Raw genomic sequence first — 57,671 nt, forward strand, 5'->3', positions numbered from 1 at the left:
CGAGCACGAACTGGAACTGATTCTGGCGCCACACGAGGCCCGCTACCTGTTGCTGGTGGACGCCGCCAGCGGCCATGCAGAGTATGTAGGTGCAGATGAGCGCGCCGACCTACTGGCGCAGTACAGCCAGTGTGCCCAGCAGATCGCCGAGATCTACAGTGGCGAAATCGAGCCCCAGGACAATGGCGACCTGCACATCTGGTTCCGCGAGCCCACCGACGATGATGCCCATGGCGCCAATGCACTCTGTGCTGCCAAGTTGTTCGCCCTGCTGTACCGGGCCTTTAATCAACGCCGCATCCGCAACTTCCTGCCGGTACTGAATCTGCATATCGCGCTGGTACGGGGGAACGTCAATACGCCATCCCTGATGCTGGAAGAAGCCCAGTTCCTGACCCGCAGCACCCAGAGCAATGAACTGATCAGCCACACAGCGCTGACCGAAGTGCCGGATCTCAAGGACAACTTGCTGGAGCACGCCGACATCAGGCGCGAAGACGAAGACAAGGTACTGATACATCGCCTGAGCGAGGATTACGAGGAGCTGCTGGAACGACAGGCCAGCCATCTGGTCAGCAAGTTCGACTAGCGGGAATTCAGGAGCGCTGACAACGGCGTGTCGTCGGCGCTCTGGCAGAGGGGCTGCTAGCCGGCGCCCTCCACATCCAGCCGGTCAACCCGCTGATAGCCCCGTGGCAGCTTGTTGCCGCGACGGCCCCGCTCTCCCCGGTAGTGATCCAGCTCCGCCGCCTTCAGCTTCAGATGCTGACGCCCGGCATGCACCACCAGGGTGGTATCCGGATCCAGCGTCACCAGGGCGGTCAGATACTCTTCCCGCGCCTTGGCCCTGGCGCCCGGAATGTTGATGATTTTGTTGCCCTTGCCGCGCGCCAGTTCGGGCAGATCGGCTACCGGGAAGACCAGCAGTCTGCCTTCATTGGTCACCGCCGCAAGCAGATCCCGCGCCACGTCCTTCACCAGAATCGGTGCCAGCGTCAGGCTGGCCTCCGGCAGCGTCAGCGCCGCCTTGCCATTCTTGGTCTTGCTGCTCAGATCCGACACCTTGGCGACAAAGCCATAGCCCGCATCCGAGGCCAGCAGTACCCGGTCATTATCCTGCCCCGAAATCATGCCTTCGATGGTTGCGCCCTTGGGCAGGGACAGATGACTGGTCACTGGCTCTCCCTGTCCCCTCGCCGAGGGCAGGGTATGGGTATCCAGGGTATAACTGCGCCCGGTTGAATCGAACAGCAGCGTGGGCTGGTTCATGCGCCCGGCACAGGCCAGCTTGAAACTGTCACCGGACTTGTAGCTCAGGCCTTCGGCATCGATCTCATGCCCCTTGGCGGCACGAATCCAGCCCTGCTTGGAAATAACCACCGTGACAGGGTCGGCACTGAGCAGATCCTTTTCACTGAACGCCTGGGCTTCATCGCGTTGCACGATCGGCGAGCGGCGGTCATCGCCATAGGTTTTGGCGTCTTCTTTCAACTCGTCCTTGATCAGCTTGCGCAGCCGGGAATCGGACCCCAGGATTTCTTCGATACGCTTGCGTTCAGCTTCCAGCTCGTCCTGCTCAGCGCGGATCTTGAACTCTTCGAGCTTGGCCAGGTGGCGCAGCTTGAGTTCCAGAATCGCCTCAGCCTGGCGCTCACTGATATTGAAGCGGCGGATCATCTCGGCCTTGGGTTCCTCCTCGTAGCGGATAATGGCGATGACCTCGTCGATATTGAGGTACGCGATCATCAGGCCTTCAAGCAGGTGCAGCCGGTCCATCACCTTGTCGAGACGGTACTGCAACCGGCGGCGCACCACCTGGGTCCGCCAGCTGAGCCACTCGGTCAGGATCTGGCGCAGATCCTTCACCTGCGGCCGGCCATCAATGCCGATCATGTTGAGGTTAACGCGGTAGCTGCGCTCCAGATCGGTGGATGCAAACAGGTGCGCCATCAACTGATCGATATCAACGCGATTGGAGCGCGGAATGATCACCAGCCGGGTCGGATTTTCGTGATCCGACTCATCACGCAGATCCGCCACCATCGGCAGCTTCTTGGCCTGCATCTGTGCGGCGATCTGCTCCAGAATCTTGGCGCCAGAGACCTGGTGCGGCAACGACGTAATTACAATTTCGCCCTGTTCGCGAATATAGACCGCGCGCATGCGCACCGAGCCACGGCCGGTTTCATACAGTTTGCGCAGTTCATGCGCCGGCGTGACGATCTCGGCATCCGTGGGCATGTCGGGCCCCGGAATGAATTCGCACAGCGACTGCACATCCGCCGTCGGATGATCCAGCAGATGCAGGCACGCCTGGGTGACTTCGCGCAGGTTGTGTGGCGGAATATCGGTCGCCATGCCCACGGCAATGCCGGTGGTGCCATTGAGCAGCACGTTGGGCAGGCGCGCCGGCAGCACGGCGGGCTCCTGCAAGGTGGCATCGAAGTTGGGCAGCCAGTCGACGGTCCCCTGGCCGAGTTCGCGCAGCAGCACCTCGGCATAGGGTGCCAGGCGCGATTCGGTATAACGCATGGCGGCAAAGGACTTGGGATCGTCGGGGGAGCCCCAGTTGCCCTGGCCGTCGACCAGCGGGTAACGGTAACTGAATGGCTGCGCCATCAGCACCATGGCTTCGTAGCACGCCGAATCGCCGTGGGGATGGAACTTGCCCAAAACGTCGCCCACGGTACGGGCCGACTTCTTGTATTTGGCGGTCGCCTTGAGACCCAGTTCCGACATGGCATAGACGATGCGGCGCTGCACCGGTTTCATGCCATCGCCGATATGGGGCAACGCCCGGTCGAGAATGACGTACATGGAATAATCCAAATACGCCTTTTCGCTGAAGTCTTTCAGCGAGAGCCGCTCGACGCCGTTTTCAAAGGTGGTTTCTGTACTCATTACTTCATTCCGTCAGTGCATCAGATACCGCAGCCCATGCTCAGATATCAGCCAGGTTGCCCTTGACCTCGAGCCAGCTCTTGCGATCCGGCGAGCGTTTCTTGGCCAGCAGCATGTCCATGGTTGCATCGGTGTCGTCGTCCGCTGCAATGGTGAGCTGCACCAGACGGCGGGTGTCCGGCGCCATGGTGGTTTCGCGCAACTGCAGCGGGTTCATCTCACCCAGTCCCTTGAAGCGCTGCACGCCGATCTTGGCGTTTTTGCGCTCAGCACGGATGCGTTCGACGATGCCGTTCTTTTCGTCCTCGTCCAGCGCATAGAAGACTTCCTTGGCGACGTCGATGCGAAACAGTGGTGGCATGGCCACATAGATGTGACCGGCGGCCACCAGCGGACGAAAATGCCGCACGAAGAGTGCACACAACAACGTGGCGATATGCAGTCCATCGGAGTCGGCGTCGGCCAGGATGCAGACTTTGCCGTAACGCAGACCCTCGAGGTTATTCGAGCCAGGCTCTACGCCCACGGCGACCGAAATATCATGGATTTCCTGCGATGCCAGCACTTCGCCGGAATCCACCTCCCAGGTGTTCAGAATCTTGCCGCGCAGCGGCATGATGGCCTGGAACTCGCGGTCCCGCGCCTGCTTGGCCGAACCGCCGGCCGAATCCCCTTCCACCAGAAACAGCTCGGACTGCATCGTGTCACCACCGGAACAGTCCGCCAGCTTGCCGGGCAGCGCCGGGCCCTGGGTGACTTTCTTGCGCACCACCTTCTTGTTGGAACGCAGCCGGCGCTGGGCGTTGCTGATCACCAGTTCCGCCAGCTGCTCGCCCTCCTCCACGTGACGGTTCAGCCAGAGCGAGAAGGCATCCTTGATGGCACCGGAGATAAAGGCGGCAATCTTGCGTGACGACAGCCGTTCCTTGGTCTGGCCGGCAAACTGCGGGTCCCGCATCTTGGCCGACAGGATATAGCAGCAACGCTCCCAGACATCGTCGGCGCTGAGTTTGACGCCACGGGGCAGCAGGTTGCGGAACTCGCAGAACTCGCGCATGGCCTCGAGCAGACCGGTGCGCAGGCCGTTCACGTGGGTACCGCCCTGGGCCGTGGGAATCAGGTTGACGTAACTTTCGCCCACCATGTCGCCACCCTCGGCCAGCCACTGCACGGCCCATTCCACGGCATCCTCATCACCGGTCAGGCTGCCGCTGAACGGTTCTGCCGGCAGTGCCTCGAACACCTGGGTCGAGCCCTTGAGGTAGGCCACCAGGCCATCTTCGTAATACCATTCGTCCTTCTCGGCCTTGGCATCGCCCTGGTCGACAAAGGTGACGCGCAGCCCCGGGCAGAGCACCGCCTTGGCCCGCAGTACATGCTTGAGCCGCGGCACGCTGAATTTCGGGCTGTCGAAGTATTTGGGGTCCGGAAAAAAGCGCAAGCTGGTGCCGGTGTTGCGCTTGCCGCAGCTGTCCACCACCTCGAGCTCGGAGACCTTGTCACCGTCGGCAAAGCCAATGCGGTAGACATTGCCGTCGCGCTTGACCTGCACCTCGAGCAGCTTGGACAGCGCATTCACCACCGACACACCCACGCCGTGCAGACCGCCGGAATACTGGTAGTTGTCGTTGTTGAACTTGCCGCCCGAATGCAGCCGGGTGAGTATCAGCTCAACGCCACTGACCCGCTCCTCGGGGTGGATATCCACCGGCATGCCACGGCCGTCATCGCTCACGGTCATGGAACCGTCCTTGTGCAGGACAACATCAATCTGTTTGGCGTGGCCGGCCAGCGCTTCATCGACGGAGTTGTCGATAACCTCCTGAGCCAGATGGTTGGGACGATCGGTTTCGGTATACATGCCCGGCCGGCGTTTTACCGGGTCCAGGCCACTGAGGACTTCAATCGCCTCGGCTGTGTATTGTGTCGCCATCGGTTGCGGATTCCTGTCAATGCGATAGCTGAGTGAAGGGTAAAGCGACGGGCTCGGGTAACTCGATGCGTCCGGTCGCAAATGCGAGAATCGCCGGCAGCAGGTCCTCAAAACGATCAAAACCATGACTGCCGCCTGGCTGTACAAACTGCACAGCGCCTGCATAACGGGCCAGTGCCTCGCGATAGTCCAGGGTTTCATCCCCGGTCTGCTGCAGCAGCAAGTAACGCTCGAGACCCTGTAACTCATCGCAGACCAGCGCCTGCAACTGCGCAAGGTGCTGTGGCGTCAACTGGTAGTGTTCGTGGGTGTACAGGTTCTCGTTTTCGCCGAGCCATTCGGCCAGCAGTACCTGGGGTGAAACCGCCGGGTTCACCAGTACGCAGCGACAATGCGCGTGTTTTTCCACCAGCGCGGTGCTGTAAAAGCCGCCCAGGGAACTGCCCACCAGCAGCACGGGTTGCTGCGGATCGGCGACCAGCGCCTCGAGCTGAGCCATGGCCTCGGCGGGCCAGTGCGACAGGGCCGGCACACTGTAGTGCGATGCCAGACCCAGGCGATCAAGGTATTCACCCAGGATACGGGCCTTGATTGACGCGGGGGAACTGTTAAAGCCGTGCACATAGATAAAATGGGTCTGCGTCATCCCCGCTCCTTGCTAAAACTGCATGGCGGAACCATACCGGAGGGACCTAGCGGACGCAATCGAGCGCTGCAACGCGTATCAGCTGGGAATTGATCTGGCCGGCATCGCCCAGTTCGTAATAACGATACCCCGGCCGCGCCAGCACGGCATCGGTTTCGAGCTGGAAGCTGTCACAACCCGCCTCGAACTGCACCGCGGTCGACGGTGCGGCAAACAGCTGTACCGGTCCACGCTGCAGATGCTGCTGTTGGTGCACATGGCCGAATATGATCCCACGTACCTGTGCACAGGAGTCCACGATGCTCCAGAACTGCGCTGCATTTCCCAGCATAATGGCATCCTGCCAGGCACTGCCGAGCGCCAGCGGGTTATGATGCAGGGCAATAAACACCCAGCGCGAACCGGCGCCGGCCAGGCCCTGTTCAAGCCACACCAGTTCGGCATCCGCCAGACTGCCGCCACCGCGTCCATCGGGATGACTGCTGGAATCCAGCAGCAGAATACGCCAGTGCTCAGTATCGATCAGCCGGCAGCCAAGTGAAGGCTCCTGCGCCTCAACTGCTCGCATGGACGCCGCGACATCGTGATTGCCAGGCAGCCAGCAGCGTTGCCGGGCCAGACCCTCAACCTGTTCCAGCAGGCGGCTGTACGCATCTGGCGCGCCATGGTGGGTCAGGTCACCGGTCAGCAGCAGGCAGTCGACGCCGGCAAAACGCCGGCGCGCATCGTCGGCCACAGCTTGCAAGTGACACAGGGGGTCTATGCCACGGAACAGGCCGCCGGGCTCGGGACTCAGGTGGCAGTCACTGAACTGCAGTAACCGAAAGGGCATTTCAGACAAAGACGGGCTCATTGTGGTGACCATGGTTCAGGCAATGATTCAGCCACTCGCCGAGGTAACCGTTAAGCTGCGCCTTTTCATCGGGATGATGCATGTCACGGTTGGGGTACCCATAGACGCCGGACAGCTGACGCCGGCTCTTCAGGCAGATCACCTCCGCCATGGTGGCATCGTGATAAAGCCGCACGACCAGTGTCGGCGTCGCCAGCCAGCTCGATCCGCCGTCGTGCAGCTGCTTGACCAGCACCGTGGTGGTGTAGGCGAAGCGCTCCTCCACCTCGAGACGCACCACGACCTGATGCGCCTGCCAGTACACCTGGAATTCGCGGTGGTCGCAGACATCCAGGTCCGGTAGCAGTTTCATCATGCGCGCGTAATTGGCCTCACACTGGGCCATCTGACGCGACAGGTCGGGTACATACTTGCGTTTCATGAAGTCTCCGGTTGAACCCACTGTTGTTCAAGTCGCGGGCTGTGCATTTGCAGCCATTGTATCGCAATGATCGCCGGTGCGTTATCGATCACCCCGTCCTGCACCAGTGCGCAGGCGTCATCCAGCGACAGCACATGCACCAGAATATCCTCACCCTCTTCTGCGAGGCCATGTACACCGCCGGCACTGCCCGCATCCACCCGGGCACAGAGCAGGTCGATATACTCGCGAACAGCGCCTGGACTGGGCGTAAAACGGCTGATGGATTCAATTTCGCCCAGCTGCAAGTCTGCTTCCTCCACCGCTTCACGCCGCGCCACATCCTCGACACTTTCGCCCGGTTCCACCAGGCCCGCCACCAGTTCCAGCTGCCAGGGGCCGCGCGGATGATCCAGCGTGCCAACACGAAATTGTTCGATCAGCACCACGCAACGCAACACAGGGTCATAGGGCAGCACACAGACCGCATCGCGACGCCGGTACAGCTCTCGCCCGATAGTGGCCTCGCCGCCCAGGAAACAGCGATGTGTCACTGTTACGCGGTCCAGGTTGAAAAAGCCATGATGCAGCGCTTCGTCGGCCCGGATATCAAAATCCGAGGCGCCGAAACGGGGTTTCCAGCCGCTAGCCATGTCTGCCCTCTCGATGCAAAACGCACACTATAGCAGAGATAATCACGGCCGCCGGAGTGGCCGCACTCAGTGGATGCAGTGGGAATAAAGATGCTTTGCGAAAATTGGCGGACTCCCCGGGGGCGGATTGCCCGGGGTCAGTCTGTCAGCTCAACATCCAGCAGGCGCAGCAACGATTCCAGCGATTCCGGGCGCCCAAGCAGGTAACCCTGCCCCATCTCACAGCGATTCTCGCGCAGAAACGCCAGCTGTTCCGGGGTTTCAATACCCTCGGCCACCACCTTGAGCCCCAGCTTGTGGGCCATGGCGATAACCGCAGCGGCGATCTCCATGTCATTGACATCATGCGGAATGTCACGCACGAAGGATGCATCGACCTTGAGCTGGTCCAGTGGCAACTGCTTCAGGTAGCTCAGCGACGAATAACCGGTACCGAAGTCATCGATGGACAGCGTCACACCCAGCGCCTTGAGAGCTCCCAGAATTTCCAGTACACGGTTGATATCATCCATAATCATGGACTCGGTAATCTCGAACTCCAGATAGCGTGCTTCAAGCCCGCTGTTCTGCAGTGCAAGGCGTACCGTATTCAGCAAATTCGGGTCACGGAACTGTCGCAGTGACAGGTTCACGGCCACCTTGACCTCATGCCCCTGCTCAACCAGGTGCGCGCCAGACCGACACGCTTCATGAATCACCCAGTTGCCCAGTGGCACAATCAGTCCCAGCTCTTCAGCCACCGGAACAAACTCGGCCGGCGAGATCCAGCCCCGGTCGGTGTGGTGCCAACGGATCAGCGCCTCCATGCCCACCAGCTGCAAGCCGCCCAGCAGATTCCACTGCGGCTGGTACGCCAGACTGAAGTGGCCCTCGTCCAGCGCGAAACGCAACTCGGCTTCCATCTGTGCCCGGCGCATGACTTCCTCGTTCATCTCGCGGGTGAAGAACTGATAGTTATTGCGTCCCTGGCGCTTGGCGCGGTACATCGCAAGGTCCGCGTTTTTCATCAATACAGACCAGGTATCACCGTCATCCGGTGCCAGCGTGATACCGATACTGAAGGTGATCATCACCTCGTGACCCGCCACAGCAATGGGTTCGAGCAGGGTATCCAGCAATTTTTCCGCCACCCGCTTGGCCTGCGCCAGACCGGTCATCTGGGGCAGAAGAATAATGAATTCATCGCCCCCGAGGCGGGCGATATTATCGGTCTCGCGCAATGTGACCCGCAGCAGACCCGCAATCGCCTGCAACAACCTGTCACCGACATCATGGCCGAGGGTATCGTTAATCTGCTTGAAATTATCGAGATCCAGGTAGAACACCGCCAGCTGCTGTCCGGTACGGCGCACCTTGCGCAGCTCCTGGTCGAGCTGTTCGCGAAACAGGCGCCGGTTGCCCAGCTGGGTAAGGGGATCGTAGAAGGCGAGTTGCTCGATCTGCGCCTGGGAATGCTTCTGGGTGGAGATGTCCTCGCTGATGCCGATGAAGTGGGTGACGCTGCCGTCCTCATCCAGAATGGGTGACACTGACAGTGCCGACCAATACAGCTCGCCCGACTTGCGCCGATTGCGTATCTCTCCGTGCCAGTCCTGCCCCGCCAGCAGCGTCTGCCACATGGTGCGGTACAGCTCGACATCCGTCTCGCCTGATTTCAACAGAGAGGGACGCTGCAACAGCACCTCCTCGACGCTGTAGCCGGTGACGTCGCAAAACTCTTCATTCACGTATTCGATGATGCCACTGGCGTCGGTAATCACGACCATGCTCGAGCTTTGCTCCACCGCCCGAGACAGCTTGCGCAACTGCTCCTCCCGCCGGCTCCGCTCCACCGCAAGGCTCACCAGCCGGGCGGTCTGCTCCAGCAGCTTGATCTGGGCCGAGGAGGGTCCGCCGGCATCGGCTGAATACAGACAGAAGGTGCCCAGCACGTCACCCTGGCTGCCAAACACGGGTTCCGACCAGCAGGCGACGATATTTGCCCGTTTTATGATGTCGGCAAAGGGTTGGAAATAGGGATGCCCGCGCGCATCCTCGATGATCACACGCGTTGCGGTGGCGACAGCCGTTCCACAGCCCCCTGCGCCCTCTGCCGCCACGATTCCGTCAGCAGCCTCACAAAAGTAGTCCGGCAGCGAGGGGGCTGCGGTGCACCGCAGCAAGCGGTCCTTGTCCAGCAGCATGATTGAACAGAGCAGCCCCGGGTACGCCCGCTCCACGGTTTTAACCAGACGCTCCAGCACAAGACTCAGGGCAAGACCGCGCAACAGGCAGTCCAGCGTCATGTTCTGCAGTTGCGTGATGACCTCTTCCTGGCGCTGTGCGGTAATGTCACTGCCGATGACCAGCAAGGCCGGTTCCTGTGATCCCTGCGCTGGCAGGCGGGTACGCAGAAAGCTCACCAGACGCGGCCGATGACCGGCACCGTGCACCCAGTCTTCGCCCCGAAAAATGCCATCGACCCTTAAGGCATGACGGTCCTGTTCGGCAATCCTTAGCCCATCCGCCGCCGAGAACACCTCGCTACTGGTTTTCCCGATCAGCGCCGTGTGGCTCAAGCCGGTGAAGCTGACGAAGGCACGGTTACAGTCCAGGAACTGGCCGCGGGCATTCTTGATGCAGGCAGGCTCCGGGAGTGCATCGAAAACTGCGTGGTAACGCTGCTGGCCGGCTTCCTGTTCGCGCAGGCGCGCTTGCAGCAGCCAGCAACGATAGCAGATGCCGCACAGCCCCAGCAGGGCCAGCGCAAGCAGAGCGAGGAGTGAGACCAATAGAGGTACGGGGTGCTGCAGCAGGTCATCCAGGCTGGCTGCCATTGACGCTGGCGACCAGAGCATCAGCGCGATGACCCACACCAGGGCTGTCCCCGGGTACGGCATTCGCCTTCGCGCGACACACGCAGACCCCTTGCCCCATGGTGCTGACATCAATGTCTCCTGACTGAATCTGCCCTTCTAAAGAGCCCCTCAACCCCGGTGCTAGGATGCACAGACAGGGCAAGCTGCCGCAGCCCGATAGACAGCAGATTCTATCCCTGATTAAGCCACCCTGCACACATCCTGCATGATGTTAGCGCGTACCGCAAACCCGCCTGTGTGAGCCGCCCAAAACCGTGCCTGGCGGCATGCAGGCCAGGCGCCATTACAGCTTGCAGGCACCACCTGCACAGTCGTCGAAATCCATGTTGTCCAGCTCTTCCCGCTCAGCCTGGGCCTGGCTCAAACGCTGCAGCAACTCACCTTCTGCACCCGCCCCCGCTTCGACTCCAGCCCTGGCAAACACCGCCAGCAAGGTATTGAGTTCATTCAGTGTCAGATCATTCATTCCCGTATTTCCTTCCATCACCAAAGTCAGGGGCCTGCACAGACCCCCATGATCAGCTGATCGCTTCGAGGTGCTCCACCATCAGCTGCAGATTGCGCTGGCCGCGAAACTCGTTCACATCCAGCCGGTAAACGACCCGCACCCGCTGCACCGAAGTGTCTGGCCAGAGTGCCGTGTCAATATTAAACCAGATCGCATCGATCGCGAGTCCGCTGGCCGGTTCCATCAGTACCAGCTTCAGGTGGCGCTGCCCGACGATGCGCTGCTGCAACAGGCCAAAGTCGCCATCGAACAGCGGTTCCGGAAACAGCTGCCCCCAGGGCCCGCCTTCACGCAGGATCTCGGCCAGCTCTACACTCATGTCCGCGGCACGCAAAGCGCCATCGGTCAGCAGGCGTCGGGTCAGTGCCGCCGCATCGAGCTGCAAGCGCACCTGCTCGTCAAAGGCGGCGCTGAATGCCGCAAAGCTGTCTGTCGCCAACGTCATGCCGGCCGCCATCGCATGGCCGCCAAATTTGCTCAGCAAGCCCGGATAGCGGGCAGCGATGGCATCGAGCCCGTCCCGTATATGAAAGCCGCTGATCGAGCGTGCCGACCCCTTGATCTCGCCATCATCGCCGGGCGCAAAGGCAATGACCGGGCGATGCACCCGCTCCTTGATGCGCGACGCCAGAATACCGATGACGCCCTGGTGCCAGCTCTCATCATACAGACAGAGCCCCATCGGCAATTCAGACGCGTCCAGCTCGAGCCGCGCCAGCGAGTTCAGCGCCTGCTGCTGCATGTCCTGCTCAATACCCCGACGCTCCTGATTCAAGCCATCGAGCATACGTGCCAGCTCCAGGGCATGATCGGGATCATCAGTCAGCAGGCATTCTATGCCAATGGACATGTCTTCGAGCCGGCCTGCTGCATTCAGCCTGGGCGCCAGCGCAAAGCCGAGATCGCTGGCCACGAGACGCGCCTGGCTGCGACCGGATACTTCGATCAGGGCGCGCAGCCCCGGGCGCGCCTTGCCCGCGCGGATTCGCTGCAGCCCCTGGTGAACCAGCACGCGGTTATTGTGCTCCAGCGCCACCACATCGGCCACCGTGCCCAACGCGACCAGATCCAGCAGGCTGGCAAGATTCGGCGCCGGTATGGCGTGCTGCTCAAACCAGCCCCTGGCAGCAAGGGCACGGCGCAGCGCGATCATGACATAGAAAATAACCCCCACACCGCAGGTCGACTTGGCGATAAAACCGCAGTCCGGCTGGTTGGGGTTCACGATGGCGCAGGCCGCCGGCAGCTCGGCACCGGCCAGGTGATGGTCGGTCACGACGACATCCATGCCACAGGCATTGGCGCGTGCCACACCCTCCAGGCTGGAGATGCCGTTGTCCACCGTGACCAGCAGCTGAGGACCTTGCTGGTGTGCAACGTCAACGATTTCAGGGCTCAGGCCATAACCGTATTCAAACCGGTTGGGCACCAGATAATCCACCTGTGCCGCGCCCATCATCCGTAGCGCCAGTACCGCCACTGCGGTGCTGGTGGCACCATCGCAGTCAAAGTCACCGACGATCAGTATCCGCTCGCCGGCGGTAATCGCCCTGACCAGGCGGATGACCGCGGCATCCAGCCCGTGCAGGCCCGAATCCGGCAGCAGTTCGGTTAGCGAGCGCCCCAGCAGGTCCAGCGACTGCACGCCGCGGGCGGCATAGATACGTGCCAGGACAGGATGAGCCTGGCTGAATACGGGCAGCGTGCGATCCGGTTCTGGGCGGCGTTCAATCTGTATATCCGTCATTGAATCAGTCCTTTGGTGCCGGGAAGAACCTGTAGGTGCGCCCGGTCAGGTGATAGATCAGCAGGCCGGTCCATTCCCGCACGCCCACCACCAGGTCGCGCAAATTGAGCGCGAACTGCACACGAAACAGGTCACCCGTACTGATGTAATCCACCGGGTAGGGCACCACCTGCCAGCCCAGCTGGCGATAGATACCCACCGAGCGCGGCATGTGGAATGCGGAGGTGACCAGCAGCCAGGGCTGCTCCGGCACACCGCCCAGAAGACGGGCACTGAAGAGAGCATTCTCCCAGGTATTGCGCGAATCCCGTTCGAACAGCACCGGTGACCCGGACAACGCTGGCGGCAAGGTTGCCAGCCAGTTTCTCGCCACATCGGCCCCGCGGTACTGTGCATCCAGCACCGCCGCGGAGCCTCCGCTGAAAACCACCTGGGCATTGGGATAGCGTTGCATCAACTCCGGCAGCACCATCAGCCGTTCCGCCGCACTGTTGAACTGGCTTTGACCCCAGCGTGCGCTCAGATCGGCATCCTCACCGCCGCCCAGCACCATGATGCCGGCCACCGATTCCGGCGGGACCCCGTACTCGAAACGCGACTCCAGCGGTTCCAGCAACAGGTTTCCCAGCGGCATGAGCATTAACCCGAGCATGACGAGACTGAGAAGCCCGAGCAGCCTCCTGGCCCAGCGACGCCCCAGCCAGACGCCGAACGCACCCAGCAGCAGCAACAGCACCAGCAGGTTATCGGGCTGTACGGCCAGCCAGAGGGTCTTGGATATGAGGAAAAACAGGTTATCCATGCACACGCATTCGATACGGAAGGCCGGCGGCCCCCCGTATCGGACTCAGCTCATCAGGCCTTGTGGACATGGGAGGCCAGGAACGCCTGTACGACAGACAGGTCATTGGCCAGTACTTCATAGTGCTCTGGACGTTCGAACAGATCCGCCATGTTTTCAGGCAGCTGGGGCGATTCCAGCCCGGCGTTGACCACCGGTTCCGGGAACTTGACCGGGTGGGCCGTGGCCAGGGTGATCATGGGAATGCTGTGATCGCGGTTGCAGTCACGCCCGGCCTGCAGGCCAATCGCGGTGTGGGGATCGAGCAGGTAGCCGGTTTCGGCGTGCACCTGACGAATAACCTCGCAGGTCGTTTCATCGTCTACGGCCTGGCTGTCGAACAGCTCGCGGACCTTGGCCCAGCGGGCTTCGTCGAGCTGTACCGCTTCGGTACGAAAACGCGCCATCAGGTCGGAGATCGCCGCGCCATCACGGTCATAGACATCGAACAGCAAACGCTCGAAGTTGGACGACACCATGATATCCATGGACGGTGACAGGGTATGCACCAGCTCACCGCGGCTCATGTCATTGCCGGAAATCACTCGATGCAGGATATCATTGCGGTTGGTGGCCACGACCAGCTGGGCGATGGGCAAGCCCATCTGCTTGGCCAGGTAGCCGGCAAAGATATCACCGAAGTTGCCCGTCGGTACCGAGAAAGCCACCGGACGATGCGGACCACCCACAGCCAGAGAGGCGGCGAAGTAGTACACGATCTGGGCCATGATGCGGGCCCAGTTGATCGAGTTGACGGCACCGAGCTTCAGTCCCTTGAGGAATGACTGATCGGCAAAGCTGTCCTTGACCATCTGCTGGCAATCATCGAAGTTGCCCTGCAGCGCAATATTAAAGACGTTGTCGGCCTTTACCGTGGTCATCTGGCGCCGCTGCACCTCCGACACCCGATTGTGGGGGTGCAGGATAAAGATATCCAGGTGATCGCTGTGACGGCAGCCTTCGATGGCCGCAGAGCCGGTATCACCGGATGTAGCGCCCATGATAACCAGACGCTCGCCCCGCTTGGCCAGGACATGATCCATCAGTCGGCCGAGCAGCTGCAGCGCGAAATCCTTGAACGCCAGGGTGGGACCGTGGAAAAGCTCCAGCACCCACTCGTTGCTGCCCAGCTGCACCAGCGGCGCCACGGCGCTGTGGTTGAAGCTGGCGTAGGTGTCATCCACCATTTTCTTCAGGTCCGCATCATCGATACAGTCACTGACAAAGGGGTGAATGACCTTGAACGCCAGCTCGTGGTACGGCAGGCCTGCCCAGGATGCGATCTCTTCGGTGCTGAAGGTCGGCAGCGTCTCGGGGACGTAAAGCCCACCGTCACTGGCAAGACCGGCCAGCAGCACTTCCTCAAAATTGAGTGCCGGTGCCTGGCCCCGGGTCGATATATATTTCATGCTCGTTTCCTCAGTCCTTCAGCGTCTCGACACGGATGCGGGTGACCTTGCCAAGGATGTCGTCCAGCGCCTCGACCTGTGCCAGAGCATCATTCATCACCCGCTCCTTGACCCGCTGGGTCAGGATAATCACCGGCACCTGTTCGGCGGTGGTCTCTTTCTGGATGATGGCCTCGATGTTGATGCCGTTGTCACCAAAGATCTTGGTGATATGCGCCAACACACCCGGACGCTCGATCGCATGGATACGCAGGTAATAGGCGGAGACGATTTCTTCCACCGGCAGCACCGGCAGGTCGGACAGTGCGCTTGGCTGGAAGGCCAGGTGCGGTACGCGATGGCCCTGCTCGGACACCAGCATGCGCACCACATCAATGATATCGGCAACCACAGCGGAAGCCGTCGGCTCGGCGCCGGCGCCGGCGCCGTAATACAGGGTCTGCCCCACAGCATCGCCGTCGACCATGACCGCATTCATGACACCTTCGACATTGGCCAGCAGCAGCGGTTTGGGGATCAATGTCGGGTGCACACGCAGCTCGATACCGTCGCTGGTGCGGCGGCTTATCCCCAGGTGCTTGATGCGATAACCCAGCTCGTCGGCATAGGTCACGTCGTCCTGGGTGATGGCGCTGATGCCTTCGGTGTAGGCTTTCTCAAACTGCAGCGGAACACCAAATGCGATGGATGCCAGGATCGTCAGCTTGTGCGCGGCATCAATGCCTTCAACATCAAACGTCGGATCCGCTTCGGCGTACCCCAGCGCCTGCGCTTCGGCCAGCACATCGGCGAAGTCGCGGCCCTTCTCACGCATTTCGGTCATGATGAAGTTGCCGGTACCGTTAATAATGCCCGCCAGCCAGTTGATCTGGTTGCCCGCCAGGCCTTCACGGATCGCCTTGATGATGGGAATACCACCCGCCACGGCCGCCTCGAAGGCCACGATGACGTTATTTTTCTGGGCCGCCTCGAAAATCTCGTTGCCGTGCACTGCAATCAGCGCCTTGTTAGCGGTGACAACATGCTTGCCGTGCTCGATCGCCGTCAACACCAGCTTGCGGGCTACGTCATAGCCACCGATCAGCTCAACCACGATGTCGATTTCCGGATTGGTTGCAACCGCGAAAATATCGGTGGTCACATCAATGCCACTGGTATCAGCGTTCGGGTTTTCGCGGCGCGCGCCCACCTGGGCTACGGTAATATGGCGCCCTGCACGACGACTGATTTCGTCCTCATTGCGCTTGAGAACATTGAATGTGCCGCTGCCTACGGTGCCAAGACCGCAGATACCAACTTTAACCGGTTTCAAATCAATACCTCACTCGCTGTTGAGTCGATCCGGATGACGAACAGTCATCCGCGGTAAAAATGGGTGGGTATTATAACGGGTGTTGGACGTGACTTGGATAGGACAGACAGAAGATACAGGAGGAATTTGTCGTAAAGACAGCACGAACAGGACAAGTCCGCGACAGGTAACGCGGCATGACCGCGCTACCTGCAGGGATATTTTACTGTGCCAGGCCGAGCATCTGGGCCAGACGCGCCGCCGGCATGTACCCCGGCACCAGACTGCCGTCCTCGAAGACCAGCGCAGGCGTACCGGTCACACCGACCTTCTGCCCCAAGGCAAACTGCTCCATAACCGGCGAGTCGCAAACCTGCTCTTCAATGGATTCACCATTTTTCACCTTGGTCAGGTTCTCGCCGCGTTTATCCGACGCCGAACACCAGACAGACTGCATCTTGGTAAAGGCCGCACTGCGCTCTCCACCGCGCGGAAAGGCGAGGTAATCCACCTGAATACCCATTTCATTCAGTTTGGGGACCTCGGCGTGCAGCTTGCGGCAATACGGGCAATCAACATCGGTAAAGACCGCTATCGTAGCCTTGGTTTCACCGGCAGGCTTGAACGAGATGAGATCTTTTGCCTCCACTGCCGCCATCAGAGCGACACGCTGGGCGTTCAGGCGTTCTTCGGTCAGGTTTTCAAAGCCCTTGTCATCACTCAGCTTATAAAGCTGACCCAGCATGAAATATTCGCCTTGCGGGTCCGCATAAAGAACTTCGCCGGTACCCAGCACAACTTCATACATGCCAGGCATCTGGGCGGCCTTGACGGATTCAACCGGGATACGCGCATCAACCTTCATCAACTGCCGGGTAATGACTTCGGTAACCCCGGCATCAGCCTCTGCCGCCTGCAGCGCCCCGCTGAAGCCAAGCACCAGAAGCGCACTCAGGATTGATTTATACATAAAACCCTCGATATCAGTCGAAATTTATAGACCTTCTCTGACGAGACAGGCACTGAATAGTTCCCCCGGCGGCGTCAACCCCGCGGATGGTGCTGGCGGTGAACAGACTGCAACCGGTGCTGCGCTACTTGAGTATAAATCTGTGTGGTCGAAAGATCACTGTGACCCAGCAACATCTGCACCACACGCAAATCCGCACCATGATTTACCAGGTGCGTGGCAAATGCATGACGCAGCACATGCGGAGACAGCGGCTTGTCGATCCCCCCCGCCAAAGCATGCAGCTTGATACGATGCCAGAACGCCTGTCGCGTCATCTGCTGCCCCCGGCGGCTGGGGAACAAAACATCGGAGCCCGCCTCAACCAGCTCCCGGCGCGCCTGCAGCATATAACGTTGCAACCAGTGCACCGCCTCGTCCCCCAGGGGCACCAGTCGCTCCTTGTCGCCCTTGCCAACCACCTGCACCAGCCCCTGGCGCAGATTCACCTGGCCGCAGGACAGGCCCACCAACTCGGATACCCGCAAGCCCGTCGCATAGAGCACCTCCAGCATGGCCCGGTCCCGCAGCCCCAGCGCATCATCCAGCGGCGGGGCCGCCAGCAACTGCTCGACATCGTCTTCGGTCAGGGTCTTTGGCAGTGGCCGCGCGCGCCGGGGGCTGTCGATCTGCAGTGTCGGATCGTCAGTCAGACGCTCTTCACGAATCCAGTAGCGGTAAAAGCCGCGCAGGCAGGATAGCAGGCGCGCCGTGGAACTGGCCTTAAGGCGGGCCTGCAGCCGCCAGTCCAGGTGGCGGCGCAACAGCGACCTGTCGACATCAAGCAGTGCAACGCCTTGATCATTGAGCCAGCAGGCAAAGAGACTAAGATCACGCCGATAGGATGCCAGCGTGTTGGCACTGAGGCCTTTTTCCAGCCAGATGGCATCGATAAAGCGCTCTATATCCCGCTGATCAGCGGGCTCGGGCAAGCGCCGCCGCAAGCGGCGGTCGCCTTCATCGCTCGACACAGCCCGACTAACGCCAGACAGACAGCTCTGCCACCTTGTCAGCGGCAATCGGGAAAACTGCCACTCCGCGGTCCACACGCTGCTCTACTTCCAGGTTGCCATCAGCCACGCGCACCAGCGTGCCTTCGATCTTGCGTCCGAAATACGTGCGCAGCTTCACTTTCTGCCCAGCATAACTGTGCACCTGCCGCACCGCGGTCGGCTTGTAGGTTTTTTCCGCCGCTTTGGCCTTGACCACGATCCCCGGCATAACCTGCACGACATCTGGATCAATGATGATGGGTTCCGGTGCAGACTTGGGCCGCTCCAGCTCCACCACCAGATCTTGCTGCGGAGCCCGCTTTTCGACCACGCCGGCTGCAAGGGCCTCCGGCGCCGGTACTTCAACTTGCGGCGCATCAGACTCACTGACGGCCACCGCCTCATCGGTATTCGGCGACCACTTAACGCCACTCAGGTCCTGATTAGCACCATTGACCGAGACCCGAAGATTAAGCAAATCAAGCAACTGCTCGGGCGAAGAGATCGTCCCGATGGACTGGGCTCCAAAACCGGGTGGCGGCTCGGCAATCACCTGCAATATGACCCGCGGACGCTGCAGATCGGCATAGGCCTTCACCAGGGGCTCAGACAGTGTCCAGCCGGTTTTCTTCAACTCGGCCTGCACCATCTCGCTGTGCCGTTGCGGATATTCGTCAGGTGCGAAACCGCCACGCTGAGCACAGAAACGGTTGCGCTTGCCGTTGTAGCCCAGGTCACTGTAATCCAGCGTGACACGCTCAAGAGATGGCTGCGCCTGCACCAGCGAGGCCACAGAAATCGCACTGCTGGGCTGGGAAATATCAATATAGAAACCGGTTTGCGCCATGCCCGCCACCGTGACATCGGAGCGCAAACGCAACGACTGGGTACTGGGCACAAAATCCATCGCGACCCGCAAATCCATGTTCAGGCGCTTGTAATTCATGGCCCGCGTCGTTGCCAGATCAAAACGCTGTACGTCACCACAGGCCAGCGCCTCGAAACCGGTACCGTCCTGCGGCACGGCGAGGGATTGCCCCATCGCTTGCCACTGCGCCAGGTAATCGGCATCCAGACTCATATCCAGGCCGTTGACCGACAGCGACATATGCTCAGGCCAGTTGCCTTCTCGCAGCGTCTTCTCTGCATCGAGATAAAACAGCGGATCAGGCGCCTGGAACAGAACCGAACCAATCAGCAGGGAATCCCTGCTGCCCAGTGGAGTGACCTGCACCCCGCCAATACCGGCACTGCCGTCGAGCCCGGCGACCACGCGCGCATAGGTGATCTTCGCATAGGGCGCCGCAGCGTCAATCATGCGATCAGCGGAGCTTTTTACCTGGTACCAGTAATAGCCATAGGCGCCACCGACGATAAGCGCGGGAACCAGCAAAAATCCCAGCAACTTAAACAACTTCCGCATAACTGCAGCTCCTTGTAATCTGCCAGTACCGGCTCACAGAAACATAATAGTAGGCATCATAGCGTCAAATCGCGAGCAGGCCAACGACGGGTTTGCACGAGCTCAGACGCAAAAAGGGCGACCCGAAGGCCGCCCTTTTAGAAACTGAGGTGAGCGAGGCTCAGCCCAGCTTTTCCTTGATACGTGCAGACTTGCCGCTACGCTCGCGCAGGTAGTACAGCTTGGCCTGGCGCACATCACCACGACGCTTGACACCAATGCTGTCAACTGTCGGGCTGAAGGTCTGGAAAGTACGCTCAACGCCCACACCGTGGGAGATTTTACGTACGGTGAAGGCAGAGTTCAGCCCGCGGTTACGCTTGCCGATCACTACACCTTCAAACGCCTGCAGACGCGTACGGGTGCCTTCGGTCACTTTAACCTGTACGACAACGGTATCACCGGGGCCGAATTCAGGAATCTGTTTACCCATCTGCTCAGCTTCGATCTGCTGAATGATAGAGATTTTGCCGCTCATCGCTCGCTCCTAGAGTGAGTATTCAACCGTCGGACCTCTGGGTCTCACGGATGTATTCGTTTAACAACGTCTGCTGCTCGCGATCCAGCTCGAGGTTTTTCAGCAGGTCCGGGCGCCTTGTCCAGGTTCGACCCAGTTGCTGTTTCAGACGCCAGCGTCTGATTTCCTCGTGATTGCCGCCCAGCAGCACCTCGGGTACTTGCATTCCGTCAAACTGTTCCGGTCGCGTGTAGTGCGGGCAGTCAAGCAACCCCTCGCTAAAGGAGTCCTCTGCTGCCGAGTTCTGATGTCCCAGTACACCGGGCACCAGCCTGGATACTGCGTCGATCAGCGTCATGCCCGGCAATTCGCCGCCACTGAGGACAAAGTCTCCCAGTGACCACTCTTCATCGATTTCGGTTTCCAGCAGGCGCTCGTCGATACCTTCGTAACGCCCCGCCACCAAAATCAACTTCTGCCGCGCCGCCAGCTCGCGCACGCCGGCATGATCCAGCCGACGCCCCTGGGGCGACAGATAAATCACTGTCGCTCCGTCGCCAGCAGCGCTACGCGCCGCATTGATCGCATCCCGCAATGGCTGAACTTTCATCAGCATGCCAGGACCGCCTCCATAGGGACGGTCGTCGACAGTACGGTGCTTGTCCAGAGTATAATCCCTCGGATTCCAGCACCGGACATCAATCAGCCCATTGCGTACCGCCCGCCCCGTGACACCGTAAGCCGTAATGGCTTCAAACATCTCGGGAAAGAGGGTGACTACACCAAACCACACCGCCTAAAACTCCGGATCCCAGTCGACCCGAATGCAACCCTTAACCAAATCAACTTCCTTGACCACCTGATCAGGCAAGTAGGGAATCAACCGCTCGCGGCGATCGATGCTCTCTTCAGTGCCCTTAACGATCAATACATCGTTAGAGCCTGTTGCTATCAGATGCTCTACCTTGCCCAGCAACTGCCCGGACTCGGTATATACCAGCAGGTCTTCGAGCTGACTCCAGTAGTACTCACCGACTTCCAGCTCGGGAAGACGGTTGCGCTCGGTCAGGATTTCAGCACCGCAATAAAGCCGCGCCACATCCCGATCATCTACTCCAGCCAACTTGGCTACCAGGCCTTTGCCATGAACCCGACCACTTTCAACCTCGACGATTTTTGTTTCGTCTCCGATTTTCAGCTGCCAGGGGGCATAGTTCAGGATGTTTTCCATCGGTTCGGTACTTGAATGAACCTTCACCCAACCTTTGACGCCGTACAGAGTGGTGATCTTGCCCAGCGTTATAAGAGAACTTTTGTCTTCCATCCTTCGACCCGGCCCAACCCTGCGTTACTTAGCTGCTTTCTTCGCTTCTTTGATCAGCTGAGCAACACGCTCGGACAGGCTCGCGCCTTTGTCCTGCCAGTATTGAACACGTTCCAGATCAACGCGCAGGCTTTCTTCCTGACCGCGCGCAACCGGGTTGAAGAAACCCACTCGCTCAATAAAGCGACCATCACGCGCATTGCGAGAGTCAGCGACGGTAAGGTGATAAAACGGACGCTTTTTGGCGCCGCCACGAGACAGACGAATTGTTACCATGTGAATGGTCCCTTTATTTTCGCGGGTTTTAGGATCGCCCGCGGTTACAATTCCGGGCCACACTAGGACGAACCCCATGCAGCGACCGGGCCTACAAAATCAGGGCCGAGATTTTACGTCAAACCCGGCCCTGACAAAAGCACTTTCTGGATAAATATTAAGCAACACCCGCAGGCATCACATGCGCGGGAAACCGCCGCCACCGCCCATGCCCGGCGGCAACATGCCTTTCATGCCGCGCATCATCTTGGCCATGCCACCCTTGGCCGAGAATTTCTTCATCATCTTGGCCATCTGCTTGTGCTGTTTCAGCAGACGGTTAACGTCCTGAATCTGCGTACCCGACCCCAGCGCAATGCGGCGCTTGCGCGAACCGGAGATGATGTCGGGATTGCGGCGCTCGCCCGGCGTCATGGAATTGATGATCGACTCCATCTGGTGCATGCCCTTTTCCGCCTTGGCGGCATCGGCGACCTGCCCCATCTGACCCATCTGACCCATGCCGGGCAGCTTATCGAGCATGCCGGCCATGCCGCCCATGTTCTTCATCTGCTGAATCTGCTGACGGAAGTCTTCCAGGTCGAAGCCCTTGCCCTTCTTGATTTTCTGGGCAAACTTTTCGGCCTTGTCCTTGTCGATCTTGCGCTCGGCTTCCTCGATCAGGGACAGGACGTCACCCATGCCCAGGATGCGCGAGGCGACACGGTCGGGGTGGAAAGCCTCCAGCGCATCGACCTTTTCACCCACACCGATAAACTTGATCGGCTTGCCGGTGATGTAGCGTACCGACAGCGCGGCACCGCCGCGCGCATCACCGTCCGCCTTGGTCAGGATCACACCGGTCAGCGGCAGCACATCACTGAAGGCCTTGGCCGTCGCCGCGGCATCCTGGCCGGTCATGGCATCGACCACAAACAGGGTTTCAACCGGGTTGATGGCGGCGTGCAGACGCTTGATTTCGTCCATCATGTCGCCATCGACGTGCAAACGACCCGCCGTATCCACCAGTACCACATCGTGATGCTGGATTCTGGCATGGGCGATTGCGTCCGTCGCGATCTGCACCGGATCCTGCTCTGCGCTGGATGGGAAAAAGTCGACGGCCACCTCGGTGGCCAGCATTTCCAGCTGCTTGATCGCCGCAGGACGATAAACGTCCGCCGACACGACCAGTACCTTTTTCTTGTCCCGTTCACGCAGCGTGCGCGCCAGCTTGGCGACGGAGGTCGTCTTGCCTGCACCCTGCAAGCCTGCCATCAGCACGATGGCGGGCGGCTGGGCGGCCAGGTTGAGCTTTTCGTTGGCCTCGCCCATGATCTTGACCAGCTCTTCCTGGACGATCTTGACGAACACCTGCCCCGGAGTCAGGCTCTTGCTGACTTCCTGGCCAACAGCCCTGTCCTTGACGCTGTTGACGAATTCCTTGACCACCGGCAGCGCAACGTCCGCCTCCAGCAACGCCATGCGCACTTCACGCAGCGTGCCCTTGATGTTGTCTTCGGTAAGCTTCGCCTGTCCGGTAACGGACTTGAGCGTTTGCGTGAGCCGATCTGTCAGATTCTCAAACATATCCTGCCTCTGTTTTTCTCCACCGGCCGGGCCGGGTAAGGCCCCTGAAGCGGCGAGGGAGACGCCTTGAACTTGCAAAGGATGCGCATTATACAGCAGCGCTGTGAAGGGCGGCACCTCATTATTTCGCACCCGGATTTTTTATGACACACTTAGCGCCTTTCCATGGAGGTCCCGGATGCTGCTGACGTCAATACTTGTTGCCGTGCTGTTCTACCTAGCTGCAACCCTGTTGCAATGGCAGGTATTGCAGGGACAGAAGCGACCGGCACGCAACCTGATCCGCGGCCTGGGCCTGTGCGGCGTGACAGTGCACGCGCTGGCGGTGTATCTCGTTATGCACCTGGGCGAGGGGCTCAACCTGGGCTTCTTCAGTGTTGGCTGTCAGGTCAGCTGGCTGCTGGCTGCACTGGTACTACTGAGCAGTTACCGGCAGCAAATAGACAATCTGTTTATCGGCGTATTTCCGCTTGCCATCATCTCCCTGCTCACCGCCACCCTGGACCCGGATACCAGCCTGCAGCGCAATTACAGCGCGGGTCTGATCTCCCATATACTGTTGTCCATTCTTGCCTACAGTATCTTTACATTGGCAACGCTGCAGGCATTGCTGCTATGGCGACAGAATACGGCCCTCAAACAACACCATACGCGCGGACTGGTCGCCAGCCTACCCCCGTTGCAGACCATGGAGCGCCTGCTGTTTGAAATGCTCTGGACCGGCATTATTCTGCTCTCGGCCTCGCTGATCAGCGGTTTCCTGTTCGTCGAAGACTTCTTTGCCCAGCATCTGATTCACAAAACCACGCTGTCGATTCTGGCCTGGTTTGTGTATGCCATCCTGCTGGCCGGCCACAGCCTCATGGGCTGGCGTAGCCTGCGTGCCATCCGCTGGACCATTGGTGGTTTTATTGCCCTGATGCTGGCGTTTTTTGGCTCAAAACTGGTTATTGAATTTTTTCTGCCCAGCTAGCCGAAAAGGATCCCACGCGGGTCCCTTGACAGCCCCCTCGGTGGGCCAGACAATGAACGCCCTATTGGCAAGTCTAAGGTCCACCCGTCTTGGAAGACGCATCGATAAGTACCCTCATCGGGATTCTCATCTTCCTCATCCTTTGTTCAGCATTTTTTTCCAGCTCTGAAACCGGCATGATGTCGCTCAACCGCTACCGATTGCGGCATCTGGTGAAGAACAAGCACCGCGGGGCGCGCAAAGCCAGCCGCCTGCTGGAAAGGCCCGACCGATTGATTGGCGTCATCCTGATCGGCAACAACTTCGTCAACATCCTGGCCTCCGCCATCGCCACTGTCATCGCCGTGCGCCTGTGGGGCGATGCGGGCATTGCCATTGCGACAGCCGGCCTGACGCTGATCATCCTTATCTTTGCCGAAGTGTCCCCCAAGACCGTTGCCGCTATGTTCCCCGAGCGCATCGCGTTTCCGGCATCCTACGTGCTGCTGCCGCTGCTGAAACTCACCTATCCGCTGGTATGGGTCGTCAATAGCATTACCAACAGCCTGCTGCGGCTGTTTGGCGTCAAGGTGGACCAAAGCAACAACCATCTGCTCAGCACCGAAGAATTGCGCACCCTGGTACATGAAGCCGGCGCCCTGCTGCCCCAGACCAACCAGTCGATGCTGCTCGGCGTGCTGGAACTGAATGATGTCACCGTCAGCGACATCATGATTCCCCGTAACGAAGTCGAAGGCATCGACCTGGATCATGACCTCGATCAGTTGCTGTATCAGCTCTCCCACACCAGCCATACACGCCTGCCGGTATACCACGGCGACATCAACAAGGCGGTCGGCACGCTGCACATGCGCAACCTTGCCCAGCTGATCCAGCAGGGCAAGGTCACCAAGGCGGCCATATTGCAGGTGGTTCGGGAAGCCTACTTCGTGCCCGAACGGACACCGCTGCACACCCAGCTACTCAACTTCCAGAACGAAAGCCGTCGCATCGGCCTGGTAGTGGACGAATACGGCGATATTCTCGGCATCGTAACGCTGGAGGATATTCTGGAGGAAATCGTCGGTGAGCTGTCGGCCCAGAACAAGGCCAGCAACCAGGAAATTCATCCTCAGGAAGATGGCAGCTTCTTTATAGAAGGCACCGCCTATATCCGCGAAATCAACAAGAGCCTGGGCTGGGACCTGCCCACTGACGGCCCCAAAACCCTCAACGGCCTGATCACCGAAAACCTTGAATCCATTCCGGACGCCAATGTCTGCCTGGAGCTGAACAGTTACCGCTTCGAAACGCTTCAGATCAGCGATAACCTGATCAAGACGGCGCGGGTTACTCGCTACGAGTCGGACGCGTACAGCGACGAAGACGCAGCCTGATCAACCCGCCGGCTATTGCGCCAGCTTTTGTTCCACGCTGCTGATCTTGTCGGCCATGGTCTGATCACGATCCGTGCGGGTGCCCACCCGCATGGATGTCGATACGCGGGGCGCACCCATCTCGTGCAGCACTTCGTGACAGCGCCGAACCGCCGCAAACACGACGTCCCACTCGCCTTCCACGTTGGTGCCATAGGCGTGCATCTGATGACTCAGACCGGCATCCTGAAACACCCGCTGACACGCCGCTACATGGGGTGATACCGACACCCCGACGCCCAGGGGGATGACACACAGATCAATCATTACATTCATGTTTCGGCTTCCTAGCAGATTTCACCCTTTTCGCGCCGCCGGATCAGCGCCAGCACAGCGCGCTTTTCATCATTGTCCAACACGCCCCACTCTGCGATTTCCATCGCATTACGCAGGCATCCGGTACACAGATTGCGTTCACCGGGACAGCAGACACCGATACAGGGACTGCGAATCGGGCGCTCTTTCTCAATAAAGTCCATACCACTCCTACACCCTGAATAACGCTTCAATAACCACCTGATTCATGTTCTGGCCGGGGCTTCATCGGAATGCCGGCATCGAAACCGACATTGAGCAGTTCCACCAGCATGTAGGCGGTCAGGCCCCAGATAACATAACCCTTGTACTCATAGGCCGGCACATAGTGCGTCATGCCTCGAAAACGGACGATATCGGTGCGCTGGCGCCGGTCCTCCATGAAAAAACCCAGCGGAACCCGAAACAGGCTTTCCAGCTCCGCCGGGCTCGGCGTAAGCACCACATCGTGCGGCACGATGCCGACCCAGGGCGTCACCTGCAACTGGTGCTTGGACATGACCTGCCCCAGCGGACCCAGCACATCAACCAGACCAGGCTCCAGGCCAATTTCCTCCTGCGCCTCACGCAGTGCCGTATACAGCAGATCCGGGTCGGTTTCATCCTGCTTGCCTCCGGGAAAGGCAACCTCACCACGATGGGTAGACAGATGGGACGCACGGCGTGTCAAAATCACTTCCGGCTCAGCGCCATCCGTCAGGGCGATCAGCACACTGGCATTGGGGCGTTCAGATAACAGACGACGCGGCCTGTAATCGGCCAGGCGTCGGCGAAGCAACTCAAGCATGATGTCATTCTTCAACCAGTAGTCCCGATATAATACCGCGCTGCGGGCACAAAAATGAACGCAATAACGACACCATGCCCGCCAACCTTGTCGCCAGCAAAGGCCTGCCATTAGAATGGAAGGCAGTCAGAAGAGGATATCCCTTGAACTATTGCAGCCATTGCGGGCACAGCGTCAGCCAGACCATTCCCCCGGGAGACAACCGCCCGCGTCATGTATGTGATCGCTGCGGCACCATTCACTACCAGAACCCCCGCATCATTGCCGGCTGCCTGCCGGTGATGGGGGATCGCGTGCTTCTGTGCAAGCGAGCCATTGCACCGCGCATTGGCTACTGGACACTGCCCGCCGGCTTCATGGAAAACGGCGAGTCTACCGAGCAGGCCGCCGCGCGCGAAACCCTGGAAGAAGCCCGCGCCGTCGTCGAGATCGGCACACTCTACACCGTGACATCCATTATTCACGTGAACCAGGTTCAGATGCTGTATCTGGCTGAAATGAAAACGCCGGAATATGGCCCGGGGGAGGAGTCACTGGAGGTGGAACTGTTCACCGAAGAACAGATTCCCTGGGACGAACTGGCGTTTCAGACCATCCACAATGCGCTACGGCTCTATTTCGAAGACCGGCGCAACAACCGCTTCCCGTTGCGCCACATCGACCTGGATACGCCCAGGGGCAAGTACATGGCCTGCTAAACCACCTGCCGCTTTTCGGGTCAGCGTGGTCCGTACAGGTTCTCAAACTGGGTTTTGATCTGGGCCAGATTGTCACGCACATAGGCCAGAAAAGCCTCTGCCACCGGCGTCAGGTGCTTGTTGCGCGGATACACCGTGCACCATGATCGACGCAACGGAAAGCCCGTCACCTGGGCCTGCTGCAGCAGCCCATTATCCAGCTCCAGCTGAACACTGAGGCGCGGCATGACAGCCACGCCCAAACCCGCCAGCACCCCGTGCTTGATAGCGGCATTGGAACCCAGCTCCATATAGCCGTTGAGCGGCAGGCGATGTTCGGAACAAAAGGTCTCCAGCGCACGGCGCGTTCCCGAACCCTGCTCACGCAGTAGTAATGGCTGCGCCAGAAAGTTTGCCAGCGTGACGCTACGCTTCTTCCCCAGCGCATGCCCCGCCGGCACGATGGCGATCAGCTCGTTATCCAGAAAAGGCATAAAAGTGAGCGAACGGTCTTCGGGCACCATGCCCATGATCACCAGGTCATCGTGATTTTCCGCCAGACGCTCGATGGCCTGGGCACGGTTGACCACCTTCATCTTGACCTCGACCTTGGGGTACTTTTTCAGGAATCCCGACAGCAGATGCGGCACAACGTACTGCGTCGTACTGACCGCCGCCAGACTGAGCGTGCCGGACACCGTGCCTTCCAGTTCCGACAGCTGCATCTGCAACTGCTCCAGTTCGCCAAAAATCTGTCGCACGCTGTTCGCCAGCTGATCGCCCGCGGCGGTGGCATAGAGTTTTTTGCCCACATAATCGAACAGCGGCTGACCCAGCGCCTGCTCTAGCTGGCGAATCTGGGCACTGATAGCCGGTTGTGTGAGTCCAAGCTCGGCCGCCGCGCGACTATATCCCTTCAGACGATAGACCGCCGAAAACACCTGTAGCTGACGAAACGAAAGCCGGTTCAGCAGCTGTGGCAGCGAGTAAGCCATACTTATATCTCAACAGTTAGCACAGGGGCGAGCACCCGGACGAGCGATATTCACTCCACGTATAAGACAAAATTTATAGAAAAACAAAAAAATATCAATTTTTAATTAACATTGCAGCTGTACTACCTTAAAACGGTCACAGGCGCACCACTTTCATTTACGCATGTGCGCATCTGCTGACGGAGGATCCCGATGTTCAAAAAGCTGTTGATCGCCAACCGTGGCGAGATTGCCGTCCGCATTGTCAGAGCCTGTGCTGAAATGGGAATACGTTCGGTCGCCATCTATACCGAGCCGGACCGTTATGCGCTGCACGTCAAGCGTGCGGATGAAGCCCACTTTGCTGGTGAAGACCCCCTCACGGGCTACCTGGATCCTCGTCGCATTGTCAGCCTCGCGGCTGAAACCGGCTGCGATGCCATCCATCCAGGTTATGGATTCCTGTCAGAAAACGCCGACTTCGCCCGCATCTGTGCCGAACGCGGCATCGCCTTTATCGGCCCCAGCGCCGATGTGATATCCCGCATGGGGGACAAGACCGCGGCCCGCGCCAGCATGATCGACGCTGGCATACCCGTCACACCGGGCTCCGAAGGTAATCTCGACGACCTTAAACAGGCCCTTGGCGTGGCCGAAAAGATCGGCTACCCGGTGATGCTCAAGGCGACGTCCGGTGGCGGTGGCCGCGGCATTCGGCGCTGCGATACGCCAGAGGAATTACGCGCACAGTACCCCCGTGTGATTTCCGAAGCCACCAAGGCATTCGGTTCTGCCGATGTATTCCTGGAAAAGTGCATCGTTGACCCCAAGCACATCGAAGTACAGATCCTGGCCGACAGCCACGGCGAAGCCATCCACCTGTTCGAGCGCGACTGCTCCATTCAGCGCCGCAATCAGAAACTCATCGAGATTGCCCCCAGCCCACAGCTGACACCGGAACAACGCGCCTACGTAGGCGAACTGGCGGTACGCGCTGCCCGCGCCGTGAACTATGAGAATGCCGGTACCGTCGAATTTCTGCTGTCGGGCAACGAAGTGTATTTCATGGAAATGAACACACGGGTACAGGTCGAACATACGATCACCGAGCAGATCACCGGGGTCGATATCGTGCGCGAGCAGATTCGCATCGCCGCCGGACTGCCATTGCAATATCGCCAGGAAGACATCCAGCATCGCGGTTTTGCGCTGCAGTTTCGCATCAATGCCGAAGATCCAAAAAACAACTTCCTGCCCAGCTTTGGCAAGATCACGCGCTATTACGCCCCTGGCGGACCCGGCGTGCGTACCGATACTGCCATCTATACCGGCTATACCATACCGCCCTATTTCGACTCAATGTGCCTGAAACTGGTGGTCTGGGCGCTTAACTGGGAGGACGCCCTGGACAGAGGCGCCCGCGCTTTGGCTGACATGCGCCTGCAGGGCGTTCGCACCACCGCGCCTTACTATCAGGAAATTCTCAAGAGCCCCGATTTTCGCAGCGGCGTGTTTAATACCAGCTTTGTGCCCAATCACCCGGAACTGCTGCACTATTCGCAAAAACGCCACCCCAGTGAGATCGCCCTGGCCATCGCTGCTGCCATTGCCGCCCATGCAGGACTCTAAGGCACAGGGGACAGAAGCGCGGTTTTAAACGGGACTTGAATACAGCATTGGCACTGCAGGCAATACCTGCCAGCCAGCGCCCAGAGGAAAGAAAATGAGCAAAGTTAATGTAACCGACGTTATCCTGCGTGACGCCCATCAATCGCTGATTGCGACCCGCATGCGTACCGAAGACATGCTGCCCATCTGCGACAAGCTGGACAAGGTTGGCTACTGGTCACTGGAAGTCTGGGGCGGCGCCACCTTTGATGCCTGCGTGCGTTTTTTGAAAGAAGATCCGTGGCAGCGCCTGCGAGACCTCAAGGCCGCGTTGCCCAACACCCGCCTGCAGATGCTGCTGCGCGGCCAGAACCTGCTGGGCTACCGCCACTATGCTGACGATGTGGTCGAGGCCTTTGTCGAACGCGCCGCAGCCAATGGTATCGATGTGTTTCGCGTGTTCGATGCCCTGAATGACCTGCGCAACCTGGAAACCGCCATCAAGGCGGTAAAAAAAGCCGGCAAACACGCCCAGGGGACGATCTGCTATACCACCAGCCCGGTCCACACCACCAAGCTATTCGTCAAGCAGGCCCGTGCGCTGAAGAAAATGGGCGCAGACTCCATTGCCCTCAAGGATATGGCCGGCCTGCTCACACCCTATGCCACCTACGACCTGGTGAAGTCGATCCGCAAGGCGGTCAAGCTGCCGATATTCATCCACTCCCACAATACCGCCGGTATTGCGGCGCAGTGCCAGCTCAAGGCCATCGAAGCCGGGGCGGAGCATATCGATACGGCCATCTCCGCCTTCGCCGGAGGCACCAGCCACCCGGCTACCGAATCTCAGGTTGCAGCACTTCGCGATTCCCCCTGGGACACCGGACTGGATCTCGAACTGCTCCGCGAGATCGGCGACTACTTCCGTGAAGTACGCAAAAAGTACCACCAGTTCGAAAGCGAGTTCACCCGCGAGGATGTAGGCGTACAGATCAACCAGGTGCCGGGCGGCATGATGTCAAACCTCGCCAACCAGCTGAAGGAACAGAACGCCCTGGGACGGATACGCGATGTTTTCGCCGAAATCCCCCGCGTACGCGAAGATCTGGGGTTCCCGCCGCTGGTCACGCCGACGTCCCAGATTGTTGGCACCCAGGCGGTGCTCAACGTACTGTCCGGTAAACGCTACAACACCATCACCAACGAAGTTAAGCGCTACCTGGCCGGCGGCTACGGCCAGCCGCCGGCAGAAGTCGACAAGCAACTGCAGAAACAGGCCATCGGCAACGGCGAGATCAATGAAGGTCGTCCGGCCGACCTGCTGCGGCCGGAAATGGCGCGCCTGCAAAAGGAGATCGGCGACCTGGCCCAAAGCCCTGAAGATGTGCTGACCTTCGCCATGTTCCAGGATATTGGCCGCCAGTTTCTCAGCGAGCGCCGCGACGGCACCCTGCAGCCAGAAGCCCTGCAACCCGAAGCTGCTGCAAGCGCAGCCAGGGTGCGCAGCGTGGATGAAGGCGTTCCGACAGAATTCAAGATCGACCTGCATGGCGAGACTTACGAGATCGCCGTTACCGGAGTAGGCACGCTGGATGCCGGCAAACGCCATATCTTCATGACGCTGGACGGCATGCCCGAAGAAGTGGTGTTCGAACCGCTGAACCTTTATGTCGCCAGCGCCAGCAGCGAGCGGGTCAAGGCCAGCGCCCCCGGCCATGTCACCACGGCCATGCCAGGCAACATCGTCGATGTGCTGGTCGCGGTTGGCGATACCGTCACAGCGGGCCAGGCAGTACTGGTAACCGAAGCCATGAAAATGGAAACCGAAATACAGGCGCCTATTGCCGGCAGTATCAAGGCCGTGCACGTCGCCAAGGGCGACCGGGTTACACCGGGTGAGGTGCTGATCGAGATCGAGTAGACCTTGGCGGCACTACCGGCGGGCGAGCCCTCTTGCCTTTAGCCTGCAACAGCCCGGGCCGCTTGACGCGGCTCGGGCCATTGACTCAACACCACCCCCCCTATAATCAGAGCCGCAGCGGCGAGCTGCTGCAGGCTCAGGGTTTCGTGCAGCAGTACGTAGGCCAGGATAACGGTAAACACCGGTATCAGATTGATATAGGCCGACGCCTGACTCGCCGGAATCCAGGACACGCCAAGATTAAAGAGCCCATAGGCAAAGATATTCACTACCAGCCCCAGATAAAGGATCGCCAGCACCGCCTGTGGAACCCAGACCGTGGGCAGCTCGACACCGGGCACCGCCAGGGCCGGTACAAAGAACAGCGTGCCACAGAAAGACTGCAGTGCCGTCAGCAACCAGGGCGAATAGCGCGTCGACAGCCGTTTCAGACACAGGGTATAGAGCATTGCGCACAGCATGGCGCAAAATTCGAGGAAGTTACCCAGCAGTGGATTAGGCGCCACACTCGACACCTGAGCTGAAAAGCTGAGCCACAAGGCCCCGCCCACCGCAAGCCCGAAACCCAGCCAACCCTGTAGCCTCAGGCGCTCTCGCAGAAAGAACCAGGCACCCACGGCGACCAGCAGGGGCAACAGCGCCGTGATCATGCCGGCCTGTGCGGCACTGGTGTATTGCAGCGCACTGGCCTCGAACAGAAAATACAGACAGGGTTCGGCCAGCATCAGCAGACCGATGAGCCTCCAGTCCCCGGCCCTGTAATGCACCGGCCCGAACCTGCGCAGCACCCAGATAAAACAGCAGGACGCCACCAGCATGCGCCCGGCCAGCACCACCATGGGATCGTAGTGACGAAACGCCAGCTTGAGGGCGATAAAGGCACTGGCCCACAGCAGCATGGCCAGTGTGAGACAGAGAGCCGGAGCGGCACGGGAAGACCGGGAAGACATGGCAGCAACATCCTGCAGTGCGCCCCACAACGGGGCGACGATAGAGCGGGGCAGAATACCGCGACGGGCCACGAATTAAAGTTAATAATGCTGCGGCTAGATAAATGTTACTAATGTCGCATACCTGCAGCTATACGGGTATATCCCTACGGCATGCTAAGATGCGCGGCTTCATTATTCTTTCTGAGCCCTGCCCCGATGAGCCTGCTGGTTACCACCTGGATCAAGTTCCTGTTCCTGTTTGCACCCTTTTTTGTCGTTTCAATGTTCCTGTCACTGACCCGCAACGACAGCCGCATCGAACGCCGCTCCATCGCCAACCGCGCCGTCTTGGCCGCGTTCTGCATCTGCCTGGTGCTGTTCTTCTTTGGCAGTCCCATGTTTGATGCGCTTGGGATTACGCTGGACTCGTTCCGGGTCGGTGCCGGCGTGCTGCTGTTCCTGTCCGGCGTCAGCCTGGTGCGCGACGGCGTCAGGGCCAACGCCGAAGTGCCCAGCGAGCAGCGCGATGAAATTGCCGTGGTGCCGCTGGCCATACCCACCATCGTCGGCCCCGCCACCATCGGTGCGATCCTGGTGTACGGTGCCGAACTCCAGGGCCTGGAACTCATGTACGGCATCGGCGGCATGATGCTGGCGCTGGGCTGCTTGCTGGGCTTTCTGCACATGGCCACGGCCATGGAGCGCCTGCTTGGGCGTACCGGACTCAACATACTCAGCAAGGTCACCGGCCTTATCCTGGCCGCCATGGCGTCCCAGATTGTTCTCACCGGCATTCATGGTTTCCTGCAGGCAAACGGCATCTGAACGCCCCGGCAACGCGGTCACTCTCGGTCTAGTATTAAAACGTTTTGGAGAACGAACAGGCAATCACGACAACAGGAGCGTCATGACGATGGTCAGATTGATGATGGTACTGGCAATTATTGCAGTCGGCTTCGTCAGCATGAAGAGCTGCGATACCGCAGTGTCCCTCAAGACCGAACAAACACTGCAGTACCAGCAAAAGATCGATCAAAAACTCAGGGAAAGCGATGACATGATCCGCGAGCGCCTGCAGGAGAGCGACGAGATCTATCGTCAGAAAATGGAACAGACCGAGTACTAAGCATCAGCCACCCGGCGCGCTGCCCGGGCACAGCGGGCAGCTGCAGTTCGGTCAGACAAGTGCGTGCTGTCTAAATGTCCTCCAGTCGCCAGACATCATAGGCGACCTCTTCATAGGGGTGCGCCAGCTTAAGCACCGCAACAGCGGTGCGGAGCAGCGCATCCTCGCACACCATTTCGACCTTCCATTCCTGCAGCATTTCCACTGTGCCCATCACACCTATGTGCGGATCACTGCCTGCGAGCGGTCGAAACTGCCCCGTGCCCCGGGTTTGCCAACAGCAGCTGTCGTAGTTACCGATACGGCCGACGCCGGCATCGAACAGCGCCTGCTTGACGCTTTCCAGCTGCTCATCCGGCACATAAAAACATAGCTTGTACATGACGATCTCCCCGCGCCTCCCGGCCTTAGACACACTGGACGAACGGCGGCACCTCCGCCCAGGAATATGCAAAAGGGAGCCAAAAGGCTCCCTCAACAATCCAGTTCAGAACCCGCGCTAGCGCAGGTCCAGCACGTCCTGCATGTCGTACAGGCCAGGCTCCTGCTGGCCCAGCCACAGGGACGCGCGCACAGCACCCTTGGCAAAGGTCATGCGGCTACTGGCCTTGTGGGTAATCTCGATGCGCTCCCCCTCGGTGGCAAACAGCACCGTATGATCGCCCACCACATCACCGGCACGAATGGTTTCGAAACCGATTTCCTTGCGCGTACGCGCACCGGTCTGACCTTCACGGCCGTACACGGCGCACTCTTTCAGATCCCGGCCCAGTGCATCGGCTACCACCTCACCAAGGCGCAACGCGGTGCCGGAGGGCGCATCCACCTTGTGGCGATGGTGCGTCTCGATCACTTCGATGTCGTAATCATCCCCAAGCGTCCTGGCGACCAGGTCCAGCACCTTGAAGCAGACGTTGACGCCAACACTCATGTTGGGCGCAAACATAATGGCGATCTGGTTGGCGCGCACTTCCAGCTCGGCCTTCTGCTGGTCATTCAGACCCGTGGTACCAATGACGATCTTCTTGCCATGCTGAGCACAGATGGCGACATTGTCCATGGTCGTGGACGGTGTGGTGAAATCGATCAGTACGTCGAAATCGTCCAGCGCATCATTGATATCGCCGACGAGCTTGACGCCAAGATGCCCGACACCCGCGAGCTCGCCCGCGTCCGCGCCCAGCAATGAGCTGCCCGGCTCAACAATGGCTGCGCTCAGCATCACGCCCTCAGCCTGCTGCAGCGCCTCAATATTGGTCTTGCCCATACGACCGGCTGCACCGGTTACCGCTACTCGAATCATGTTTACAGAATCCATCGTCGAAAAAAGGAGGCAAGCCGCAGCAGCGTTGCGCGGCTCACCATGGGCCGCTTAGCCGTCGTCCTTGGGGAAGGACTGGTTCATGTCCAGCGCCGGCTTGTCGCAGCCGGGATGACCCACCACCCGGGCTGGCACGCCCACGACCGTGGTATGGGGCGGCACATTCTCGAGCACCACACTGCCACCGCCCACCTTGGCGCCGGCACCCACTTCGATGTTGCCGAAAATCTTGGCACCGGCCGCAATCAGTACACCCTCGCGAATCTTGGGATGACGGTCGCCGCTTTCCTTGCCGGTACCGCCAAGGGTCACGTTCTGCAGGATGGACACATCATTCTCAACCACGCTGGTTTCACCAATCACGATGCCGGTGGCGTGGTCGAACATGACACCGTGCCCAATGCGGGCCGCGGGATGAATATCCACCTGCATCACGGAACTGACGCGGCTTTGGAAATACAGCGCCAGGGCACGACGCCCCTGTTTCCACAGGTAATGGGACACGCGATGGGTTTGCAGCGCGTGGAATCCCTTCAGGTACAAGAGCACGGTACACAGGCTGTCGACCGCAGGGTCTCGGGTTTTCACAGCCATCAGATCAAGGCAGGCGCAGTGAATAATGGCCGGATCCTGGGCGTAGGCCTCTTCTATCATCTCGCGCAGCGAGACCGCCGACATCACCTCATCAGCGAGCCTTGAGGCCAGCAGAAATGACAGTGCCGAGGAAAGATCCCTGTGACTGATAATCGCGGCATGGTAGAAACTTGCCAGAAAGGGCTCACGCTCCACTTCCACCCGTGCTTCCTGCTGAAGACGGGCCCAGAGCGCGGCGGGTTCTGTGGCGACAGAGTTCATAGCTCCCCCTTGAATGCAAACACGGGCGCCGGTCAGGCGCCCGGTTTGATCAGGTCATGTCTTCGAAGAACTGCTTCACAGAATCGAAGAACGAATGTTTTTTCGGGCTGTGCTTTTGCTTGCCGCCTTCGGTTTCCTGCTGAAATTCCTTCAGCAACTCCTTTTGACGACTGGTCAGGCTTACCGGTGTTTCCAGCACCACCCGAACCAGCAGATCACCCACCGGACCACCACGCACCGGGGTTACACCCTTGCCACGCAGGCGGAACAGCTTGCCGGTCTGCGTTTCCGCCGGCACCCGCAGCTTGACCCGACCGTTCAGGGTCGGCACTTCGAGCTCTCCGCCCAATGCTGCATCCACGAAGCTGATCGGTATCTCGCAGTATAGATCGCGCCCGTCGCGCTCGAAGATCGGATGCTGGCGCACGTTGACCTGCACGTACAGATCCCCGGCCGGCCCGCCATGGCTGCCGGCTTCGCCCTCACCCGAGAGACGGATGCGGTCGCCAGTATCCACCCCAGGCGGGATCTTGACCGACAGGGTTTTAACCTGCTCAACCCGGCCCTGGCCACGGCAGCTGCTGCACGGCTCGGAAATCACCTTGCCTTCGCCGCGACAGGTCGGACAGGTCTGCTGCACAGAGAAAAAGCCCTGCTGCATGCGCACCTGGCCATTACCGCCACAGGTACCGCACACCTTGGCACTGGTACCTGGCTTGGCGCCGGAGCCATGACAGGGCTCGCAGCCGACCAGCGTGGGCACACGAATGGATTTTTCCACGCCGCGCACGGCATCTTCGAGGCTCAGATCCAGGTTGTAGCGCAGATCCGCGCCGCGCTGTACGGAGCTGCGGCGACGGCCACCGCCGCCTCCGCCAAAAATGTCGCCAAAGACATCGCCGAAAATATCGGAGAAACCGCCGTCAAAACCACCGTGCCCGCCGGCACCCTGCTCGACACCGGCATGGCCATACTGGTCGTAGGCGGCTTTTTTCTGCGCATCGGACAGCACTTCGTAGGCCTCGTTGACCTCCTTGAACTTGTCTTCGGATTCAGCGTCGCCGGGGTTGCGGTCCGGGTGATACTTCATCGCCATGCGCCGATAGGCTTTCTTGATATCGCGGTCAGCCGTGTCTCGCGACACGCCCAACACTTCGTAATAATCTCGTTTGGACATAAGCGGGTCTGTCATGTTGCAGCGGTTGGCTCCACCGGGAGCCGGACACGACAACGCGGGCTATTGCCCGCGCTGCCACATTTCAGAGTATCTCAAAGCAATTCAACGACTTACTTCTTGTCGTCTTTGACCTCTTCAAACTCTGCATCGACAGCATCATCGCCGGGCTTGCCGGTCGACGCTTCACCTGCCTGCTCGCCTTCCGCCTGTGCAGCGGCATCGGCATACATCTTCTGGGCCACACCGGAGATGGCTTCGGTCAGGGCAGCGACCTTGGCATCGATCTCTTCCTTGCTGTCAGCCTTGAGGGCTTCTTCCAGCTCGGAAATGGCTTTCTCGACCTGCTCTTTCTCTTCTGCTGTCGCCTTGTCGCCGGCTTCAGTCAGCGTCTTGCGAGCCGAGTGAACCATGGCGTCGCCCTGGTTACGGGCCTGCGCCAGCTCTTCAAACTTGCGGTCTTCATCAGCGTGGGACTCTGCGTCCGCAACCATCTGATCGATTTCGTCATCCGACAGACCGGAAGACGCCTTGATCACGATGGACTGCTGCTTGCCGGTTGCCTTGTCCTTGGCGGACACGTTGAGGATACCGTTGGCATCGAGGTCGAAGGTGACTTCGATCTGCGGTACGCCACGCGGCGCCATCGGGATATCGGCCAGATCGAAACGGCCCAGCGACTTGTTGTGGCTCGCCTGCTTGCGCTCACCCTGAACCACGTGAATGGTCACGGCGCTCTGGTTGTCGTCCGCGGTGGAGAACACCTGCGACTTCTTGGTCGGGATGGTGGTGTTCTTCTCGATCAGCGGTGTAGCCACGCCACCCATGGTTTCGATACCCAGGGTCAGCGGGGTTACGTCCAGCAGCAGTACGTCTTTTACGTCACCGGACAGTACGGCACCCTGAATGGCAGCGCCAATGGCAACGGCTTCATCGGGGTTCACATCCTTGCGCGGTTCCTTGCCGAAGAACTCGGCAACGGATTTCTGCACCATCGGCATGCGGGTCTGACCGCCCACCAGGATGATTTCGTCAATGTCAGAGGCTTTCAGGTCAGCATCTTTCAGTGCGATGCGGCACGGATCCATCGTACGCTTGACCAGCTCTTCGACCAGGGACTCCAGCTTGGAGCGGGTCACCTTGACGTTAAGGTGCTTCGGACCTGTGGCATCAGCCGTGATGTACGGCAGGTTGACGTCGGTCTGCTGTGAAGATGACAGTTCAACCTTGGCTTTTTCGGCCGCTTCTTTCAGGCGCTGCAGCGCCAGCGGGTCGTTGTGCAGATCGATGCCGGACTCTTTCTTGAATTCGTCCGCCAGGTAGTTGATCAGCTTAAGGTCGAAATCTTCACCACCGAGGAAGGTATCACCGTTGGTCGCCAGTACTTCGAACTGGTGCTCACCGTCAACATCGGCGATTTCAATGATGGAAACGTCGAAGGTACCACCACCCAGGTCGTATACGGCGATGGTGCGATCGCCCTTGCCCTTGTCCAGACCGTAGGCCAGTGCAGCGGCGGTCGGCTCGTTGATGATGCGCTTGACGTCCAGACCGGCGATACGGCCCGCATCCTTGGTCGCCTGACGCTGAGCATCGTTGAAGTAGGCCGGCACGGTGATAACAGCTTCAGTGACCGGCTCGCCCAGGTAATCCTCGGCGGTCTTCTTCATTTTTTTCAGAACTTCGGCCGACACCTGGGGTGCCGCCATTTTCTTGCCCTTTACCGCAACCCAGGCGTCACCGTTGTCAGCTTCGACAATGGAGTACGGCACCATCTTGATGTCTTTCTGTACGACTTCGTCCTTGAAGCGGCGGCCGATAAGGCGCTTGATGGCAAACAGGGTATTGGCCGGATTGGTCACTGCCTGGCGCTTGGCCGGCTGTCCTACCAGGATCTCGCCATCTTCGCTGTAGGCGATGATGGACGGCGTGGTGCGGTCGCCTTCGGCGTTTTCCAGTACCCGAGTCTTGTCGCCATCCAGGATTGCCACACAGGAGTTGGTGGTTCCCAGGTCGATACCAATGATTTTACCCATGCGTCTGTGCTCCAGTTCTGCAGTGCCTGTATCACCAGGCACGAAATCCGATTAACTTGCTTGCAATTCTATATAGGGCCGAATGTCGCCGTTTCAAGCGTCAGGGCCACAAAGTCTTTGCTTAACTTTTCGATACCATGACCATCGCCGGGCGCAACAGGCGTCCGTTGAGGGTGTAGCCTTTCTGTACTACGGCAACCACGGTGTTGGGCGCCGTGTCCGGCGCATCCACCAGCGACATGGCCTGATGCAGAGCCGGATCGAAGGCCGCGCCCTGCGGGTCGACAGCTTCAACCTTGAACTTGTTCAGTCCCGACACCAGCATGCCCAGCGTCAGCTCGACACCCTCGCGAATGGCCTTGGTTGCTGCGTCATCACTGTCGCAGGCCGCAACGGCCCGTTCCAGGCTGTCCACCACTGGCAGCATTTCGTTGGCGAACTTCTCAACGCCAAACTTGTGCGCCTTTTCAACATCCTGCTCGGCACGACGACGAACATTCATGAAGTCGGCCTGAGTGCGCAGCAACTGATCACGCAGCTCATCCATTTCAGCGGTGACAGTCTCGAGTTCCTGAGCCAGTGTCTGGGCATCGGGCAGGTCTGCAGCGCTGGCTGCTTCTGCTTGTGCGTCGATCACCTGTTCATCTGCCGGCGTTTCCAGGATTTCCTCCGCCGGATTTTTCTCTTGCTCTGCCATTCCTGCTACCCACCTCAATGCAAAGATGCTTGAAAACATTACTGCTGCTGTATATGGGGTTATTCACCGGTGATTCAACCGTTGCCACACAAAAAAATTGCAACCTGATGCGGTCGTGATTGCAACGGCAATGGAAATGGCCTATACAGTAAAAACACTGTATGAAAACACAGGTAATACACCGCCATGCTCAGTCAGCTGACGATCCGCAACTTTGCCATTGTCGAAAGCCTGGACCTTGAACTTGCCGCCGGCATGACCGTTGTCAGCGGCGAAACCGGGGCCGGCAAGTCCATCATGCTTGATGCCCTGGCCCTGGCCCTGGGCGATCGCGCCGAAACCGGCGTCGTGCGCGCCGGCGCCGAGCGCGCCGAGATCGTCGCCAGCTTCAATATCAGCGGCCTGCCGGATGCCACCGCCTGGCTGCAGGAGCAGGACCTCGATCAGGACGGCGACTGCATCCTGCGGCGGGTCATCACGCGCGAAGGACGCTCGCGCTCCTACATCAATGGCCAGCCCTGTCCGGTCACGGCCGTTCGCACTCTGGCGGACCACCTGGTGGATATTCACGGCCAGCACGAGCACCAGCGCCTGCTCAAACGCGATTATCACCGCACGCTGCTGGATGAACACGCAGGCCAAAGCAGGCAGGCCGAGCAGGTACGCGATTCCTACCAGCGCTGGCGCCGGCTGGATCAGGAACTGACCAGCCTGACCGAACAGAGCGCAGAGCAGGCGGCCCGCATCCAGCTGCTGAGCTACCAGACCGAGGAACTCGACCAGCTTGCGCTGCAGGAAAGCGAACTCGACGCCCTGGAAGAAGAACAGAAAACGCTGACCAACGCCGACGACATCCTGCACACAGGCCACCAGCTGCTGGAACTGACCGCCGACGCCGAACAGGCAAACTGCCTGAGCCTGCTGGCACACTGCGAACAGCTGCTGCACTCACTGGACATCCAGTCGCCCGCACTGCAACAGGCCGCGGAAATGCTCGGATCCGCGCAGATACAAATCGATGAAGCCAGCCAGGAAATACGCCATTACCTGGATCGCATCGAGATCAACCCGCAACGCCAGCAGGAAGTCGAAGAGCGCCTGAGCAGCATTTACGACATTGCCCGCAAACACCGCATCAAGCCCAACGACCTGGTCGGCTTCCACGCCAGCCTGAAACAGGAACTAAACTCGCTGAGCCGTTCCGATGAAGAGCTCGACCTGCTGGCCAAGGCGGTCGCCGCCGCACGCGAATCGTACAGCAAGGCGGCAGCTCGACTCAGCCGCGCCCGGCAAAAGGCAGCACGCCAGCTTGGCAAGGCCGTGGACGCCCAGCTGCACGCCCTGGGCATGAATGCAGCCCGGTTTGAAGTCAGCCTGAGCCCGCTCCCCGAAGACCGCCAGGGCCCTCACGGCCTGGAAGAAGTCGAATTTCTGATCAGCGCCAACCGCGGCCAGCCCGCCCGCCCGCTTGCCAAAGTGGCATCAGGCGGCGAGCTGTCACGTATCAGCCTGGCCATTCAGGTTATTACGGCCCAGACCTCCGCCACCCCCACATTAATATTCGATGAAGTTGATGTCGGCATTGGTGGCGCCATTGCCGAGGTGGTCGGCCGCATGCTGCGCCAGCTCGGCGAACGCGCCCAGATACTCTGCGTGACCCACCAGCCGCAGGTCGCCTCCCAGGGGCATCAGCACCTGTTCGTCAGCAAGATTGCCGGCGATGTGCATACCCACACGCGCATTCGCAACCTGGACGAAGGTGACCGCGTACAGGAAATAGCCCGCATGCTGGGTGGCATCGACATTACCGAACGTTCCGTCGCCCATGCCCGGGAAATGCTCGGGTTCGGTTAGGCTTTTTACTCCAGACACAAGAAAGCCGGCGTGAGCCGGCTTTCGTCGCATCTACGCCCCACAAAAGGCGTTAGCGTTTTTCGCAACCATCCTTGCACAGGCCGTACAGGTACAGGGTGCGATCTGTCAGGCGAAAGCCCAACGAGTCGGCGATCGCATTCTGGCGCGCCACCAGCTCAGGATCGGAAAACTCCCGCACCCGGCCACAACGCACACAGACCACATGATCGTGCTGCTGCTCACTCGCCAGTTCGAACACCGAATGCCCGCCTTCGAAGTGATGACGCGACACAAGACCGGCTGTTTCGAACTGGGTCAGCACCCGGTAAACGGTAGCCAAACCAACGTCTTCACCCTGATCAATCAACAACTTGTAGATATCTTCAGCGCTAAAGTGATCCCCTTCACCTGCACGCTCGAGAATCTGGTAGATCTTGACCCTGGGCAGGGTGACTTTCAGTCCCGCCTTGCGCAGTTCCTGATTTTCAAGCGCCATAATCTTTCTCTATGCTGTTCGCGATATGGAATGTTAGACTCCATTATCTTTGTTTATGCACCATAGTGGAAGTTTAATGCAGATACGGAAGTTTCTTATCGGCATCACCGCCAGCATTCTAATCACCGGCTGTTCCGAATTCCCAGGCGTACACAAGATTGATATCCCCCAGGGTAACGTTGTTACTCAGGAGATGGTCGATCAGCTCAAGCCCGGCATGACCCGCAACCAGGTGCGCTTTGTAATGGGCACACCGCTGATCACGGACACCTTCAGTCCGGATCGCTGGGACTACATCTATAGCATGCAAAAGGGCGGCGAAGCCCGCACGCAGGAAGGTGTATCACTGTACTTCAGCGGCGATCAGCTGATCCGCATCAGCGGCGACTACCGCCCCAGCAGCGCGCAGTAATCGCTTAGCACCTGCATTCCCACGGCAGTGACGCCCGTCCCTGCCGGTATGTCTACCACCATCCGATACCCTAGCCGCAGGACTATTCCTGGCCGGCGTCTTTCTGCGCCTTCATTTTTGCGGCCCGCTTGGCACGGGCTTCCTTGGGATCGGCAATCAGCGGCCGGTAAATCTCTACCCGGTCGCCATCACGCATCACATACTCCTGGGGATTGCGAATCGCCTTGCCGAAAACGCCCATGGGTGCGTGATCGGGATCTATCTGTGGGAACAGCGCCACGATGCCGGACTTGATCACCGCATCATGGGCCGTGCAGTCATCCTCCACCTGCAGCGATATGATTTTCTGTTCCTTGGGAAGCGCAAAGGCAACCTCGACTGTAATCATCTGTGTTATGTCCTTTAATTAGCCGTAGACCTTGTCGGCCCGGTTCACAAAAGCCTCCACCAGGGTCGTCGCCACCTGGCTAAACACCTTGGACATGGCCATGCCGGTAAGCTTTCCGCCAAAATCAAAGCTCAGATCAAGATGCACCTTGCACGCCTCATCACTGAGCCGCGTGAAGGTCCAGACACCACTGAGCGATGCAAAGGGTCCTTCCACCAGCTCAATGGTCATTTTCGTGGGGCGCTCGAGCCGGTTGCGGGTGGTAAAGCTGTATTTGAGACCCGCCTTAGCCAGGTGCAGCGTGGCCACCAGCTCATCCTCCGACGACCTGATCAGCTCAGTGGAGGCACACCAGGGCAGAAACTGCGGGTAGGCCCCGACATCATTGATAAGATCAAACATTTGCTCGGCGGTATGCAACACCAGGGCACTGCGCTCGACACGGGTCATCGGATAAGCGTCCTTCAGGCCAGTTTCTGATACAGATTAAGCGCGAATATAATCGCCACCGCAACCGGCGCCACAAAACGCAGCACGCCGTACCACAGCTGGAAATGCAGTTTATGCTTCATAGCAAGCTCGTCCATGACGGCAGAGCGCTGCATGAACCAGCCAACATAGATCGAAAGAAATAGTCCGCCCAGCGGCAGCATGATGTTGGCCGTCACGAAATCGAGGAAATCAAAGGTTGTCATGCCCAACAGCGTGAAATCGGCCATCACATTGAACGATGCCAGGCTTGCGATACCCATCGCCCAGCCGGCAGCCCCCAGGATCAGACAGGCGGGCAGGCGCTCCAGCTTGAGCCGCTCCACCATCCAGGCCGTCGCCGGCTCCATCAGTGAAATCGCCGAGGTCCAGGCGGCAACCCCCACCAGCAGGAAGAACAGGAAGCCAAACAGCTGCCCGCCGGGCATCTGACCAAAGGCAACCGGCAGGGTAATGAACATCAGCCCGGGGCCTGCGCCGGGATCCAGCTCATTGGCGAACACGATCGGGAAAATCGCCATACCCGCCGCCAGGGCAACAACCGTATCCAGCAAGGCAATCGTCATCACCGTGCCGCCGATCGAGGCCTGCTTGGGCATATAGGAGCCGTACGCCAGAATGGCACCCATTCCCAGGGACAGGGTAAAGAACGAATGCCCCAGGGCCACCAGCACGCTGTCCCAGGTCAGTTCTTCGGGCGCAAAATGAAACAGGAATTCAAGGCCTTGGGTGAAATGACCGGTCGTCAGGGCGTAGCCCAGCAGCAGCGTCAGCAGGGCGAAGAGCGCAGGCATCATGATGCGGGTGGCGCGTTCGATCCCCTTGTTGACGCCTCCGACAACCACCAGCATCACCAGCACCACGAACACCGAATGCCAGACGAGCATCAGCTTGGGGTCCGCCAGCAACTGGTCGAACTGGGCCGCCGCCTGATCCCGCCCTATGTCTATGTAGTCGCCGCGAACCATGCCGGAGATGTAGTTCAGCACCCAGCCGGCCACGACCGAATAGAAGCTGAAAATAAGGAAACCCGACAGCGCCGCCATCCAGCCGATCGCCTGCCAACCGGTCGACAGACCGGATTCACTGGCCGTGTATTTCATTGAATTAACCGGGTTGCAGCGGCCACGGCGACCGACCAGCGCCTCCCCCATCATGATGGGCACGCCAACCAGCAGAATGCACACCAGGTAGACCAGCACGAAGGCTCCGCCACCGTTTTCCCCGGTGATATAGGGAAACTTCCAGATATTGCCCAGACCGACAGCCGAGCCGGTCGCCGCCAGGATAAAGATCCAGCGGCTGGCCCAGGTACCTTGTGACGAGTGCCGTTCCTGCATATTGTCCTCTATACAAAACATCAATCAGCGTTATCAGTGAACGCCGCTGTGCAATAAAGCACCAAAGCGAGACGCGCAGTCGCCGCTTCACAACGCAAAACGGGGCATTCTTCCTATTTTGCCGAGCACAGGCAACCGTTTTGCCCCACACTGGCTGTTTTTTTGCTTCCAGCAGCCGCGAAACACAACGCGCAGCTTTCCACCCCGACAGTGCATGGATATAATCGCCCACCATGGCAACCAAGAAATCAAAGAACAACAGCTCTACGATCTGTCTCAACAAAAAGGCACGGCACGAATTCAGCATCGAAGAAAAATTCGAAGCGGGTGTTGTGCTCACCGGTTGGGAAGTCAAGAGTCTGCGCGACGGCCGCGCTCAACTGGTCGACTCCTACGTCATCCTCAAGAACGATGAGGCCTGGCTCGTGGGCGCACACTTCACGCCGCTGATCAGCGCCTGCACCCACGTGGTGGCAGACCCTCGGCGCGACCGCAAACTGCTGCTGCACCGGCGTCAGATCGACAAGCTCGCGGCAGCCACCCAGGCCAAGGGCTATACCAGCGTGGCACTCGCCCTCTACTGGAAAGGCGGCCGGGTAAAATGCGAGATTGCCCTTGTTAAAGGCAAGAAGCTGCACGACAAGCGCGCCGCAGAGAAGGATCGCGAAGGCGAACGCGAGAAACAGCGCGCCCTGGCAACACGCTAAGGCGCCTGCCCTGACACATCCTTACTGCGCAGGCATTGCCCGGTGCAGCCTGTACAATGTGTGCAGTGCAAAAAGATTTTACTGTCGCCACAAAAGAAGTATACTGGCGACATCTACACGGGGGTGACTTGGCTTCGACGCTGATTACGAACCCTTGGGTGCATGTCGAGTTCGTAGTGAATCTCGTAAATCCGTCACTACACAGTTATAGTTGCTAACGACGATAACTACGCTCTAGCAGCTTAAGGCCGCTAGCGCCGCTCTCTAAGGTGTCTGTAACTCAGAGGTTTTGCGGTGTCATTGGAGACAGAATCGCCTGGATGCTTTGTCTCAAGCTGAACGGTTAAAACTAAAGAGGCTCGCCCACAGCACCCTGGCTCTCGGGTCGCGACGGGTTAATCTAGTAGAGAAGCCTAAACATGTAGATCTTAAGGCAGAGGATTGGCGGACGCGGGTTCGAAACCCGCCACCTCCACCACACATCGCAACTTGTTGATCTGCAACGGGTTGCTTCAAGAAAGCGCATTGAGCCTGAGGGTGTGACACTAACATGTGCCATCCGGGGGTCCAATGCGCTCTTCTGTTCCCTACACCTACCGCCGTCGTGACGGCACCTACTACGCCCGCTTTGTCCTTCCGCAGACACTGCTGACCCGTTTCGGCGAGACTCGCCGTGATATCCGTTTTTCGCTCAAGACCCGGAATCCCGCTACCGCCCGATGTGCGGTGATGCGCCATGCGGCCCGCTTTCATCAAATGGTTGACCGTCTCAAAAACGCGACATATACTGTATATATATCCATGCATAAGGATGTCATGGAGTATGTCAAGTCAGACAAAAACCAACCTTCAAGGAAGAACACCATGGCCCTCATCGCGCCGCTTAATCGTCGTCACGCACAGCCCCAGCTATCTCCGGTATTGCCCGGCCAGGACCTGATTAAATTTCACTGTGACCCGGCGCCCCGGTCGAAGAAGCAACGCAAAGCCCCGCAGATCAAAACCTTCGACTGCCCTCAAGCGGCCCAGTCGCCACGCAACGCGTTCGAGATTCAGGTACCGCAAGGCCCGTCCATCATCATCAACCACAACGGCGACCGCGAGGCCGAATGGACAGATTTCCTGCGCGCGACCGAGCATTTGGGCTTGAACTCGCCGCAGACCGGCAGCGGAACCGGCGGTAGCGGCCCCGGCACTTCGACGGGGCTCTCTGTCCGGGAGGTGGTGAACGAATTCATCCAGAGCAAGATAACCGCCGAGGACTGGAAGGACCAAAACACCCAGGCACATGAAGTCTCCCGGATCGAACATATGCTGTCGCTGCTCGACGTCGACCGACCGTTCAACCAGCTCACCCGCGCGGACGCCCGCGCACTGAAGAAGCAGCTGCCCGCACTTAAGGATCGACGCCATGGCAGCACCAACAGCAAACCGATCGCCATCCAGACGGCACAGAAGCATTTTATTCTGTTCAAGGCCATCTGCCGGTATGCCTACATCGAGGAACATCACACGATCGACATTGCCAGCGGCATCGACTTCAAGGTACCTCGAAAGACAGCCAACAAACGACTCGACTTTACCCAGAGCGACGTCGACAAGCTGTTGAATGGTTACCACTACCGCTGCACCCCGCTGCCCCGTCGCCGCACCCTGTTTGACTTTCACTTCTGGATTCCGCTGATCGGGCTGTACAGCGGTGCGCGCCTGAACGAAATCTGCCAGCTCCGTATCTGTGATATCGAACAGGTTCAAGGCATCTGGTGCTTCGCTTTTCGGGACGAGGATTCAAGGCAGTCGATCAAAAACCGGTCATCCATCCGGCACACGCCGATTCACTCGTTCCTCCTGCAACTTGGGTTTATTGACTTTCTTCAGAGCCGCCAGCAGGAAGCCTCGGCCAGTGACCAGCTATTCACCGGCTTGAACTGGGATCCCAAAAACCGCTGGGGCAAAAAGATGTCCGACTGGTTCAACGGCAACGGCAAGATGGTGAGCTACCTGGATCAATGTGCGCTGCACAGCCGGGCAAACAAAGCCTTTCACTCGACCCGCCACACGGTCGTACAGAACCTGCGTAACCAGGGCGTCGACGAGCCGCATATTGCAGCCCTGGTCGGTCACGAGGTTCAGTCCACTACGAGCCGCTACGGCAGTGGCATCGGCCTTGCCGCGCTCCAAACCGTGGTTAATCGGATTAATTACGGCCTCAACCTGAGCCATCTGTCTTTTACGGCTTTCTGTGCCTACCGGGATGCCCGGGGCAAACCGGCGCAATGACCGGGCGCGTGCCCGTCTGAACGCGCGTGAAGCGCGGAGAGCTTGCTAATGACCACCTGTGGTCTCAGTACGCTCTCCGCGCTGCCCGAACCCGTTCAGAGCCAACCACTCCCAAGGGAAACCAGAGGCGCAATCGATGGTTCTTTCCGATCGACAGCAAGCGGCCCTGTTAGGCATCGTAGAGGCATTAAAAGCCGGCGATGATCGTGACCTGAAACCCTTCACCTGGCGGTTTCCGACGGACGAATTCGCCTGCTGCACCACCGCATTCCTCAAACCGGGCGGCAAGACCACCAGGGCCCTGCCGAACCATAAAAAGACCATCACACACAGGTGCCACAAGGCCGGCGTGCCCCATCTCGAGGTCATTGCCCGGTTTCTCATCCGGCTGGTCAACGGCGGCACGCCAGCGGAAGCCGCGTTGCGCCGTGTCGCCAGCAATGCCGGACTGCAAGACAAGCACCGGGCCGCATTGCGCTATGACATGCTCGGCGACGTCGATCTCGCGCTGATCTCCGATGACGACCTGGCCCTGCTCCTGTCTCTGACACTTGAAAGACAGAACACCGGTCTGATCATGCATCACGGTATTTTCCTGCATACGAAGCGGGACGATATGCTTCGCCTGGCCGCCCTGAGTCCTGAATTTGTCGCACGCAACGCGCCCCTGTATGCGGTCGACCGGTATTTCAATGCGACCGAAGGTGACATCCGGTTTTTTGAGCAGCTGCCGGATCTTAACCGCGACCTGTCCCGTTTTTATCGCGAGCTGGTCGAAACATATCTGAAGGCCCGGAACCAGTCGCACCCCTGCCCCACTGGTGACGCCAGTACATCGATGGATGACATGAGCGCCGATGTTCTGTGAGCCCCGGGCAAGACGTCAGTGGCCAGCCGGAACGCCCTCAGCGAGAGTCGGTACCGCCAGGTTGCCACCGCGACACTGAAGCCCAGTCGCTGTTACGAGGCGGCCCGGGGACACAGAATTGAGCGCTGCGCCAGAACTGCGCAGTTTGTATCTATACTCCCGGCAAGCCTTGAATCCAAGGCGAGCCAGCAAGGGTTTCAGGCGCCGTGGCGCCTGAAACAACCAGGCCGCCCGGCGTCCTGTTTCGCTGGCTCCGCCGATCCGGGATGCGCACCTGCGTTTGCATCCCGGGCGGAGACCGGCCGGGTGCGCACTGTGTTTGCACCCTCTTTCATCAACACTGTCGAGGTATCACGGATGAACACATGGACAGTACGAACAGCAAGACCGCACGCATCAATCTGGCGCTCACTCCGGGTGACAAGAAGCGCCTGAAACGCCTGGCGCTTGAGGCCGACCTGACACCCTCCGAACTGGTCTCCGGCATGCTGGATCGCCTGGTCATTCAGCGGGTCCAGCCGCGTGCCCATCTGGATGACGAGGGACTGCGCGAGCTGCGGCGCATCGGCACCAATCTCAACCAGGTTGCCCATCAACTCAACATCAGGTCTGACGCCGATGTCCGCGCCAGCCTGGCGGACCTTCAGCAGGCGTTCACGCGACTCTACCAGCGGGTGCTGACATGATCGTGAACTGCCAGCGCCTGCCGGCGGCAGTGAACGTCGCGGGCAAGACCGCCTACATCCTCAACCCTGAGGCCCACAAGCACGATCCAGCCTACCGCCCCGGTGAGCGGATCGGTCTGGTCGACACGGAACACGTGATGCCGGTGCAGACCGGGGTTCATCATGACTGCGCCGCCGAGCTGTTTGCCCGGGAGCTGGAACGCTGGTGTCTCGACAAGCGCGGTGACCGGCCGGCACCGGCCGAAGTGGCGGTTGACCTCGCGCTGTCGTTCAGCGACCGGGACGAGCTGACGCCCGAGCAGGCCTTGTTTCTGGCCCGGGAGCTGATGGCCGACGTCATGCCGGGCGAGGCGCCCACGCTGTACGCGGTACATACCGACTCGAACTGTCTGCATGTGCATATCATAAAGTGCACGGTGGATGCGACCGGCCGGATCTGGAACCCTCACCGGGACTACCGCCTGTGGGAAGCCGCCTGTGACCGGATCGAGGACCGCTACGGGCTGGTGAAACCCGATCAGCGCATCGCCACCCAGGGCCGGCCGCAGACAAAGGCCCCGACAGCGGGTGAATGGCAAAAAGCGATGCGTACCGGCGAACCCTCTACCCGCATGCTGATGCAAGCCATTCTCAAGGATGCCCTGGCCGGTTGCCCGGACCCGCAGACCTTCGCAGCGCGGCTGTCCGTGTCGGGGCTCAAGATGAACCCCACTCTTCAGCCCGACGGACAATGTCGCGCCGTCGTCTTTTCCCTCGACGGAAAAGCGATGAAAGGCAGCGATCTCGGCCGGGCCTTTACCGGCGGTCGCATCATGGCGGCCATCGGCTATGTCCCGGGCAATCCCGGGCATGTCAGCATTCTGAAAACGATGAAGGACGAGTTTATACAGGAGCAACATCATGGCACGGACGCCAGACACCCGAAGCCGGGCGCAGGCCCTGACCGAATCACACATCCAGGCACGGATGCGGAAGACCGCATCGAACGCGCAGCAGGCACTCGACGAAATCCACGCGATCCAGATCCATCAGGCCAGCTCGGTTCAGGACATTATGAATCCCCTGTTGAAGTCGACCGGCACGCTGCACGCCGAGATTCTGAATGCGAGCCGGCTCAATACCCAGATTCTGTCAGCGATATCGGGACGGCTGGACGCGGTGGAGTCTCGCCTGAACCGGCTGGACGCACAGCTGTCACGGAGTATCAAACTGCACCTCCCGAAGCCGCCAGCGGACCCGAAAGCACCGACAGCGGTGCATACACAACAGAATCAGCGATGGCCGCCAGTGACGACCTGCCTGCTCACGGCACTCATGGCGTCGACTCTGACCGTTCTGGCCTCGCATCTGCTCCGGTAGCATTGCCGGGCATGGACTGCGGCGGCACTGTCGCCAGTGGTGCGGCGACAACGGATCCGCTTACGGTCGGTGCGCAGCAGGTCAGCGAACATGAAACCGGCTATGCACGTGACAAACGCTTGGGCGCCATCCACAAACGCGCGGCGCAGAAAAACGAGGCCGATCTCCAGGCTGCCCAGGCAGTACTGGAAGCCAATAAAAAGCAGCGCCGGGCGCCAGTAGCCCTGCCCCCGTTTCTGTACGAGGATGAACCAACGGTTAGGCACGGCGGCTTGACCGGCAAAACACTGAAGTAACATGACCACGATGTTCAGCCAAGGCTGGACGTCCGGTCGGTATCGATGCCAATGGGTTGAGGGAATCCCTCCTGGACTTAATGGCATCACAACTGCTCTTGAACTTTGGCTCACCGATGAGCTGACAGGGACAGTGCAATGGCGCGGTCACGGATAGACCGCATACATGAAAACGCTTCTTTGCCTTGATCCTCAAAGATCCGACAGAGAAGTGGTGAGTTCGAGGCACGATTATCATGCGAAAAAGGGAAGTTTTTACTCGCCTTCTGCATAACCATCTCGGCCTGCGTCGCGCAGGAGGGATGCCATGCAGCAGTCATTTCCGTCCGTAAACCAATCAAACCAGGCGGCATACCGGCTTTTAAAGGGCCTGTCGGACTCAGCCGCTATCGAGGCAGCCAGCAACCTGCGTTCCCTGCATGTGGAACAAAACCAGATTCACATTTACCGTGGGCAGTTTCTTGCGCCCGAGCCCTGTACCATTAACGTTCAATGGTCACTGAGCAGCCAAGGGGGAAAGGCGCTTGTCGAATCCCACCGTATGAAGCTGCGTGCCTACCTGATCCGACACTTTGACCTAAAGCGGTGGAGTACAAAGTACGAGGAATGCCTCGATTACCTTTTGGCTAACCTGTTGAGTGCTGCCCGTACCAATACCCAACTACTCTACAGTAGGAACAATACCGGCAATCCTCACCACATTCTGATGCGTGTGATTGCGTACCTCGAGACAGAACAACTTGTTGTGAATGTTATCGGAAAAGCCAACGAGTTCCAGGCCAATTGCTCTTGGCTAATCCCGACGAATACGCTGACAGTGCAGCTTGATGCAGCCAAGGCCTACGTGAAGCTGTCCAAGAACTCATCATTAATCATAATGCGATGCGAGGATGGTAGAGATGCCAATTTTGACCAGATCGATAATACGGCTGCGCAGACCGCGAGGCGTCTCGGACGACGTGTGCAGAACTATAACGACCTATGGCTGAGACACTCGATAACTTATCTCGACAAGCCACTCGTACCCTTCTGTCGCCGTATTTTCAATCGTTCACTCAAGCTGGGCGGGAGGTTTTATGGTAGCAGCGTTCAAACCATGCCGAAGGTTGAGCGCCAGAGAATTCTGATTGATGGTGAGGCTACGGTCGAGCCGGACTTCAAGTCGCTACATTACTGTTTGCTCTATGCCTGGGAGAGTATTGAGCTCAACCCATTGCTTGACGACCCCTATCGGATCAACGGATTTAGCCGAGATACTGTCAAGCTGGCTTCGCTGGTTTTAATGAACAGCGAAGACATAAAATCGTTCAAAGCCTGTATTACCCGGTCAGGGAATCCGGTAGTAAAGGCTGCCATGGCGCAGTACAGAGCCGACTATGAGGCGTTCCTGAGGCAACGTTGCGAAGGGTTACCGGCCCGCGAACCCCGCAAGCCAATTTTTGCCAAGGGGTATATTACAGGTATACCCGACGGTACCAAGGGTGATGAACTGTACGAATCCATTACCCGGCGGCACGCCGCAATCGAGAAATACTTTGGCACAAAGGATATCGGCCTGCGACTCCAGTACCACGACTCCCGTATTATGTCAGAAGTACTAAGGCGACTGGTGAAAGCCGGAATACCGGTTGTTCCAATTCACGATTCCCTGCGCTGCCGGGTCAGTGACCGTGAGGCGGTTGTTGAGTTGATGAAGTCAGGATATAAATCCATCACCGGATTTACGCCAGCCATTGAATAACAATAAATAACTACAGGCCACGAAATACGTGGCCTGTAGCCTTATATGACTTATAATGGTATTGGAAACAACTCTTCCATGTATAGGTATAAGTTCTGTCTAAGAGATTCAGTATAGAAAAACAGAAGCAATAATCCTAACTGTTAATAAGCGGATATATCGTAAAGGTAGTTCACCTTGCCGCTCACCGCATACAACGAACTCCTGTCAGATCCTGCTAGCCCAAAACTATAAATTATTGATTCAATCTAAGACTCTGGTTTTTATCGACGACGCACGCTTCTCGATACAATACAATGCACTGTATTCAAATCTGATTATTGGTTATGTGAAACGTCTGGACAGGACTCGAACCTTTCTTGCAACCATGAATATGTGTAACTAAATATTCCTATCTATTCATAGGAATATTACATCATACACAGGCGCCAGATAAAAATAGGAACTATTTATATTTTACTCCACCAGCACATTAGCCAATTCATTCTTCAGAATCTTCAAAGAGCATTTTAACGGGCTAAAAGATCTGATGATGAAGCCCATCACAGAGTCCGTCGTCGCACTTGAAACTAGAGATTTTAGCAAAACCTAGAAACTTCTATGCTTGGTAACCGGGTGGCCGAGTGCGTATCCCTTCGGTGAGGCAACGTATCGTTTTGGCCGCTAACAGCCACTGCGCGGCTTCAGGCATAGTGCATACCGTAAAGCCAATATCTGATCATTCTTCTGGAGTGTGCGTATTGGCGGCTTCTTCCATTACCTTAAGGCCTTCGACGGGATCACAACCCAACACCTTACAGTACTGCCAGTACTCAAAGACACCGAGCTTCCTCTCCCGTGACTCAATCTTCACAACAAATGGATGAGGCTCATCTAAGAGGGCTTCTAGGGCGCGCACAGTCAACTCCTGCTCAATTCGAACAGTTTTTAACCAGTCAACTAACGCTTTGTATCTAGGATCGTACACATGTTTGATCATTGCCCCAAATATTGGGCCATGCTACGATGGTTCCAAATCAGAACCAGCGACAGAATGACAATCATTATCATTTACGTCGGTGACAAATCGCTTAACAGCTGAGTAGAGAAGAGAGGTAGCGTGGCTAGAGGAGCCATAAAGATTGATCTGTACCTTTACGAGGTTCTTGTCGAAAAGAACTTTGACTGTTTTACGATGTCGGAGTTACGTGATGCGTACATGCAAGAAAGTGATATATACACAATAGCAGACCGAGAATCGCTAAAGAATTGGCTTTATGGACAATTAAATCGATTAATCAAGAACAGAATCGTTGTGAAGTTAAATGAGCACAGTATTGAACGTCCCATCTATGTTAAGACCGATCTATTTTATTACACAACATTTAATATTGATGGACACATAATCAACCCAATTAAAGCCGTCAAGATAATAGATAAAACGATAGCAAAACAGAGTGCTATCGATGAATTAAAGAACTGTGCCAAACAGTATCGTGTAGACTTTATGACAAGTCTAGCGGAGTCTGAAGAATATATGCGTATTATTAAGACCTTTCCAGACTTGACACCGAGACTGAAGGAGCAATATCACCGTTCTAGAGTAAACAGCACAAAATTGCTGGGTAAACTAAAGGCTGTAGAAGTGCTCTTGACCGAATGGAGCTGCTATGAAGCTTAGGCAATGGCAGGCTGAGTGTGTTGATACAGCCGTTAAGTATTACAAGACTCATAGCCATTTTTTATGCTTAGCTACCCCTGGAGCCGGTAAAAGCAGCATGGCGGCGGAAGTAGCTGCGCGACTATTAGAAAAAAATTTGATCGATTATGTTTTGTGCTTTTCACCATCTATATCAGTTGCCGAGGGGTTACGTTTAGTTTTCTCCACCCGATTGCAGAGAAGACTTGACGGTTTAATAGGTGCTATTGGCTGCTCGTACACTTATCAAAGTATGTACCACCTACCCACGGATTATTGGGACATATTAGCCCACAGCCGTGTATTAGTAATTTTCGACGAGATCCATCACTGTGCTGGTACAGTATCGGCTAATGCAAATGTTTGGGGTGAAGAAATCCTTCTAAATATACAAGACAAAGCCGCCTATACTTTATCTCTTACAGGCACTCCATGGAGATCAGACCGCTTACCAATTGCAATGGCTCGGTATACAAATTCGGAAAATAAAATTATATGTAACTATACGTATGGACTCAAGGAGGCTGTACGTGACGGCGTATGTCGCAAGCCAAAAATAGTACTAGTAGACAATGAGCATGTGGAGTTAATTGAAGATCATAACAATGTACGAAGATTTAACGACTTATCGGAGCTTTTTCGTGATACATCAATCCCATATCGAACTCTAATTTCGAATGAAGAGGCGATAAAACATATTCTAAGCCAAGCTTGTTACAAACTGTCCGAGATTAGACTTGACAACCCAAAGGCAGGCGGACTTGTTGTGGCAGCCTCAGTAGCACATGCTAAAAAAATAGCTGATATTCTTCGCTATAATATGCATAAGACAGTTGTAGTTGCCACCTATAAAACAGCCAATGCCGCCAGTACTATTAATGATTTTAGGGACAATGACGTCGAGTGGATCGTTAGTGTGGGCATGATTAGTGAAGGGACCGACATTCCAAGACTTCAAGTTTGCTGCCATCTCAGTAGTGTTAAAACAGAGCTATACTTTCGTCAAGTTCTTGGACGAATTCTGAGGATCAACAAATATTCAAATCAAGCTGCATGGCTTTATACATTTGCCGAGCCTAGCCTGACTAAATATGCAGAACGTGTCGACGAAGAGCTTCCTGATTATGACGTCGTAATTCACAAAACTCATTCAAGTAGAGAAACAAATGATCAATTTTATAATGATTTTACTGCGAAACCTTTTGTCGAACTAGAAAATAATAAGTTTGAGTTACATGGCAACTGGGAGTTGAGCATTAGTTCTCGGTCATTATCTACAGAAGGATGGAGTAATGGGCTTGATATTCAGCTATTAGGAAGTTTCAGAGATCGTGTAATTTCTTTATTCGACTAAAGTAAACATAGCACTGTTACTATCGACGAGCCTGTGTAACACCAATCTATCTTCCTCCCCTTCAATTGACGGGAAGGTAACTGCATCCGGAGGCAGTGATGAGCAACGTTGAAATAAAGCAAACCCTAACGGCGTGGGCTCTGATCGAGCTCCAAGACGAATGTGGCCAGACACTCGAGCTGCTTATCTGGGGCGAGCCGGAAGACCGGCCCGATAGATTTAAGCTCACATCACCGGTCAAAAAGATCGTTGACGAAGTAAAAGGCAAAACTACCTTGGTACACACCGTAAACAGCTTGTACCGATTGAAAGGGAATGGCCTTCACTATCGCTTTCCGGTAGCCGCGTACAACATGCTCTCCGCTGGCCACAACCCAGATGACGTGGCCCATTTTTACCGATCAGCTAATCCATACCGTACAGTTGGAAAGCGGCCAAGCCAACCGCCTCGGGGTACCCGATAATTGATTCAAGTAAATATCGAATAACAAAAGCTCGATAAAGAGTCTTCGCGATGACTATCTTGGATAGTAGAACGCGACTAACGGCTTGCACAGTGTGCATTTCGCGCACGAAATGTCTGCTACAGAAAGCATCGAGCATAGCATGCCGAACCTTAAGGGGAAGTAAGTTCGGATTTTATGGGGGCTTGAGTAATATCAAAGTCGACACTGCGATAGCCCATATTATAATCGCTTAAAACCCGAATTACCGAATGCCGTTTTGGCGGAACTATAATAAAGTCGTGGCGTAACCTTTGGCATCCTGTCAGCATTCGAGCGCGCAGTGGAGGTTTTCTAAAGCCGACCAGTCTCATTGGTTTGCCTATCATCAATTTTGACATACCACTTACCCAATTTTAATCATATCTACCGAGCCAAGTCCTATTATTTAAATAACTTATCAAATAATAAGAAACATAAGCTTCAAACATTTAAAAGTATCCATCAACATAAAACCCAAAAAAACAAGACACAAATACTACAGTGTTTTTTTCATCCACAAATGAGACGCTACTAGTTTTGAAATAGCATCGTCGATTAGAGCAGTAATTGCTTGCTCTTTAGAGCCAACTTCCACACATGCATTAAAGGAAACCTTGTGATGAAGCTCAAAACGAAAGTTACTTGACTGCGAGGTTTGATATATTAACACAGCTTGAAGCCGCTTCATCGTTAACTTTGCTGTGTGAGATTTTAGCGATAGATCCAGCAGCCTAGTTGAAAACATCCAATTACCTGAATGATTTACCTGCCTCAACTCGAAAATACACTTTCGAGGCAACCCTTGTGCGAATTGTTTCTTCAACACTAAATTTATTCCCTCTTGGGAATAAATTGGTTCCTCGAATTTTTCTAAAGATTTTGCTGCCAAGACAAAATCTTCTATTGATGCTCGGCCCGGCTTGTACTCGTCAACACTTTCTTCTATTTCCTCTGCATTAAATTTCGACTCATCAATAGCAATATTAGCAATTGAAAAACCTCTCCAACCAACCTGGCAGAACGGCTTTTCTACATCGTCAATATAATTCAGCTCTAGACAACTACTGTCTAAACGAGCTTCATTCAAAACCGCAGCCATTAGATCACTAATAAGGAAGTAGCTTCCTGGTGCCTCCTCTTTATCCTTGGCAGTTAGTGGAGCGAAACCGATTCTTGTAGCTGCAAGCAGTTTAGCTAGCTTCACAACCAAAGCACCATGTTTTAAAGGACTTTCAACTACTCGATTTAATGAAACCAAATCAGGATTTAGAAGGTGTAGAAGAATAGCTCGCAATATT

At 57.7% G+C, this 57,671-nt stretch carries 54 protein-coding genes and 1 other RNA gene (2 of these 55 only partly in view); 19 read left to right on the top strand and 36 right to left on the bottom strand.

Annotation, left to right across the window (positions count from 1 at the left end; genetic code table 11):
* Positions 1–589 carry the 3' portion of a hypothetical protein gene (locus F451_RS26895; protein WP_020682886.1) on the top strand. The gene continues 1,013 nt to the left of window position 1, outside the view, so the window shows 589 of its 1,602 coding nt (coding positions 1,014–1,602); its start codon lies beyond the left edge, outside the window; its stop codon occupies positions 587–589.
* Positions 590–645: 56 nt separating this feature from the next.
* Here the strand turns inward: F451_RS26895 and parC are convergent, their stop codons facing one another.
* From parC to ffh, 20 genes are all read right to left on the bottom strand, one after another.
* The gene (gene parC, locus F451_RS0118430; RefSeq protein ID WP_020682887.1) at positions 646–2,901 is read right to left on the bottom strand and encodes a DNA topoisomerase IV subunit A; all 2,256 of its coding nucleotides are present in this window, start codon (positions 2,899–2,901) and stop codon (positions 646–648) included.
* A gap of 40 nt (positions 2,902–2,941) precedes the next feature.
* The gene (gene parE / locus F451_RS0118435; protein ID WP_020682888.1) at positions 2,942–4,834 is read right to left on the bottom strand and encodes a DNA topoisomerase IV subunit B; all 1,893 of its coding nucleotides are present in this window, start codon (positions 4,832–4,834) and stop codon (positions 2,942–2,944) included.
* 16 nt (positions 4,835–4,850) lie between these two features.
* Positions 4,851–5,480 carry a YqiA/YcfP family alpha/beta fold hydrolase gene (locus F451_RS0118440; protein WP_020682889.1) on the bottom strand — a complete coding sequence of 210 codons (630 nt, stop codon included), beginning with the start codon at positions 5,478–5,480 and terminating at the stop codon, positions 4,851–4,853.
* A gap of 46 nt (positions 5,481–5,526) precedes the next feature.
* Entirely contained in the window at positions 5,527–6,333 is an 807-nt protein-coding gene (locus F451_RS0118445; protein WP_026291877.1) for a metallophosphoesterase, read from the bottom strand.
* The gene (locus F451_RS0118450; RefSeq protein ID WP_020682891.1) at positions 6,314–6,754 is read right to left on the bottom strand and encodes a DUF1249 domain-containing protein; all 441 of its coding nucleotides are present in this window, start codon (positions 6,752–6,754) and stop codon (positions 6,314–6,316) included. The genes F451_RS0118445 and F451_RS0118450 overlap by 20 nt, the downstream gene beginning before the upstream one ends.
* Positions 6,751–7,386 carry an NUDIX domain-containing protein gene (locus tag F451_RS0118455; RefSeq protein ID WP_020682892.1) on the bottom strand — a complete coding sequence of 212 codons (636 nt, stop codon included), beginning with the start codon at positions 7,384–7,386 and terminating at the stop codon, positions 6,751–6,753. Before F451_RS0118455 ends, F451_RS0118450 begins: the two co-directional genes overlap by 4 nt.
* A gap of 137 nt (positions 7,387–7,523) precedes the next feature.
* A complete protein-coding gene (locus F451_RS26000; protein ID WP_083928483.1) occupies positions 7,524–10,313 on the bottom strand; it encodes a sensor domain-containing protein in 2,790 nt (929 codons plus the stop codon).
* A 214-nt stretch (positions 10,314–10,527) separates the two neighbouring features.
* On the bottom strand, positions 10,528–10,710 hold the full coding sequence (locus F451_RS0118465) for a hypothetical protein (RefSeq protein WP_020682894.1): 183 nt from the start codon (positions 10,708–10,710) through the stop codon (positions 10,528–10,530).
* A 52-nt stretch (positions 10,711–10,762) separates the two neighbouring features.
* A complete protein-coding gene (recJ, locus tag F451_RS0118470) occupies positions 10,763–12,499 on the bottom strand; it encodes a single-stranded-DNA-specific exonuclease RecJ (RefSeq protein ID WP_020682895.1) in 1,737 nt (578 codons plus the stop codon).
* Between the two features lie 4 nt (positions 12,500–12,503).
* Positions 12,504–13,301 (bottom strand): YdcF family protein, encoded by a 798-nt coding sequence (locus tag F451_RS0118475; RefSeq protein ID WP_020682896.1) that lies wholly within the window; start codon positions 13,299–13,301, stop codon positions 12,504–12,506.
* A 53-nt stretch (positions 13,302–13,354) separates the two neighbouring features.
* Entirely contained in the window at positions 13,355–14,749 is a 1,395-nt protein-coding gene (gene thrC, locus F451_RS0118480) for a threonine synthase (protein WP_020682897.1), read from the bottom strand.
* 10 nt (positions 14,750–14,759) lie between these two features.
* On the bottom strand, positions 14,760–16,061 hold the full coding sequence (locus tag F451_RS0118485) for a homoserine dehydrogenase (protein ID WP_020682898.1): 1,302 nt from the start codon (positions 16,059–16,061) through the stop codon (positions 14,760–14,762).
* 202 nt (positions 16,062–16,263) lie between these two features.
* Positions 16,264–17,010: a DsbC family protein gene (locus F451_RS0118490; protein ID WP_020682899.1), complete on the bottom strand. Its 747-nt coding sequence runs from the start codon at positions 17,008–17,010 to the stop codon at positions 16,264–16,266.
* A 74-nt stretch (positions 17,011–17,084) separates the two neighbouring features.
* A complete protein-coding gene (gene xerD, locus F451_RS0118495; protein ID WP_020682900.1) occupies positions 17,085–18,020 on the bottom strand; it encodes a site-specific tyrosine recombinase XerD in 936 nt (311 codons plus the stop codon).
* Between the two features lie 7 nt (positions 18,021–18,027).
* Complete coding sequence (locus F451_RS0118500; RefSeq protein ID WP_020682901.1) at positions 18,028–19,464, bottom strand: LSm family protein; 1,437 nt, start codon at positions 19,462–19,464, stop codon at positions 18,028–18,030.
* A gap of 160 nt (positions 19,465–19,624) precedes the next feature.
* Complete coding sequence (gene rplS / locus F451_RS0118505) at positions 19,625–19,981, bottom strand: 50S ribosomal protein L19 (protein ID WP_020682902.1); 357 nt, start codon at positions 19,979–19,981, stop codon at positions 19,625–19,627.
* Between the two features lie 22 nt (positions 19,982–20,003).
* Entirely contained in the window at positions 20,004–20,753 is a 750-nt protein-coding gene (gene trmD / locus F451_RS0118510) for a tRNA (guanosine(37)-N1)-methyltransferase TrmD (protein WP_020682903.1), read from the bottom strand.
* Between the two features lie 3 nt (positions 20,754–20,756).
* Positions 20,757–21,284, bottom strand: a complete 528-nt coding sequence (gene rimM, locus F451_RS0118515) for a ribosome maturation factor RimM (RefSeq protein WP_020682904.1) — start codon at positions 21,282–21,284, stop codon at positions 20,757–20,759.
* 24 nt (positions 21,285–21,308) lie between these two features.
* Entirely contained in the window at positions 21,309–21,560 is a 252-nt protein-coding gene (gene rpsP / locus F451_RS0118520; RefSeq protein ID WP_020682905.1) for a 30S ribosomal protein S16, read from the bottom strand.
* Positions 21,561–21,737: 177 nt separating this feature from the next.
* Entirely contained in the window at positions 21,738–23,129 is a 1,392-nt protein-coding gene (gene ffh, locus F451_RS0118525) for a signal recognition particle protein (RefSeq protein WP_020682906.1), read from the bottom strand.
* Positions 23,130–23,307: 178 nt separating this feature from the next.
* Here ffh and F451_RS0118530 point away from each other — a divergent pair, with 178 nt between their 5' ends.
* Positions 23,308–24,102 (top strand): cytochrome C assembly family protein, encoded by a 795-nt coding sequence (locus F451_RS0118530; protein WP_020682907.1) that lies wholly within the window; start codon positions 23,308–23,310, stop codon positions 24,100–24,102.
* An 89-nt stretch (positions 24,103–24,191) separates the two neighbouring features.
* Positions 24,192–25,478: an HlyC/CorC family transporter gene (locus F451_RS0118535; RefSeq protein ID WP_020682908.1), complete on the top strand. Its 1,287-nt coding sequence runs from the start codon at positions 24,192–24,194 to the stop codon at positions 25,476–25,478.
* Positions 25,479–25,490: 12 nt separating this feature from the next.
* Here F451_RS0118535 and F451_RS0118540 read toward each other — a convergent pair whose 3' ends face one another.
* Genes F451_RS0118540 through F451_RS0118550 form a run of 3 tightly spaced genes read right to left on the bottom strand, consistent with a single transcriptional unit; the run spans position 25,491 to position 26,619 of the window.
* A complete protein-coding gene (locus F451_RS0118540; RefSeq protein ID WP_020682909.1) occupies positions 25,491–25,793 on the bottom strand; it encodes an MTH1187 family thiamine-binding protein in 303 nt (100 codons plus the stop codon).
* 11 nt (positions 25,794–25,804) lie between these two features.
* Positions 25,805–25,996 carry a DUF1289 domain-containing protein gene (locus tag F451_RS0118545; protein ID WP_020682910.1) on the bottom strand — a complete coding sequence of 64 codons (192 nt, stop codon included), beginning with the start codon at positions 25,994–25,996 and terminating at the stop codon, positions 25,805–25,807.
* 26 nt (positions 25,997–26,022) lie between these two features.
* On the bottom strand, positions 26,023–26,619 hold the full coding sequence (locus tag F451_RS0118550; RefSeq protein WP_020682911.1) for a CoA pyrophosphatase: 597 nt from the start codon (positions 26,617–26,619) through the stop codon (positions 26,023–26,025).
* 143 nt (positions 26,620–26,762) lie between these two features.
* Here F451_RS0118550 and F451_RS0118555 point away from each other — a divergent pair, with 143 nt between their 5' ends.
* Positions 26,763–27,317 (top strand): NUDIX hydrolase, encoded by a 555-nt coding sequence (locus tag F451_RS0118555; RefSeq protein WP_020682912.1) that lies wholly within the window; start codon positions 26,763–26,765, stop codon positions 27,315–27,317.
* Between the two features lie 20 nt (positions 27,318–27,337).
* Here the strand turns inward: F451_RS0118555 and F451_RS0118560 are convergent, their stop codons facing one another.
* The gene (locus tag F451_RS0118560) at positions 27,338–28,291 is read right to left on the bottom strand and encodes a LysR family transcriptional regulator (RefSeq protein ID WP_020682913.1); all 954 of its coding nucleotides are present in this window, start codon (positions 28,289–28,291) and stop codon (positions 27,338–27,340) included.
* Positions 28,292–28,483: 192 nt separating this feature from the next.
* Here F451_RS0118560 and F451_RS0118565 point away from each other — a divergent pair, with 192 nt between their 5' ends.
* Both F451_RS0118565 and oadA read left to right on the top strand, forming a co-directional pair.
* A complete protein-coding gene (locus tag F451_RS0118565; RefSeq protein WP_020682914.1) occupies positions 28,484–29,899 on the top strand; it encodes an acetyl-CoA carboxylase biotin carboxylase subunit in 1,416 nt (471 codons plus the stop codon).
* Positions 29,900–29,993: 94 nt separating this feature from the next.
* Entirely contained in the window at positions 29,994–31,799 is a 1,806-nt protein-coding gene (oadA, locus tag F451_RS0118570) for a sodium-extruding oxaloacetate decarboxylase subunit alpha (protein ID WP_020682915.1), read from the top strand.
* A gap of 38 nt (positions 31,800–31,837) precedes the next feature.
* On the opposite strand, the gene F451_RS0118575 is transcribed toward oadA, so the two are convergent.
* Positions 31,838–32,749, bottom strand: coding sequence for a DMT family transporter (locus F451_RS0118575; protein WP_026291881.1), 912 nt, complete (start codon positions 32,747–32,749; stop codon positions 31,838–31,840).
* A 198-nt stretch (positions 32,750–32,947) separates the two neighbouring features.
* On the opposite strand from F451_RS0118575, the gene F451_RS0118580 reads away from it, so the two are divergent.
* Together F451_RS0118580 and F451_RS0118585 are read left to right on the top strand one after the other, a co-directional pair.
* Positions 32,948–33,556: a MarC family protein gene (locus F451_RS0118580; protein ID WP_020682917.1), complete on the top strand. Its 609-nt coding sequence runs from the start codon at positions 32,948–32,950 to the stop codon at positions 33,554–33,556.
* A gap of 82 nt (positions 33,557–33,638) precedes the next feature.
* Entirely contained in the window at positions 33,639–33,857 is a 219-nt protein-coding gene (locus F451_RS0118585) for a hypothetical protein (protein ID WP_020682918.1), read from the top strand.
* Positions 33,858–33,927: 70 nt separating this feature from the next.
* Here F451_RS0118585 and F451_RS0118590 read toward each other — a convergent pair whose 3' ends face one another.
* The 6 genes from F451_RS0118590 to grpE form a co-directional block, all read right to left on the bottom strand.
* On the bottom strand, positions 33,928–34,239 hold the full coding sequence (locus F451_RS0118590) for a YqfO family protein (RefSeq protein ID WP_020682919.1): 312 nt from the start codon (positions 34,237–34,239) through the stop codon (positions 33,928–33,930).
* A gap of 117 nt (positions 34,240–34,356) precedes the next feature.
* Complete coding sequence (gene dapB / locus F451_RS0118595) at positions 34,357–35,160, bottom strand: 4-hydroxy-tetrahydrodipicolinate reductase (RefSeq protein WP_020682920.1); 804 nt, start codon at positions 35,158–35,160, stop codon at positions 34,357–34,359.
* Positions 35,161–35,229: 69 nt separating this feature from the next.
* Positions 35,230–36,033, bottom strand: coding sequence for a serine O-acetyltransferase (gene cysE, locus F451_RS0118600; protein ID WP_020682921.1), 804 nt, complete (start codon positions 36,031–36,033; stop codon positions 35,230–35,232).
* Between the two features lie 49 nt (positions 36,034–36,082).
* Positions 36,083–37,210, bottom strand: a complete 1,128-nt coding sequence (dnaJ, locus tag F451_RS0118605) for a molecular chaperone DnaJ (RefSeq protein WP_020682922.1) — start codon at positions 37,208–37,210, stop codon at positions 36,083–36,085.
* Between the two features lie 110 nt (positions 37,211–37,320).
* Complete coding sequence (gene dnaK, locus F451_RS0118610; protein WP_020682923.1) at positions 37,321–39,243, bottom strand: molecular chaperone DnaK; 1,923 nt, start codon at positions 39,241–39,243, stop codon at positions 37,321–37,323.
* A gap of 121 nt (positions 39,244–39,364) precedes the next feature.
* Positions 39,365–39,940, bottom strand: a complete 576-nt coding sequence (gene grpE, locus F451_RS0118615; RefSeq protein WP_020682924.1) for a nucleotide exchange factor GrpE — start codon at positions 39,938–39,940, stop codon at positions 39,365–39,367.
* A 186-nt stretch (positions 39,941–40,126) separates the two neighbouring features.
* Between grpE and recN the strand changes: the two genes are divergently transcribed.
* Entirely contained in the window at positions 40,127–41,794 is a 1,668-nt protein-coding gene (recN, locus tag F451_RS0118620; RefSeq protein ID WP_020682925.1) for a DNA repair protein RecN, read from the top strand.
* A 70-nt stretch (positions 41,795–41,864) separates the two neighbouring features.
* Here recN and fur read toward each other — a convergent pair whose 3' ends face one another.
* Positions 41,865–42,290 (bottom strand): ferric iron uptake transcriptional regulator, encoded by a 426-nt coding sequence (gene fur, locus F451_RS0118625; protein ID WP_020682926.1) that lies wholly within the window; start codon positions 42,288–42,290, stop codon positions 41,865–41,867.
* A gap of 76 nt (positions 42,291–42,366) precedes the next feature.
* Here fur and F451_RS0118630 point away from each other — a divergent pair, with 76 nt between their 5' ends.
* Positions 42,367–42,702: an outer membrane protein assembly factor BamE domain-containing protein gene (locus F451_RS0118630; protein WP_020682927.1), complete on the top strand. Its 336-nt coding sequence runs from the start codon at positions 42,367–42,369 to the stop codon at positions 42,700–42,702.
* 82 nt (positions 42,703–42,784) lie between these two features.
* Here F451_RS0118630 and F451_RS0118635 read toward each other — a convergent pair whose 3' ends face one another.
* Genes F451_RS0118635 through F451_RS0118645 form a run of 3 tightly spaced genes read right to left on the bottom strand, consistent with a single transcriptional unit; the run spans position 42,785 to position 44,919 of the window.
* Positions 42,785–43,090, bottom strand: a complete 306-nt coding sequence (locus F451_RS0118635; protein ID WP_020682928.1) for an RnfH family protein — start codon at positions 43,088–43,090, stop codon at positions 42,785–42,787.
* An 18-nt stretch (positions 43,091–43,108) separates the two neighbouring features.
* A complete protein-coding gene (locus F451_RS0118640; protein WP_020682929.1) occupies positions 43,109–43,540 on the bottom strand; it encodes a type II toxin-antitoxin system RatA family toxin in 432 nt (143 codons plus the stop codon).
* 14 nt (positions 43,541–43,554) lie between these two features.
* On the bottom strand, positions 43,555–44,919 hold the full coding sequence (locus F451_RS0118645; RefSeq protein WP_020682930.1) for a sodium-dependent transporter: 1,365 nt from the start codon (positions 44,917–44,919) through the stop codon (positions 43,555–43,557).
* A gap of 233 nt (positions 44,920–45,152) precedes the next feature.
* Here F451_RS0118645 and smpB point away from each other — a divergent pair, with 233 nt between their 5' ends.
* The 9 genes from smpB (at position 45,153) to F451_RS27345 (ending at position 55,888) form a co-directional block, all read left to right on the top strand.
* On the top strand, positions 45,153–45,626 hold the full coding sequence (gene smpB / locus F451_RS0118650; protein WP_020682931.1) for an SsrA-binding protein SmpB: 474 nt from the start codon (positions 45,153–45,155) through the stop codon (positions 45,624–45,626).
* Between the two features lie 119 nt (positions 45,627–45,745).
* Positions 45,746–46,104: a transfer-messenger RNA gene (gene ssrA, locus F451_RS27340) on the top strand.
* A gap of 92 nt (positions 46,105–46,196) precedes the next feature.
* A complete protein-coding gene (locus F451_RS0118655) occupies positions 46,197–47,906 on the top strand; it encodes a site-specific integrase (RefSeq protein ID WP_020682932.1) in 1,710 nt (569 codons plus the stop codon).
* Between the two features lie 58 nt (positions 47,907–47,964).
* Positions 47,965–48,774: a hypothetical protein gene (locus F451_RS0118660; protein WP_156826553.1), complete on the top strand. Its 810-nt coding sequence runs from the start codon at positions 47,965–47,967 to the stop codon at positions 48,772–48,774.
* 365 nt (positions 48,775–49,139) lie between these two features.
* Positions 49,140–49,460 carry a MobC family plasmid mobilization relaxosome protein gene (locus tag F451_RS0118665; protein WP_020682934.1) on the top strand — a complete coding sequence of 107 codons (321 nt, stop codon included), beginning with the start codon at positions 49,140–49,142 and terminating at the stop codon, positions 49,458–49,460.
* On the top strand, positions 49,457–51,115 hold the full coding sequence (locus tag F451_RS0118670) for a relaxase/mobilization nuclease domain-containing protein (RefSeq protein WP_026291883.1): 1,659 nt from the start codon (positions 49,457–49,459) through the stop codon (positions 51,113–51,115). The genes F451_RS0118665 and F451_RS0118670 overlap by 4 nt, the downstream gene beginning before the upstream one ends.
* A gap of 307 nt (positions 51,116–51,422) precedes the next feature.
* On the top strand, positions 51,423–52,856 hold the full coding sequence (locus F451_RS0118675) for a hypothetical protein (protein ID WP_020682935.1): 1,434 nt from the start codon (positions 51,423–51,425) through the stop codon (positions 52,854–52,856).
* A gap of 1,099 nt (positions 52,857–53,955) precedes the next feature.
* Entirely contained in the window at positions 53,956–54,516 is a 561-nt protein-coding gene (locus tag F451_RS0118685) for a hypothetical protein (protein WP_020682937.1), read from the top strand.
* The gene (locus F451_RS27345; protein ID WP_083928485.1) at positions 54,506–55,888 is read left to right on the top strand and encodes a DEAD/DEAH box helicase; all 1,383 of its coding nucleotides are present in this window, start codon (positions 54,506–54,508) and stop codon (positions 55,886–55,888) included. The genes F451_RS0118685 and F451_RS27345 overlap by 11 nt, the downstream gene beginning before the upstream one ends.
* Positions 55,889–56,869: 981 nt before the next feature.
* Here F451_RS27345 and F451_RS0118695 read toward each other — a convergent pair.
* A protein-coding gene (locus F451_RS0118695; RefSeq protein WP_156826554.1) for a hypothetical protein crosses the window boundary here: on the bottom strand, positions 56,870–57,671 show its end. It continues 845 nt past the right edge of the window; only the last 802 of its 1,647 coding nucleotides appear in the window; its start codon lies off the right edge, out of view; the stop codon is at positions 56,870–56,872.

The organism is Marinobacterium rhizophilum DSM 18822, assembly GCF_000378045.1.
GTDB lineage: Bacteria > Pseudomonadota > Gammaproteobacteria > Pseudomonadales > Balneatricaceae > Marinobacterium_A > Marinobacterium_A rhizophilum.

Coding starts and splice junctions, on each gene's coding strand:
- F451_RS0118500 (WP_020682901.1), bottom strand. CDS start 19,464: ATGCGGAAGTTGTTTAAGTTGCTGGGATTTTTGCTGGTTCCCGCGCTT.
- recN (WP_020682925.1), top strand. CDS start 40,127: ATGCTCAGTCAGCTGACGATCCGCAACTTTGCCATTGTCGAAAGCCTG.
- dnaJ (WP_020682922.1), bottom strand. CDS start 37,210: ATGTCCAAACGAGATTATTACGAAGTGTTGGGCGTGTCGCGAGACACG.
- rpsP (WP_020682905.1), bottom strand. CDS start 21,560: ATGGTAACAATTCGTCTGTCTCGTGGCGGCGCCAAAAAGCGTCCGTTT.
- F451_RS0118565 (WP_020682914.1), top strand. CDS start 28,484: ATGTTCAAAAAGCTGTTGATCGCCAACCGTGGCGAGATTGCCGTCCGC.
- fur (WP_020682926.1), bottom strand. CDS start 42,290: ATGGCGCTTGAAAATCAGGAACTGCGCAAGGCGGGACTGAAAGTCACC.
- grpE (WP_020682924.1), bottom strand. CDS start 39,940: ATGGCAGAGCAAGAGAAAAATCCGGCGGAGGAAATCCTGGAAACGCCG.
- oadA (WP_020682915.1), top strand. CDS start 29,994: ATGAGCAAAGTTAATGTAACCGACGTTATCCTGCGTGACGCCCATCAA.
- F451_RS0118475 (WP_020682896.1), bottom strand. CDS start 13,301: ATGGATAACCTGTTTTTCCTCATATCCAAGACCCTCTGGCTGGCCGTA.
- F451_RS0118640 (WP_020682929.1), bottom strand. CDS start 43,540: ATGACCCGTGTCGAGCGCAGTGCCCTGGTGTTGCATACCGCCGAGCAA.
- parC (WP_020682887.1), bottom strand. CDS start 2,901: ATGAGTACAGAAACCACCTTTGAAAACGGCGTCGAGCGGCTCTCGCTG.
- F451_RS0118590 (WP_020682919.1), bottom strand. CDS start 34,239: ATGTACAAGCTATGTTTTTATGTGCCGGATGAGCAGCTGGAAAGCGTC.
- F451_RS0118445 (WP_026291877.1), bottom strand. CDS start 6,333: ATGAGCCCGTCTTTGTCTGAAATGCCCTTTCGGTTACTGCAGTTCAGT.
- F451_RS27345 (WP_083928485.1), top strand. CDS start 54,506: ATGAAGCTTAGGCAATGGCAGGCTGAGTGTGTTGATACAGCCGTTAAG.
- F451_RS0118585 (WP_020682918.1), top strand. CDS start 33,639: ATGACGATGGTCAGATTGATGATGGTACTGGCAATTATTGCAGTCGGC.
- F451_RS0118530 (WP_020682907.1), top strand. CDS start 23,308: ATGCTGCTGACGTCAATACTTGTTGCCGTGCTGTTCTACCTAGCTGCA.
- F451_RS26000 (WP_083928483.1), bottom strand. CDS start 10,313: ATGTCAGCACCATGGGGCAAGGGGTCTGCGTGTGTCGCGCGAAGGCGA.
- F451_RS0118670 (WP_026291883.1), top strand. CDS start 49,457: ATGATCGTGAACTGCCAGCGCCTGCCGGCGGCAGTGAACGTCGCGGGC.
- rimM (WP_020682904.1), bottom strand. CDS start 21,284: ATGGAAGACAAAAGTTCTCTTATAACGCTGGGCAAGATCACCACTCTG.
- F451_RS0118655 (WP_020682932.1), top strand. CDS start 46,197: ATGCGCTCTTCTGTTCCCTACACCTACCGCCGTCGTGACGGCACCTAC.
- F451_RS0118550 (WP_020682911.1), bottom strand. CDS start 26,619: ATGCTTGAGTTGCTTCGCCGACGCCTGGCCGATTACAGGCCGCGTCGT.
- F451_RS0118465 (WP_020682894.1), bottom strand. CDS start 10,710: ATGAATGATCTGACACTGAATGAACTCAATACCTTGCTGGCGGTGTTT.
- dapB (WP_020682920.1), bottom strand. CDS start 35,160: ATGATTCGAGTAGCGGTAACCGGTGCAGCCGGTCGTATGGGCAAGACC.
- cysE (WP_020682921.1), bottom strand. CDS start 36,033: ATGAACTCTGTCGCCACAGAACCCGCCGCGCTCTGGGCCCGTCTTCAG.
- rplS (WP_020682902.1), bottom strand. CDS start 19,981: ATGAGCGGCAAAATCTCTATCATTCAGCAGATCGAAGCTGAGCAGATG.
- F451_RS0118540 (WP_020682909.1), bottom strand. CDS start 25,793: ATGAATGTAATGATTGATCTGTGTGTCATCCCCCTGGGCGTCGGGGTG.
- F451_RS0118455 (WP_020682892.1), bottom strand. CDS start 7,386: ATGGCTAGCGGCTGGAAACCCCGTTTCGGCGCCTCGGATTTTGATATC.
- F451_RS0118560 (WP_020682913.1), bottom strand. CDS start 28,291: ATGGCTTACTCGCTGCCACAGCTGCTGAACCGGCTTTCGTTTCGTCAG.
- F451_RS0118675 (WP_020682935.1), top strand. CDS start 51,423: ATGCAGCAGTCATTTCCGTCCGTAAACCAATCAAACCAGGCGGCATAC.
- smpB (WP_020682931.1), top strand. CDS start 45,153: ATGGCAACCAAGAAATCAAAGAACAACAGCTCTACGATCTGTCTCAAC.
- dnaK (WP_020682923.1), bottom strand. CDS start 39,243: ATGGGTAAAATCATTGGTATCGACCTGGGAACCACCAACTCCTGTGTG.
- F451_RS0118580 (WP_020682917.1), top strand. CDS start 32,948: ATGAGCCTGCTGGTTACCACCTGGATCAAGTTCCTGTTCCTGTTTGCA.
- F451_RS0118490 (WP_020682899.1), bottom strand. CDS start 17,010: ATGTATAAATCAATCCTGAGTGCGCTTCTGGTGCTTGGCTTCAGCGGG.
- F451_RS0118630 (WP_020682927.1), top strand. CDS start 42,367: ATGCAGATACGGAAGTTTCTTATCGGCATCACCGCCAGCATTCTAATC.
- F451_RS0118440 (WP_020682889.1), bottom strand. CDS start 5,480: ATGACGCAGACCCATTTTATCTATGTGCACGGCTTTAACAGTTCCCCC.
- F451_RS0118450 (WP_020682891.1), bottom strand. CDS start 6,754: ATGAAACGCAAGTATGTACCCGACCTGTCGCGTCAGATGGCCCAGTGT.
- recJ (WP_020682895.1), bottom strand. CDS start 12,499: ATGACGGATATACAGATTGAACGCCGCCCAGAACCGGATCGCACGCTG.
- F451_RS0118545 (WP_020682910.1), bottom strand. CDS start 25,996: ATGGACTTTATTGAGAAAGAGCGCCCGATTCGCAGTCCCTGTATCGGT.
- ffh (WP_020682906.1), bottom strand. CDS start 23,129: ATGTTTGAGAATCTGACAGATCGGCTCACGCAAACGCTCAAGTCCGTT.
- thrC (WP_020682897.1), bottom strand. CDS start 14,749: ATGAAATATATATCGACCCGGGGCCAGGCACCGGCACTCAATTTTGAG.
- F451_RS0118575 (WP_026291881.1), bottom strand. CDS start 32,749: ATGTCTTCCCGGTCTTCCCGTGCCGCTCCGGCTCTCTGTCTCACACTG.
- parE (WP_020682888.1), bottom strand. CDS start 4,834: ATGGCGACACAATACACAGCCGAGGCGATTGAAGTCCTCAGTGGCCTG.
- F451_RS0118665 (WP_020682934.1), top strand. CDS start 49,140: ATGGACAGTACGAACAGCAAGACCGCACGCATCAATCTGGCGCTCACT.
- F451_RS0118645 (WP_020682930.1), bottom strand. CDS start 44,919: ATGCAGGAACGGCACTCGTCACAAGGTACCTGGGCCAGCCGCTGGATC.
- F451_RS0118635 (WP_020682928.1), bottom strand. CDS start 43,090: ATGATTACAGTCGAGGTTGCCTTTGCGCTTCCCAAGGAACAGAAAATC.